This is a genomic window from Streptomyces sp. NPDC048383, from assembly GCF_040651775.1.
In the GTDB taxonomy this organism is placed as follows: domain Bacteria; phylum Actinomycetota; class Actinomycetes; order Streptomycetales; family Streptomycetaceae; genus Streptomyces.
In genome coordinates, this window is record NZ_JBEZKS010000066.1 from 1 (window position 1) to 44,573 (window position 44,573).

Annotated in this window: 37 protein-coding genes and 1 pseudogene; 20 read left to right on the forward strand and 18 right to left on the reverse strand. The window is 74.4% G+C overall.

The features are described 5' to 3' along the window. Positions 1-102 precede the first annotated feature (102 nt). Positions 103-510 carry a hypothetical protein gene (locus AB0D46_RS32915; RefSeq protein WP_362882942.1) on the reverse strand — a complete coding sequence of 136 codons (408 nt, stop codon included), beginning with the start codon at positions 508-510 and terminating at the stop codon, positions 103-105. 266 nt (positions 511-776) lie between these two features. On the opposite strand from AB0D46_RS32915, the gene AB0D46_RS32920 reads away from it, so the two are divergent. Both AB0D46_RS32920 and AB0D46_RS32925 read left to right on the forward strand, forming a co-directional pair. Continuing rightward, the gene (locus AB0D46_RS32920; protein ID WP_362882943.1) at positions 777-1,910 is read left to right on the forward strand and encodes a hypothetical protein; all 1,134 of its coding nucleotides are present in this window, start codon (positions 777-779) and stop codon (positions 1,908-1,910) included. A 36-nt stretch (positions 1,911-1,946) separates the two neighbouring features. Further along, positions 1,947-3,047: a phosphotransferase family protein gene (locus AB0D46_RS32925; protein ID WP_362882945.1), complete on the forward strand. Its 1,101-nt coding sequence runs from the start codon at positions 1,947-1,949 to the stop codon at positions 3,045-3,047. A gap of 6 nt (positions 3,048-3,053) precedes the next feature. Here AB0D46_RS32925 and AB0D46_RS32930 read toward each other — a convergent pair whose 3' ends face one another. After that, entirely contained in the window at positions 3,054-3,491 is a 438-nt protein-coding gene (locus AB0D46_RS32930; protein WP_362882947.1) for a hypothetical protein, read from the reverse strand. Positions 3,492-3,708: 217 nt separating this feature from the next. Here AB0D46_RS32930 and AB0D46_RS32935 point away from each other — a divergent pair, with 217 nt between their 5' ends. The 4 genes from AB0D46_RS32935 (at position 3,709) to fxsA (ending at position 7,663) form a co-directional block, all read left to right on the forward strand. Next, positions 3,709-4,149, forward strand: a complete 441-nt coding sequence (locus tag AB0D46_RS32935; protein WP_030011705.1) for an Lrp/AsnC family transcriptional regulator — start codon at positions 3,709-3,711, stop codon at positions 4,147-4,149. 67 nt (positions 4,150-4,216) lie between these two features. Continuing rightward, positions 4,217-5,851 (forward strand): amidohydrolase, encoded by a 1,635-nt coding sequence (locus AB0D46_RS32940; RefSeq protein WP_362882948.1) that lies wholly within the window; start codon positions 4,217-4,219, stop codon positions 5,849-5,851. Between the two features lie 299 nt (positions 5,852-6,150). Continuing rightward, complete coding sequence (locus AB0D46_RS32945; protein WP_362882950.1) at positions 6,151-6,933, forward strand: polyprenol monophosphomannose synthase; 783 nt, start codon at positions 6,151-6,153, stop codon at positions 6,931-6,933. A gap of 142 nt (positions 6,934-7,075) precedes the next feature. After that, positions 7,076-7,663, forward strand: coding sequence for an FxsA family membrane protein (gene fxsA, locus AB0D46_RS32950; protein ID WP_362882952.1), 588 nt, complete (start codon positions 7,076-7,078; stop codon positions 7,661-7,663). Positions 7,664-7,774: 111 nt separating this feature from the next. Here fxsA and AB0D46_RS32955 read toward each other — a convergent pair whose 3' ends face one another. The 3 genes from AB0D46_RS32955 to AB0D46_RS32965 form a co-directional block, all read right to left on the reverse strand. Next, on the reverse strand, positions 7,775-8,149 hold the full coding sequence (locus AB0D46_RS32955) for an RNA polymerase-binding protein RbpA (RefSeq protein WP_007262928.1): 375 nt from the start codon (positions 8,147-8,149) through the stop codon (positions 7,775-7,777). A 301-nt stretch (positions 8,150-8,450) separates the two neighbouring features. Continuing rightward, on the reverse strand, positions 8,451-9,821 hold the full coding sequence (locus tag AB0D46_RS32960; protein WP_362882953.1) for an MFS transporter: 1,371 nt from the start codon (positions 9,819-9,821) through the stop codon (positions 8,451-8,453). A 66-nt stretch (positions 9,822-9,887) separates the two neighbouring features. Next, positions 9,888-10,658 (reverse strand): glycerophosphodiester phosphodiesterase, encoded by a 771-nt coding sequence (locus AB0D46_RS32965; protein ID WP_362882955.1) that lies wholly within the window; start codon positions 10,656-10,658, stop codon positions 9,888-9,890. A 180-nt stretch (positions 10,659-10,838) separates the two neighbouring features. On the opposite strand from AB0D46_RS32965, the gene AB0D46_RS32970 reads away from it, so the two are divergent. Then, positions 10,839-12,341 (forward strand): PLP-dependent aminotransferase family protein, encoded by a 1,503-nt coding sequence (locus AB0D46_RS32970; protein WP_362882957.1) that lies wholly within the window; start codon positions 10,839-10,841, stop codon positions 12,339-12,341. Between the two features lie 9 nt (positions 12,342-12,350). On the opposite strand, the gene AB0D46_RS32975 is transcribed toward AB0D46_RS32970, so the two are convergent. After that, positions 12,351-14,012 (reverse strand): hypothetical protein, encoded by a 1,662-nt coding sequence (locus tag AB0D46_RS32975; protein WP_362882959.1) that lies wholly within the window; start codon positions 14,010-14,012, stop codon positions 12,351-12,353. Positions 14,013-14,062: 50 nt separating this feature from the next. Continuing rightward, positions 14,063-14,257 carry a hypothetical protein gene (locus AB0D46_RS32980; RefSeq protein ID WP_030031218.1) on the reverse strand — a complete coding sequence of 65 codons (195 nt, stop codon included), beginning with the start codon at positions 14,255-14,257 and terminating at the stop codon, positions 14,063-14,065. Positions 14,258-14,561: 304 nt separating this feature from the next. On the opposite strand from AB0D46_RS32980, the gene AB0D46_RS32985 reads away from it, so the two are divergent. Together AB0D46_RS32985 and AB0D46_RS32990 are read left to right on the forward strand one after the other, a co-directional pair. Beyond that, complete coding sequence (locus AB0D46_RS32985; protein ID WP_362882961.1) at positions 14,562-14,963, forward strand: ankyrin repeat domain-containing protein; 402 nt, start codon at positions 14,562-14,564, stop codon at positions 14,961-14,963. A 342-nt stretch (positions 14,964-15,305) separates the two neighbouring features. After that, positions 15,306-16,703 carry a HEAT repeat domain-containing protein gene (locus AB0D46_RS32990; RefSeq protein ID WP_362882963.1) on the forward strand — a complete coding sequence of 466 codons (1,398 nt, stop codon included), beginning with the start codon at positions 15,306-15,308 and terminating at the stop codon, positions 16,701-16,703. A gap of 53 nt (positions 16,704-16,756) precedes the next feature. Here the strand turns inward: AB0D46_RS32990 and AB0D46_RS32995 are convergent, their stop codons facing one another. The 3 genes from AB0D46_RS32995 to AB0D46_RS33005 are packed head-to-tail and all read right to left on the reverse strand — an operon-like array spanning position 16,757 to position 19,016. Then, positions 16,757-17,620, reverse strand: coding sequence for a biotin-dependent carboxyltransferase family protein (locus tag AB0D46_RS32995; RefSeq protein ID WP_362882965.1), 864 nt, complete (start codon positions 17,618-17,620; stop codon positions 16,757-16,759). After that, positions 17,617-18,234 (reverse strand): allophanate hydrolase subunit 1, encoded by a 618-nt coding sequence (locus tag AB0D46_RS33000; RefSeq protein WP_362882997.1) that lies wholly within the window; start codon positions 18,232-18,234, stop codon positions 17,617-17,619. Before AB0D46_RS33000 ends, AB0D46_RS32995 begins: the two co-directional genes overlap by 4 nt. Before the next feature lie 2 nt (positions 18,235-18,236). Continuing rightward, a complete protein-coding gene (locus AB0D46_RS33005) occupies positions 18,237-19,016 on the reverse strand; it encodes a 5-oxoprolinase subunit PxpA (RefSeq protein WP_362882998.1) in 780 nt (259 codons plus the stop codon). A 105-nt stretch (positions 19,017-19,121) separates the two neighbouring features. Between AB0D46_RS33005 and AB0D46_RS33010 the strand changes: the two genes are divergently transcribed. The 4 genes from AB0D46_RS33010 to AB0D46_RS33025 are packed head-to-tail and all read left to right on the forward strand — an operon-like array spanning position 19,122 to position 26,489. Then, positions 19,122-20,660 (forward strand): hypothetical protein, encoded by a 1,539-nt coding sequence (locus AB0D46_RS33010; RefSeq protein ID WP_362882966.1) that lies wholly within the window; start codon positions 19,122-19,124, stop codon positions 20,658-20,660. Further along, positions 20,657-20,869: a hypothetical protein gene (locus tag AB0D46_RS33015; protein ID WP_362882968.1), complete on the forward strand. Its 213-nt coding sequence runs from the start codon at positions 20,657-20,659 to the stop codon at positions 20,867-20,869. Before AB0D46_RS33010 ends, AB0D46_RS33015 begins: the two co-directional genes overlap by 4 nt. Beyond that, on the forward strand, positions 20,866-21,768 hold the full coding sequence (locus AB0D46_RS33020) for a hypothetical protein (RefSeq protein WP_362882970.1): 903 nt from the start codon (positions 20,866-20,868) through the stop codon (positions 21,766-21,768). The genes AB0D46_RS33015 and AB0D46_RS33020 overlap by 4 nt, the downstream gene beginning before the upstream one ends. A 59-nt stretch (positions 21,769-21,827) precedes the next feature. Then, entirely contained in the window at positions 21,828-26,489 is a 4,662-nt protein-coding gene (locus tag AB0D46_RS33025) for a hypothetical protein (protein WP_362882972.1), read from the forward strand. Positions 26,490-26,657: 168 nt separating this feature from the next. On the opposite strand, the pseudogene AB0D46_RS33030 reads toward AB0D46_RS33025, so the two are convergent. Beyond that, positions 26,658-26,978: pseudogene (locus AB0D46_RS33030) on the reverse strand (hypothetical protein); the annotation flags it as partial. A 390-nt stretch (positions 26,979-27,368) separates the two neighbouring features. On the opposite strand from AB0D46_RS33030, the gene AB0D46_RS33035 reads away from it, so the two are divergent. Genes AB0D46_RS33035 through AB0D46_RS33050 form a run of 4 tightly spaced genes read left to right on the forward strand, consistent with a single transcriptional unit; the run spans position 27,369 to position 31,755 of the window. Then, positions 27,369-30,239, forward strand: coding sequence for a nitrate- and nitrite sensing domain-containing protein (locus AB0D46_RS33035; protein ID WP_362882973.1), 2,871 nt, complete (start codon positions 27,369-27,371; stop codon positions 30,237-30,239). Beyond that, on the forward strand, positions 30,236-30,667 hold the full coding sequence (locus AB0D46_RS33040; RefSeq protein ID WP_362882975.1) for a roadblock/LC7 domain-containing protein: 432 nt from the start codon (positions 30,236-30,238) through the stop codon (positions 30,665-30,667). The genes AB0D46_RS33035 and AB0D46_RS33040 overlap by 4 nt, the downstream gene beginning before the upstream one ends. 10 nt (positions 30,668-30,677) lie before the next feature. Continuing rightward, complete coding sequence (locus tag AB0D46_RS33045) at positions 30,678-31,130, forward strand: DUF742 domain-containing protein (protein WP_362882977.1); 453 nt, start codon at positions 30,678-30,680, stop codon at positions 31,128-31,130. Further along, positions 31,111-31,755, forward strand: a complete 645-nt coding sequence (locus tag AB0D46_RS33050; protein ID WP_362882979.1) for an ATP/GTP-binding protein — start codon at positions 31,111-31,113, stop codon at positions 31,753-31,755. The genes AB0D46_RS33045 and AB0D46_RS33050 overlap by 20 nt, the downstream gene beginning before the upstream one ends. Positions 31,756-32,017: 262 nt before the next feature. On the opposite strand, the gene AB0D46_RS33055 is transcribed toward AB0D46_RS33050, so the two are convergent. Genes AB0D46_RS33055 through AB0D46_RS33070 form a run of 4 tightly spaced genes read right to left on the reverse strand, consistent with a single transcriptional unit; the run spans position 32,018 to position 34,815 of the window. After that, positions 32,018-33,208: a lipid-transfer protein gene (locus AB0D46_RS33055; RefSeq protein ID WP_362882981.1), complete on the reverse strand. Its 1,191-nt coding sequence runs from the start codon at positions 33,206-33,208 to the stop codon at positions 32,018-32,020. Beyond that, complete coding sequence (locus AB0D46_RS33060) at positions 33,205-33,660, reverse strand: zinc ribbon domain-containing protein (RefSeq protein ID WP_362882983.1); 456 nt, start codon at positions 33,658-33,660, stop codon at positions 33,205-33,207. The genes AB0D46_RS33055 and AB0D46_RS33060 overlap by 4 nt, the downstream gene beginning before the upstream one ends. Before the next feature lie 32 nt (positions 33,661-33,692). Then, a complete protein-coding gene (locus tag AB0D46_RS33065; RefSeq protein ID WP_362882985.1) occupies positions 33,693-34,061 on the reverse strand; it encodes a DUF962 domain-containing protein in 369 nt (122 codons plus the stop codon). A 13-nt stretch (positions 34,062-34,074) separates the two neighbouring features. Continuing rightward, the gene (locus tag AB0D46_RS33070; protein WP_362882999.1) at positions 34,075-34,815 is read right to left on the reverse strand and encodes a M15 family metallopeptidase; all 741 of its coding nucleotides are present in this window, start codon (positions 34,813-34,815) and stop codon (positions 34,075-34,077) included. Positions 34,816-35,186: 371 nt separating this feature from the next. Between AB0D46_RS33070 and AB0D46_RS33075 the strand changes: the two genes are divergently transcribed. Next, positions 35,187-35,696: an NUDIX domain-containing protein gene (locus AB0D46_RS33075; protein ID WP_362882987.1), complete on the forward strand. Its 510-nt coding sequence runs from the start codon at positions 35,187-35,189 to the stop codon at positions 35,694-35,696. A gap of 507 nt (positions 35,697-36,203) precedes the next feature. Here AB0D46_RS33075 and AB0D46_RS33080 read toward each other — a convergent pair. Continuing rightward, positions 36,204-38,612 (reverse strand): glycoside hydrolase family 31 protein, encoded by a 2,409-nt coding sequence (locus AB0D46_RS33080; RefSeq protein ID WP_362882989.1) that lies wholly within the window; start codon positions 38,610-38,612, stop codon positions 36,204-36,206. Positions 38,613-38,823: 211 nt separating this feature from the next. Here AB0D46_RS33080 and AB0D46_RS33085 point away from each other — a divergent pair, with 211 nt between their 5' ends. Both AB0D46_RS33085 and AB0D46_RS33090 read left to right on the forward strand, forming a co-directional pair. Beyond that, the gene (locus AB0D46_RS33085; RefSeq protein WP_362882991.1) at positions 38,824-40,800 is read left to right on the forward strand and encodes an acetoacetate--CoA ligase; all 1,977 of its coding nucleotides are present in this window, start codon (positions 38,824-38,826) and stop codon (positions 40,798-40,800) included. A 70-nt stretch (positions 40,801-40,870) separates the two neighbouring features. Next, positions 40,871-41,812: a hypothetical protein gene (locus AB0D46_RS33090; RefSeq protein WP_362882993.1), complete on the forward strand. Its 942-nt coding sequence runs from the start codon at positions 40,871-40,873 to the stop codon at positions 41,810-41,812. 70 nt (positions 41,813-41,882) lie between these two features. On the opposite strand, the gene ptsP is transcribed toward AB0D46_RS33090, so the two are convergent. Together ptsP and AB0D46_RS33100 are read right to left on the reverse strand one after the other, a co-directional pair. Next, complete coding sequence (ptsP, locus tag AB0D46_RS33095) at positions 41,883-43,553, reverse strand: phosphoenolpyruvate--protein phosphotransferase (protein ID WP_362882995.1); 1,671 nt, start codon at positions 43,551-43,553, stop codon at positions 41,883-41,885. A 70-nt stretch (positions 43,554-43,623) separates the two neighbouring features. Continuing rightward, positions 43,624-44,073, reverse strand: coding sequence for a PTS glucose transporter subunit IIA (locus AB0D46_RS33100; RefSeq protein WP_362882996.1), 450 nt, complete (start codon positions 44,071-44,073; stop codon positions 43,624-43,626). Positions 44,074-44,573: the final 500 nt, after the last annotated feature.

Consider the following 44,573-nt stretch of genomic DNA (forward strand, 5'->3'; position numbering starts at 1 on the left):
GCCCACCGACCTGCCCGCCACGCACGCCCACCCCGGACCGCGGCCCCCCCCCCGGGGCGGCCGGCCGGGTGGGACGGCCACCGCCCCGGGACGGCCCGAGCGTCAGCCGCCGTACAAGGGCCCGCTCGGCCAGATCGGGGACGAGGCGACCCGGTGCCATTCGGGGTCGCGCAGGCCCGGCAGGGTGCGGCCCGCCTCGGTCCAGCGGGCGATGAGGTCGAGGTAGATGGGCGGATCGGGGTGACGTTGCCGGCCCGGCTGCCGGACCTCCCCGGGTGGCCGTTCCGCCGCCGACCGGCCCGCCTGGAGGCGCTCGGCCTGCGGCCGTTCGGCTTGCAGGCGCTCGGCCCGGAGGCGTTCCGCCTGGTAGCGCTCGGCCTGCGGCCGGTCCGCCGTGGGCGGCCGGTCCCCGAGCTGACGATCCGCCCGCTGAACCGATTCTTCGAATCCGGGCGGTGTGGGCCGCCTGCGGCGTCCCGTCCGTGACGGGGAGGACTCAACCGTGCTCATGCAGGGGCAACGCGGCGCGTCCGCCCCGGGTAATCGCCGGCCGGCCCCGCCCATCCGTTCGACCCCTCCCACCGGCCGCCCCCGCGCACGGCCCCCGCCCCGGCGCGCTTCGGCCCGCGAGGGGCGGAGCGGCGCGGGCCGGAGCCCGCCCTGGCCGAGCGTGCCGGGTTGTCAGGACGTGCCACAACTATGGCCCCGCGCCGACTTCCTGACGTACCGTCATATTCGCTGTGCGGCGTCCCGCCCCCGTGCCCTGGAGGTTTGTCATGCCCGCGGACCGTCCCGTCCCGCTCGACGAATACCCCGTCCACCAGGCCCCTTTGTCGATGAAGCACCTCGTCAGCGGCGACCGCAACGCCTACGACCGCTGCATCTTCCACGTCTTCGACCACGCCGGCCGGGCCCTCCTCATCCTGGGCCTGGGGGTCTATCCCAACGCCGGGGTCATCGACGCCTACGCCACCCTGCGCACCGGTGACCAACTCCGTGCCGTCCGGGCCTCCGACGCCCTCGGCGACGACCGGATGAACCTCTCCGTCGGCCCGCTGTCCGTCACCGTCGACGTCCCGCTCCAGAAGTTCACCCTCCGGTGCGACCCCGACCCGGCGGACCCCGACGGGCTGTCGTACGACCTCACCTGGACCGGCGCCTTCCCCGCCGTCTGGGAGCCCCACCACGTCCAGCGCCGCGGCGACCGGCTGATGTTGGAGGGCCGCCGCTTCGTCCAGGCGGGCGACGTCACCGGCCGCATCCGGGCCGGCGGCGAAGAGATCACCCTGGCCGCGGGGGAGTGGACCGGCACCCGCGACCGCAGCTGGGGCGTCCGCCCGATCCCCGGCGAGGACGGCGGCCGGGCGGCGCAGGAGCACCGCCCCGAGGGCTTCCACTGGCTCTGGATCCCGGTCCGCTTCGAGGACCGCTTCCTGATGGTCATCGCCCAGGAGGACGCCGACGGCCACCGCACCCTCAACGAAGCCGTGCAGGTCTTCCCCGAGGGCAGCGGCCGCCACGACGTCCAGCTCGGCTGGCCGCACACCGAGATCCGCTACCGGCCGGGCACCCGCCACCCCGAGAGCGCGGTCGTCCACCTCACCGATCCCTCCCGCAAGCCGCTGGAACTGGGCGTCGAGATCCTCGCCTCCTCCCCGCTCGCCGTGGGCGCCGGCTACCCGCCCGCCGACGACTGGCAGCACGGCAGCTGGCGGGGCCGCGGCTGGACCGACCGCCGCGTCTACGACCTCTCCGACCCCACCGCCCACCCGATGGCCGCCTTCGGCGTCACCGACCACTCGGCCCGGTTCACCCTCGACGGCCGGATCGGCCACGGGATCTTCGAACACGGCAGCTTCGGCCGCCACGACCCCACCGGCTTCGCGGACCACTCCTCCGTCGCCCCCTGACCCCCGCTGCCCGCAGCCCCGAAGGAAGGGCCGGTCATGGCCGCCACCGCTCCGCGTCCCCGCACCTCCACCCGCGAGCCCGAGGAACTCACCCGCCGGCTCGCCGCCTGGCTCGACGTACGACTCCCGGGTGCCCGCGTCACCGACGTCCGCGTCCCCGGCTCCAACGGCATGTCGAGCGAGACCCTGCTCTTCGACATCGAACACCCGCGCACCCCGCTGCGGGAGTGCGCCCTGCGGCTCGCCGCCGACCCGGCCGCCTACAGCGTGTTCCCCACCTACGACATGCCGCGCCAGCACCGCGTGATGGACCTCGTCGCCCGCCACACGGACCTGCCCGTCCCGCGCGTGCAGTGGCTGGAGGAGGACCCGGCGCCGCTGGGCGCCCCGTTCTTCGTCATGGCCCGCGCCGAGGGCCGCGTACCGCCGGACGTGATGCCCTACACGTACGAGGGCAACTGGCTGCACGCCGCCACCGACGCCGAACGCGCGGTGCTCCAGGAAGCGAGCATCTCGCTGCTGGCCCGCCTGCACGACGGGTTCCCGGCCGAGGAGGCCGCGTTCCTGCTGCCGCCCGGCAAGGGCAGTCCGCTGCGCCGGCACGTCGACGCGCAGCGCGCCTACTACGCGTGGGTGGTCGACGGCCTGGCCCGTTCGCCGCTCGTGGAGCGCGCCTTCGACCGGCTGGAGGAACTCTGGCCCACAGACGAGGGCGAACCCGTCCTCAACTGGGGCGACGCCCGCATCGGGAACGTCATCTACCAGCCCGACGGCTTCGAACCCGTCGCGGTCCTGGACTGGGAGATGGCCGCCTGCGCCCCGCGCGAGGTCGACCTGGGCTGGACGGTGTTCCTGCACCGCTTCTTCCAGGACCTGACCGTCGGCTTCGGCCAGCCCGGCCTGCCGGACTTCCTGCGCCGCGAGGACCTGGAACGCCGCTACGCGGAACTGACCGGCCACGTCCCGCGGGACATGGAGTTCCACACCCTGTACGCCGCCCTGCGGCACGGCATCGTGATGCTGCGCATCGCCTACCGGCAGGCGTACTTCGGGGAGGTCGAGGTCCCCGCGGACCCCGACGGCCTGATCCTGCACCATGCCGGACTCGCCGCCATGGTGCAGGGAACGTACTGGTAACCCGGCTCAGGCGGCCTGCGCGTGCCGGCGCATCTGCGGCAGCGGGGCCGCCGCCCACCGGACCGGACGCGAACCCGGACCGCCCACGTGGGAGAAGGGCTGCGTCCGCCAGTCCAGGCCCTGCGGCAGGTCGATCAGCACGACGTCCACCTCCGGCTGCTCCGTCTGGAGCAGGGCCAGGAGGGGAAGCGCGTCCGAGGCCGGCCGCCCGGTGCCCGCGCACACCGTGAGCCCGAACGGGTTCCACGGGGTCGGGCACAGCGCGTGCTGCGGCAGGTGCTCCTCGTCGGCGACGAGGGCGATCGACTGCGCGCAGTCGGGGCAGAGCGCGTGGTGGACGTCGAAGTCCTCGGGTTCGAGGTGTTCGTCGTCCTGCGCGTACGCGCCGTCGAGCAGTTCCAGGGGCTCCGGTTCGGTGCGACCGGCGCGCTTGGTGTTCAGCATGGATGTATTCCCCCTTGGATGGGCCGGGCGGGCAGGTTCTACGGCCACGGCCACAGCAAGCACTTCCCGTCGCGCGGCACGAGTAACCACGAGCGCCCGCTGTACGCCCGTACACGCCTGTGGCATTCGTCACATGCCCGCCGCAGGTGCCGCTTCTGCGTGGACAGCGCTGTGCCTGGAGCGGTTCCGGGCCGTAGGTTGAGCGGCTATGAGCGCAATGGAGGAGCTGGACCGCCAGATCGTTGATCTGCTCGTGCGGGACGGGCGGATGAGCTATACGGATCTGGGCAAGGCCACCGGACTGTCCACGTCGGCGGTCCATCAGCGAGTACGCCGGCTGGAGCAGCGCGGAGTGATCCGCGGCTACGCGGCCGTGGTCGACCCGGAGGCCGTCGGGCTGCCCCTGACCGCCTTCATCTCGGTCAAGCCGTTCGACCCCAGCGCCCCGGACGACATCGCGGACCGGCTGGCCGGCGTGCCCGAGATCGAGGCCTGCCACAGCGTCGCGGGCGACGAGAACTACATCCTCAAGGTCCGGGTGGCCACCCCGCTGGAGCTGGAGGACCTCCTGGGCCGACTGCGCGCCCTGGCCCACGTCTCCACCCGGACGACCGTCGTCCTCTCCACCCCCTACGAGGCCCGCCCGCCCCGGGTCTGACCCCGGGCCGGCGCCGGCCGGCCACCCGGGTCCCGGCGGACGCGGCGCAGGGGCCAGACTGGTCCGCATGACTGACCGCACCGCCGCCTCCGTCGACGCCGCCGGAGCCACCGCACCCGCCCGTACCGTCCTCCTGCGCGGCGGTGAGGTGCACAGCCCCGCCGACCCGTTCGCCACCGCGATGGTCGTCGAGCGCGGGCACATCGCCTGGGTCGGCTCCGAGGGCGCCGCCGACGCCTTCGCGCAGGGCGTCGACGAGGTCGTCGACCTCGACGGGGCACTCGTCACCCCCGCCTTCACGGACGCGCACGTCCACACCACCTCCGCCGGACTCGCCCTGACCGGCCTGGACCTCACGGGCGCCCGCTCACTGCCCGACGCGCTGGAACTCGTCCGGGCGTACGCCGCGGCCCGGCCCGGCGACAGGGTCCTGCTCGGGCACGGCTGGGACGCCGCCCGGTGGCCCGAACGCCGCGCCCCGCGCCGCGCGGAACTCGACGCGGCGACCGGCGGGCGCCCGCTCTACCTCAGCCGGATCGACGTCCACTCGGCGGTCGTCACCACCGCCCTGCTGGCCCTGGTGCCCGCGGTGCGGCCCGACGGGGACGAGCCGCTGACCCGCGACGACCACCACGCCGTGCGCCGGGCCGCGCTGGCCGCCGTCACCCCCGCCCAGCGCGCCGAGGCCCAGCGGGCCGCCCTGGACCGGGCGGCCTCCCTCGGCATCGGCTCCGTGCACGAGTGCGGCGGACCGGACATCTCCTCCGAGGAGGACTTCACGGCCCTGCTGGAGCTGGCGGCCGAGCGCCCCGGACCGCGCGTCTTCGGCTACTGGGCCGACCGCGACCTGGACCGGGCCAAGGCGCTCGGAGCGGTCGGCGCCGCCGGTGACCTCTTCGTCGACGGGGCCCTCGGCTCCCACACGGCCTGCCTGCACGCCCCCTACACCGACGCCCCGCACACCGGGACGGGCTACCTGGGCGCCGCCGAGGTCGCCGCGCACGTCGCCGCCTGCACCCGGGCCGGCCTCCAGGCCGGGTTCCACGCCATCGGGGACGCCGCCCTCACCGCCGTGGTCGAGGGGGTGCGCGCCGCGGCCGAGGAGGTCGGCCCCGCCCGGATCCGGGCGGCCCGGCACCGCGTCGAGCACGCCGAGATGATGACCCCGGCGACCATCGCCGCCTTCGCGGAACTCGGCCTGACCGCCTCCGTGCAGCCCGCCTTCGACGCCGCCTGGGGCGGGGAGGACGGCATGTACGCGGACCGGCTGGGCGCCGAGCGGGCGCGGACCCTGAACCCGTACGCGGCCATGCTCAAGGCCGGCGTCCCGCTCGCCTTCGGCTCGGACGCGCCCGTGACCCCCCTCGACCCGTGGGGGACCGTCCGCGCGGCCGCCTTCCACCGCACCCCCGAGCACCGGATCTCCGTACGGGCCGCCTTCGCCGCGCACACCCGGGGCGGCTGGCGGGCCATGGGCCGGGACGACGCGGGCACCCTCGTTCCCGGGGCCCCCGCCGACTACGCCGTCTGGCAGACGCGGGAGCTGGTGGTCCAGGCCCCCGACGACCGGGTCGCCCGCTGGTCCACCGACCCCCGCTCCGGCACCCCCGGCCTGCCGGATCTCGGTCCCGGCGCCGAGCTGCCGGTGTGCCTCGCGACGGTCGTCGGCGGCCGGGAGGCATTCGTACGGCCACAGGGGTGATCCGCCCGGCCTCGGTTCGGTCCGGGCGGTCGGCGCCGGATAGGTTCGGCCGGGTCCACCACAGGACGCCCGTACCGGACGGAGCCGTCCGCTCAGCGCACCCGCGCCTCGGGGGCGAGGGAAGGTTTCGCCGGCCGGCAGGTGGCTCCGGATCGGGGCCCGGCGGTCCAGTAGACAACGGTCACGGCCTCCCGCAGCCGGCGGGGGGCCGAGCCGGCCCGAAGGCCCGCCGGCCCCGATCGCTGTTCTAAAATCATCCAAGAGTGACGGGACGTACCAGGCGGGCTGGACGCGAAAACATGCAAGGGGACCACGTGAGCGACGGCGGACAGCGGACCAGTGGACCGCTCGGCACCACCCTGGTGATCATTCCGACGTACAACGAGGCGGAGAACATCGGTCTCATCGTCGGCCGGGTGCGCGCGGCGGTCCCCGAGGCCCACGTCCTCGTCGCGGACGACAACAGCCCCGACGGGACCGGCAAGCTCGCCGACGAGCTGGCCGCCGACGACCAGCAGGTGCACGTCCTGCACCGCAAGGGCAAGGAGGGCCTCGGCGCCGCCTACCTCGCGGGCTTCGCCTGGGGCCTGGAGCACGGCTACGGGGTCATCGTCGAGATGGACGCCGACGGCTCCCACCAGCCGGAGGAACTGCCCCGCCTGCTGACGGCGCTCCAGGGCGCCGACCTCGTCCTGGGCTCCCGCTGGGTGCCGGGCGGCCGGGTCGTGAACTGGCCCCGGAGCCGGGAGTTTCTCTCCCGCGGCGGGTCCACCTACTCGCGGCTCATGCTGGACGTGCCGATCCGCGACGTCACCGGCGGCTACCGGGCGTTTCGCCGCGAGACCCTGGAGGGGCTCGGCCTGGACGAGGTCGCCTCGGCCGGCTACTGCTTCCAGGTCGACCTGGCGCGACGCGCCGTCCGCAAGGGCTTCCGTGTGGTGGAGGTGCCCATCACCTTCGTCGAGCGCGAGCTCGGCGACAGCAAGATGAGCAAGGACATCGTGGTCGAGGCCCTGTGGCGGGTCACCCAGTGGGGCTTCAAGGAGCGCGCGGCGAAGCTGACGGGCAAGCGCCCCTCCTGACCCCGCCCGGGGCCCGCGAGACCGTTCCCCGTGTCGTTTGCGCAGGTCCGGCCGTATGTCGGGAGCTCCGGGCATCCCCTAGGGGAAGCCCGGTACCTCCGACTGAGCCCGTTCTTAACCCGGCCCGGGCACACTGGGTGGTATGACGACCGGCATTTCGACGGCCCCCCGGCGGCGCTCGCCCGCCCGTACCTTCATCCCCCTGGCGGTCGCCGCCTGGCTCATCCTGGAGATCTGGCTGCTCGGCCTGGTCGCCGGCGCGGCCGGCGGCCTGACCGTCGCGCTCCTGATCGCCGGCTCCATGCTGCTCGGCGTGGTGCTCATCAAGCGGGCCGGGCGGCGCGCGTTCCAGAACCTGACCCGGACCTTCCAGCAGGCCCAGGAGCAGGCCATGGCCGGCCAGGTCCCCTCTCCGCAGCCCACCAAGGGCTCGGGCAACGGCCTGACCATGCTGGCCGGACTGCTGTTCATCCTGCCCGGCATGCTCTCCGACGTGGCCGCGCTGCTCCTGCTGCTGCCGCCGGTGCGGGCGCTGATCGCCCGCCGGACCGAGCGCGCCGTGGAGCGCCGGATGGCGGCCGCGGGCCCCGGCAGCCTCGGCGACGCCTTCAACCAGGTCCGCATCCACCAGCCCGACGGCAAGGTCGTACCGGGCGAGGTCATCCGCGAGGACGGCCCCGACGGCCGGCGGGGCCCCGACACCTCCTACCGCCCGCCGCTGACCCCGTAGCCCGTAGGGCCCGCCGGCGCGCTCGGACGCCGCAGGCACGGGAAAGCCGAGGGGCCCCGCCACGGTGTGTGGCGGGGCCCCTCGGCTTGTCGCGTGATCCTTCGTCCGTTGTCAGGCGGACTTGCGGCTGTCCCGCGGATGCACGGCAATGTTCATGGCGCCGGAACGCAGGACGGCCAGCCTCTCGGCCAGCACCTCCTCCAGCTCCTCGCGGGTGCGTCGCTCCATGAGCATGTCCCAGTGCGTTCGCGCAGGCTTGCCCTTCTTCTCTTCGGGCCCGTCCCCGTCCACCAGGAGTGCCATGGCGCCGCACGCCTTGCACTCCCACTCCGGCGGAATTTCTGCTTCTACCGAGAACGGCATCTCAAATCGATGTCCGTTCTGGCATGCGTACTCCACCGCCTGGCGCGGGGCCAGATCGATGCCGCGGTCCGTCTCGTAGCTGGTAACCACGAGCCGCGTACCGCGGAGAGCTCGCTCACTCATGAATCGTGCCTCCCGGGCTTGTCGCCCACAGGACAGGTGTCGCTGTCGTCGTCATCCGGTCAACGTCCGGTCGGCGGTATAGATTCCCGCTCCGGGTCGTGCGTCGCCCGTCGTGCCGCCCCTTGTTGTACCCACCACTGCCCGTTTTGTCACATCTGGCAGCAGATGTCACCCAACGTCCACATTTCTTGAGCGCGCAGTAACGGTCCGGCTGGCAGGCCAAAGGCGTACACTACCGGCCCTTCGCTTCAACGTCGAAATTCGTTCCGAATTCGTATCCGCGTCCAGGTCGGATCAGCCCTCAGACCCGCTCCGGAACAGGATTGCCCGCCGCCTCCACCGCGCGCCGCACCGGCACCCTCGCGAGGAGCACGAAACCCAGTGCGAAGAAGACCACCAACGAGATGATCGCGTCCCGGTAGCTGCCCGTGAGCTGGAAGGTCAGCCCGAAGACCAGCGGTCCGATCCAGCTCAGACCGCGGTCGCTCATCTCGTACGCGGAGAAGTACTCGGCCTCCTTGCCCGCCGGCACCAGGTGCGAGAACAGGGAGCGCGACAGGGCCTGGCTGCCGCCGAGCACCAGTCCGATCATGGCGGCCAGCGCGAAGAACCACACCGGGGTCCGGGCCGGCAGGAAGTAACCGGCGGCCAGGGTGAGCGTCCACGCGACGAGCGAACCGAGGATCGTCCGCTTGGCCCCGTACGTCCGGGCGAGCCGGCCCATGCCCAGCGCCCCCGCCACCGCCAGCACCTGGACCAGCAGCACCGCCACGATCAGCGTGGACTGCTCCAGCTCCAGCTCCTCCGAGCCGTACACCGAGGCCTGCGAGATGACGGTCTGGACCCCGTCGTTGTAGACCAGGTAGGCCAGCAGGAACGAGAGGGTCAGCGGATAGCGCCGCATGTCCTTCAGCGTCGCGACGAGCTGGCGCCAGCCGCTGACCGCGGGCGCGCCGCCGGCCTCCTCGACCACGGCCCGGTCGCGCAGCCTGCGCAGCGGGACGATCGCGAACGCCCCCCACCACACGCCCGCCGACGCCAGACAGATCCGGACCGCCTCGCCCTCGGAGAGCCCGAAGGAATCGTGCCCCTGGAACAGCACCAGGTTCAGCAGCAGGACGAGGGCGCCCGAGGTGTAGCCGAAGGCCCAGCCCCGCGAGGAGACCGTGTCCCGCTCCTCGGGCGTGGCGATCTGGGGCAGGAAGGCGTTGTAGAGCACCATCGACACCGCCAGCGAGGCGTTCGCGACGATCAGCAGCAGACCGCCCAACAGGTAGCGGTCGCCGCCCAGGAAGAACATGCCGGCCGTCGCTGCCGCGCCCGTGTACGCGGCCACCGCCAGCAGCGGCTTCTTGCGCCCGGTGCGGTCCGCCGCCGCGCCCACCAGCGGCATGATCAGGACGGCCAGGAGCACCGACGCGGACACCGAGTAGGCGAAGAAGGAGCCCGCGCGCACCGGCACGCCCAGCGGGTGGACGTAGCCCTCGGCGTCCGCGGCCGCCTTCGCCACGGCGGTCAGGTACGGGCCGAGGAACACCGTCAGCACGCTCGTCGAGTAGACCGAGCAGGCGAAGTCGTAGACGTACCAACCGTGCTGCTCGCGCTTGCGCGCGGCGGCGGCCCCACCGTCCTCCGCGCCGGGTTCCGTTCTGCTGTCCGTCCGTTCGCTCATGAGCGCCCCCTCGCTGGTCCCCGTACCGCCCGGCCCGTCGACCCGGGCGCGGCGGCCCGGGGCACGTCAGGCCCAGGCGCCGCGCCGGTCCAGCACCGTGCGCAGGATGTCGATCCGGTCGGTCATGATGCCATCGACACCCAGGTCGAGCAGTGCCTCCATGCGTTCCGGTTCGTTCACGGTCCACACGTGCACCTGGAGGCCCCGTTCATGCGCCGTGCGCACGAACCGCCGGTCGACCACCCGGATCCCCGCCTGCGTCTCCGGCACCTGCGCCGCCACCGCCCCGACGCGCAGGGCCGCCGGGATCGCGTACGAGCGCAGCCGCAGTCCCACCACCCCGCGCACCCCGTACGAGGTCGCCAGCCGCGGGCCGGCGAGCTTCTGCGCCCGGGCCACCCGGCTCTCCGAGAACGAGCCCACGCACACCCGGTCCCAGACCCCGGCGCGCGCGATCAGGTTGACCAGCGGGTGCAGCGCCGACTCGGCCTTCAGGTCGATGTTCCAGCGGGCGTCCGGGAACTCCTCCAGCAGCTCCTCGAACAGCGGCAGCGGCTCGCTCCCGGCCACCCGGACCTCCCGCAGCCGCTTCCAGGGCAGCTCGGCGATCCGCCCGCTCCCGTCCGTCACCCGGTCCAGGGTCGCGTCGTGGAAGGCGACGAGCTTCCCGTCGGCCGTCGCGTGCACGTCGGTCTCGAAGTACCGGTACCCGGCGTCGCAGGCCCTGCGGAAGGCGGTGGCGGTGTTCTCCAACCCGTCCGCGGCCCCGCCCCGGTGGGCGAAGGGAATCGGAGCCGGGTGGTCCAGATACGGGTGGCGAAGGCGTACGTGAGTCACGGCCGCAGTATGCCTGCTGCGCCCCGCGGGTCGACCGCGGCCGCATGGCCACCCGGTGAACGCGGAGCCCCACTGGCCCGGGCGGACCGCGCCGTGGCACCCTGGGCCCGCGCAGTCAATCCAATACCGGCCCCTCACCCCCGCCCAACGGGGCCAATTCGACGAAGGTGGCCCGACGCCATGGCTCAGTGGACCTCAGCGGTCGGCGCCGCGCAGCTCGCCCGGCTCATCGGCTCGCAACAGGAGCGCCCCGGCGCACCGGGCACCCGCAAGCCCCCCGCGTACCGCACCCTGGCCGACGGCATCCGCCTGCTCGTCCTCGAAGGCCGCGTGCCGGTCGCCGCCCGGCTGCCCGCCGAACGCGAACTCGCCGTCGCCCTCACCCTGAGCCGGACCACCGTCGCCGCCGCCTACGAGGCCCTGCGCGGCGAGGGCTTCCTGGAATCGCGCCGCGGCGCGGGCAGCTGGACCTCCGTACCGGCCGGCAACCCGCTGCCGGCGCGCGGCCTGGAACCCCTGCCGCCCGAGTCCCTCGGCTCGATGATCGACCTCGGCTGCGCCGCTCTCCCGGCCCCCGAGCCCTGGCTCACCAAGGCCGTCCAGGGCGCCCTGGAGGAACTCCCGCCGTACGCGCACACCCACGGGGACTACCCGGCCGGGCTGCCCGCGCTGCGCCGGATGCTCGCCGACCGCTACACCGAGCGCGGCATCCCGACCATGCCCGAGCAGATCATGGTCACCACCGGGGCCATGGGGGCCATCGACGCCATCTGCAGCCTCTTCGCGGGCCGGGGCGAGCGGATCGCCGTCGAGTCCCCGTCCTACGCCAACATCCTCCAGCTGATGCGCGCCGCCGGGGTCCGCCTCGTGCCCGTCGCCATGGCCGAGGGACTGACCGGCTGGGACATGGACGTCTGGCGGCAGGTGCTGCGGGACTCCGCGCCGCGCCTGGCCTACGTCGTCGCCGACTTCCACAACCCGACCGGGGCGCTGGCCTCCGACGACCAGCGGCGCGCGATGGTCGAGGCCGCCCGCTCGGCGGGGACCGTCCTGATCGCCGACGAGACCATGGCCGAACTCCGGCTGGACCCGGAGCAGGCCATGCCGCGCCCGGTCTGCTCCTTCGACCCCGCCGGGAGCACCGTCGTCACCGTCGGCTCCGCCAGCAAGGCCTTCTGGGCGGGGATGCGCATCGGGTGGGTCCGCGCGGCCCCGGACGTCATCCGCAGCCTGGTCGCGGCCCGCGCCTACGCCGACCTCGGCACCCCGGTCCTGGAACAGCTCGCGGTGAACTGGCTGATGCGGACCGGGGGCTGGGAGGAGGCCGTCGGGATCCGCCGCGAGCAGGCCCGGGGCAACCGGGACTCCCTGGTCGCCGCGGTGCGTCGGGAACTGCCCGACTGGGAGTTCGAGGTGCCGCGGGGCGGGCTGACCCTGTGGGCCAAGGCGGGCGGGCTGTCCGGGTCGCGGCTCGCCGAGGTGGGGGAGCGGGTCGGCGTGCGGGTTCCCTCGGGGCCCCGGTTCGGCGTCGACGGGGCCTTCGAGGGCTACGTCCGGCTGCCGTTCACCGTGGGCGGCCCGGTCGCCGACGAGGCCGCCGCGCGGCTGGCGGCGGCGGCCCGGCTGGTCGGCACCGGGGCCGGCGGGGGCGGCGCGGAGCCGCCCCGTACGTTCGTGGCCTGATCCGGGGGCTCACGGCGCGTCGGCCGGGACCTCGGGGATCTCGGAGGCGTCGATCGAGGAGCCCTGCGCCTGCGCGGGCGGTTGCGCCCGCAGCTGCCCCGACAGGGTGGCGTGCTCCTCCCGGCGGGCGTCCTCCCGGTCCGTCGGCCCGTCGGCGCCGGCTCCCCGGCGTTCCGGCAGCAGCTCCAGCACCGCCTGCCGGTGGGCGGGGTGGGCGGCGTCGTCGTACGGGTCCGGCGTCGCCGGCACCTGGAGCCGGTGCACCGGGCCCACGCCCAGCCGGGCGTAGCCGCGCCCGGGCGGGAGCTGCGGGGTGGGGGTGGTGTGCGGCGGCAGCCCCAGGACATCGGTGATCTGCTGGACGGTCGCGGGCCCGAGGACCACCCGGGCCCGGGTGTGCTGCCAGACGGCGTCGTTCAACAGTTCCAGGTGCTCGAACTGTTCGGCGACGACCACCGTGACGTGCGCGGCGCGGCCGTGCCGCAGCGGCACCTGGAGCTGGGCGAGCGGATCGGGCCGTCCGTCGGCGGCCGCGAGGTGCGCGAGCACGCTGGGCCGGTCCAGCAGGACCCACAACGGGCGCCGCGTGTCGTCGGGGGCGGGCCGACCCGCCTCGCGGGCCCGGTGCGTGGCGATCAGGCGCCGCTCGGTCTCCTGGGCCGCCCACTCCAGGGTGGCCAGGGCGCCGGTCGGCCCGCACTCGACGGCGAGCACGCCCTCCCGGCCGGACAGGCAGGTGTACTCGCCGCTGCCGCCGCCCTCCACGACGAGGACGTCCCCGTCGTGGCGCAGGGCCTGCAGGGCGATCGAGCGCAGCAGGCTGGACGTGCCGCTGCCGGGCGTGCCGACGGCCAGCAGGTGGGGTTCGGTGGAGCGGGGTCCCGTACGCCAGAGCACGGGCGGCACGTCGCGCGGTTCGCCCCCCTCCACGACGGGCAGGGTGCGCCGCACCCCGCCGGCGTCGGTGAAGCCGAGGACGGTCTCGCCGGGGGAGGTCACGAACGGCTGGGCGGCGATGCCGGTCGGCAGCGCGGCCAGCACGCTCAGGCAGAGTTGGTTGCCCTCCTCGTCCCAGTCGAAGAGGTACTCCCGGCCGCGCCCGGACTTGGCGTGCAGCAGGGCCTCGATCCGGGTCCGTGCGGTGGCCTCGCCGTCGGCGAAGTAGGCGGGGTAGCGGATCAGGAGCCGGGTGAGGCGGCCGGCCCCGTCGAACTCGTAGCCGCTGAAGGCCTGGTCCCAGCTGCCGCCGTGGGCGAACAGGGGGCTCGGGTCCTCCGCGATGGAGAAGTACGGCACGAGGGCTTCGTAGAGGGAGCCGAGGCGTTCGCCCTCGGCGTCGCTGGGTCCCGTTCTGACGGGGGTGCGGTCGCGTCCGTGCCAGGCCGCCGCCGCCATGAGGGTGATCAGGGCGAGGAGCGGCCCGTACGGGACGAGGCCGACGGCGAGGGCGCAGGCCGCCCCCAGGAACAGCGCGGGACCGCGCTTGTCCTTGGGGGTGTCGGCCCACTTGCGTCGCCCGGTGGAGGCCAGGACGCGCAGCCCTCGTCCGATGACGAGGAGCGGATGGAGGACGTCCGTGGCGTTGTCGGCGGCCGAGCGAGCCAGGTCGCGGCCCCGTGCCAGCGACGGGGCGCCGCTGCTGAGGATTCGGGGGAGTGGGCGCCGTGCCACGGTCGTCTCCTGGAGTCGTGGGTGGTGCGGGACGGAGCGGTCGGGGCGGTCTAGAGCTTGATCCCGCCGAGCAGGCTCGCGAGGCTCGCCGTACTCGCCGTGATGCTCGGCGCGATGGCGGAACCGGCGAGGAAGAAGCCGAAGAGCGAGCAGACGAACGCGTGCGTCAGCTTCATCCCGTCCTTCTTGAAGAACAGGAAGCAGATGATGCCGAGCAGGACGACACCTGAAATGGACAGGACCATGAGCGTTCTCCTGGTGGGTGGGGACGGTCACCATCAGTTCTTCCAGGCTCACAGCAAGTATCAATGCGACAAAAGGTGCATACGGGTGAATCGGCGTGTTTTTCACTTGACCGGCCCCTCCCGGCTGGCGCGTCCGCCCCGGAGGGTGTTGCCGGGATCCTTGCCTTGAGACGCCCCCACCATGTCCCGGAACGGGCGCTACCCTGGCGATTCATCCGTACGGACGCAGTGCCGTGCGTCCCCCTGCCCTCGTGGCCTGGGGAAACTCTTGCCTGCAAGCAGCGAGTGAAAGGCGGTACGACCGATGAGCGAGCACCAGGACGCTCCCGACGAGGACGTCATCGAACTGGCCACCAAGATCTTCGACCTCGCCCGTCAGGGTGAGACCGGGAGCCTGGCCGCCTACCTCGACGCGGGCGTGCCCGCGAACCTCACCAACGACCGCGGCGACACCCTCGTCATGCTCGCCGCCTACCACGGTCACGCCGACGCCGTCGCGGCCCTCCTCGCCCGCGGCGCCGAAGCCGACCGCGCCAACGACCGCGGTCAGACCCCGCTCGCCGGAGCCGTCTTCAAGGGCGAGGAGGCCGTCATCCGCGCGCTGCTCGCCGGCGGGGCCGACCCGAACGCCGGCACGCCCTCCGCCGTGGACACGGCCCGCATGTTCGCCAAGGCCGACCTGCTGGAACTCTTCGGAGCCAAGTAATCCGCTTTTTCCCGTGCCCAGCCCGGGCCGGGACCGGCCCGCGACCTCACGGGTTGGTCACAGCGGCCTTAAATGTGGTCGCGGCACACAAACCGCCTGGGTCATCATGGCGTCGGATTCGATTCGCGGACATGACGGACGGGCAGGAGCGGGCTGGACACGACGGGTGTCCACACCCACCCCTGCCGCACCGGCCGTCACGGTCGCGAAGCACCGACGAGAGTGAGAAGGCAATGGTCTACACCGAGCGGAACCTGACGGCGAACGTCCTCACATGCTGTTACGCGGCCCTGTGAATCTCGATTCCCGGTTGCGTCCCCAGCTTGATTTGAGGCCATTCCCATGTTCGAACCAGTCATAGCGCCGAGCGGCACGCTGCTCGGGCTCCTCCAGCGGGGCCGCGGCGACGGCACGCTGCACGCCCTCGCGGCGCCCCGGCCCGAGGCCCTCGCGGCCCTCGACCAGTGCGTGCTCCGCGACCCGCGCCAGGACTGGCAGGTCGAGAACCGCTCGCTGTACTACGCCCGCCTGTACCTGGACCTCGACGGGCCCCTCGGCGCCATCGAGACCCACCTCTTCGGCGCCGAGGACCTCCTCGACGAGGAGGACCACCGGACCGGCCTCGCGCTGTCCGTCCTCGGCCACCTGGCCTCCTACGGACGCGACGACGCGCTCATGCTGCTGCGCCGGTACGCGGCCTCCGGCGCGAACTGGGCCTGGGCCCTCGACGAACTCGCCCTGCGCGACGACGACGAAGGCCTGCGCTCCCTCGCCGAGCCGGTGCTCGCCCGCTTCCCCGCCGACCCCGATGGTGAGGCGCGGCTGGCCGCCGCCGTGCGCGACGCCTACGAGCCCCGCCCGTGGTGCCTGTGGGAGGAACTGCCCCCGTACGGGGAGCGCCTGCGCGCCGCCCGGCAGCAGGGCTCCTTCGACCGTTGGCAGCGGCAGCTGACGCCCAGCGGCCCCCGACCCGGCTGGGGGGTCCAGGCCGTCTTCGACTGGGCCGCCGACGGGCTGCGCCGCGGCACCCCGCTGCACGTGCCCGCGGCCCGCTGCCTCGCCGCCGTCGCCGCGCCCGAGGACCGCTCCGCGATCCTCGCGGCGGCCGCCGGGGCCTCGGGCGAGGCCGCCCGCGCCACCGCCCTGCACCACCTGGTCCTCGCCGAACCGGACAACCCGGCCGTCCTGGACCTCATCGAAGCCGCCGGGGACGAGCCCGCCGTGGCCGCCTACGAACGCATGTGCGGACCCGCCGCCCTCGACCGGGCCCGCCGCTGGATCCACCGCCCCGACGCCCTCGGAGCGGCCGCGGCGGCCCTCCTCGCGGCCCGTGGCGGCCCCGAGGACGCCGCACTGGTCCTCGGAGCCCTGCGCTCCACCGTCCGTGGCTGCGGCCCGGACACGATCCGCCTCTTCACCCTGGTGGACGGCGCGGGCCGGCTCTCCATCGGCTGCGCCGCCCCGGTGCTGCGCCACATCTACCGCGAGACGGCCTCCTCGCACCTGCGAGGTCGTGCCGCCCGGGCCCTCGCGAGCACGGACCCGACCTTCGCGGCCGGCTTCGCCGTCGAATGCCTGTGGGACTGCGAGGAGACCACCCGCGAGGTCGCGGCCCGCCACGCGGAAACCGCGGACGCCCGCGTCACCCCCCGCCTCCGTCGCCTCGCGACGGACCCGGCGGAGGAGGAGGACGTCCAGTCGGCGGTCCGCAGCCGCATCACCCCGGAATCGGCGGTGTAGGAACCATCCCCGGGGTCGGGGCGCGCGGCCCCCGGCCCGACCGCCGGCCCCCCCTACGCCCCCACGAACCGAACCCGGGTGCCCGGGCGGGCCTGGGCGGCGGCGTTCAGGGCAAGGCCCTCGGGGACGACGCCGACCACCGGGTAGCCGCCGGTCACCGGGTGGTCGGCCAGGAACAGTACCGGGAGGCCGTCCGGGGGGACCTGGACCGCCCCGAGGACCATGCCCTCGCTCGGCAGCTCACCCGTTCGGGCGCGGACCAGCGGGGGGCCGGCCTCCGTCCGCAGGCCGATCCGGTTCGACGCCGCCGACACCCGGTACGCCGAGGTGAGCAGCGCCCGCAGCGAGGACGCCCTGAACCAGTCGGCCCGGGGACCCGACCGCAGCGGCAGGACCAGTTCGGTCGGGGGCGCCGGCGCGGGCAGGGTGTCCGCCCCCCGGATCGGATCCGGGCCCGGGGTGCCCACCGGGAGCAGCGTTCCGGACGTCAGGACGGCCGGGCCCAGCCCCGACAGCAGGTCCGTCGAGCGACTGCCCAGCACCGGCGGGACGCGGAACCCACCCCGCACCGCGACGTAGCCCCGCACTCCCGGCTCCGCCCGGCCCACGTCCAGCTCCGCCCCCGCCGGGAGCCGGACCGGCGCTCCCCAGGCAGCCGGCCGGCCGCAGACCCGTACCGCGCAGGGAGCGCCCGTCACGGCCACCGTCACCGGGGTCAGGGCGCGCAGGGCGACCCCGTCGAGGGTGGTCTCCAGCACCGCCGCGTCGGGCGGGTTGCCCAGCAGTCGGTTGGCCAGGGCGTACGCCCCGAGGTCGAGCGCCCCGGACCGGGGCACCCCGAAGTGGGCGTACCCGGGCCGGCCGAGGTCCTGGACGGTGGTCAGGGCCCCCGGGCGCAGCACCAGCAGCCCGCTCATGACCCACCCTCCGTGAACCGGACCCGTACCCCGGGCGCGAACAGGGCCGCCGGTCGCCGGGCCGGGTCCCACAGCACCGCGCCGGTGGAGCCGATCAGCTGCCAGCCGCCGGGGGAGGAGCGGGGGTAGACGCCCGCGTACTCGCCGGCCAGGGCGAGGGAGCCCGCCGGGACGGCCGTGCGGGGCGTGGCGCGGCGGGGCACGCGCAGGTGTGGGGGCAGCCCCGTCAGGTACCCGAAGCCGGGGGCGAACCCGCAGAAGGCCACCCGGAAGACGGTGCCGCCGACCAGGCGCGGGACCTCGTCCGGCGCCACCCGCCAGGCGGCGGCCACCTCCGCGAGGTCGGGGCCGTCGTACCGGACGGGGACGGTGACCAGCGGCCCCTCGGTGTCCGCGAGGGCCGGAACCTCCCAGCGGGCGATCCGCCCGGCCAGGGCTCCGGGATCGCGCACCCCGTCCAGCAGGACGGTCCGGGCGGCGGGCACGACCTCCCGTACGCCGGCCAGCTCGCCCGCGTCGCGCCGGCGCAGCACCTCGGCGTGCAGGGCGGCGACCTCGGCGGCCGAGCCCACCTCGATGAGGAGTCCGCGCTCGCCCACCGGCAGCAGGTGCATCCTCACGCGAAGGCCGCCACTTCGACCCCGGCGCCGCCCAGGGCCTCGCGGACCCGGCGGGCGAGGTCGGCGGCGCCCGGGGTGTCGCCGTGCACGCACAGCGAGCGCGCCGCCACCGCGACCGGGGTCCCGTCGGCGGCCGTGACCGCGCCCTCGGCGGCCATCCGGACGGCCCGGGCGACCACCGTGTCCGGGTCATGGAGCACCGCACCCGGCTCGCCGCGCGGGAGCAGGGTGCCGAGGGCCGTGTACGCCCGGTCGGCGAAGGCCTCCGCGACGGCGTCCAGGCCGGCGTCGCCGGCGGCGGCCAGCAGCAGCGAGCCGGGCAGGCCCAGGACCGGCAGGCCCGCCGCGCCGGCCGCGAGGCGGATACCGGCGACGACGGCGCCCGCCTGGCCCGCGTCGTGGACGGTGCGGTTGTACAGCGCGCCGTGCGGTTTCACGTACGACACCCGGGATCCGGCGGCGCGCGCGAACACCTCCAGTGCCCCGATCTGGTACGCCACCTCGTCCGCCAGTTCGCCCGGCGGCACGTCCATCGAGCGGCGCCCGAAGCCCGCCAGGTCGCGGTACGAGACCTGCGCGCCGATCCGTACGCCCCGCTCGGCGGCCAGCTCGCAGACCCGGCGCATGATCGACGGATCGCCCGCGTGGAACCCGCAGGCCACGTTCGCGCTCGTCACCACCGACAACAGCGCCTCGTCGTCGGTCAACGTCCACCTCCCGAAGCCCTCGCCGAGGTCGGCGTTCAGGTCGATCGCGGCCGCGCGGGGTGTGATCATGGAAGCCATGCCGCGAGCGTAGAACAGCGCGACCGCTGCCGGGGAACAGTGCGCCCCGGCCGTTCGCGGCGCCGGGGACGATCCGGCCGAACCATGCTGTTTGGGATGTTGTCCGTGTCAGCGCCTAGTCTTTCCGTCGTGACTCTCCCTGCCCCGGCGAAGACCCTTCCGTCCCCGGCGCCGGGCCCGGCCGCCGACGAGGGCCTGGCCCGGCGGCTGCGCGCCCTCGCCTGCACCGCCCCGCTGCACGACCTCGACGTCCGCAAGGCCAATCTGGCCGGCGAGTACGGGGTCTACGCGATGGCGGAGGTCGCGCTGTCCGCGATCGACCTGGTCACGCTGAACATGGACTTCGACACGGGCGCGGACGCCGAGCAGATAGTGGCCAGGCTGCTGCCGCGCGTCGCGGCCCAGGCGCCGTCCCGCCCGGCGGCCGAGCACGAGCGGGTCGCCCGCTGGGTGCTGGAGAACCTGATCAACGTCGGCAGCGTGGACCGCGGGTTCCGCGCGATCTACGGCACCTTCGGGCCCGACGGCGTCTACGTCCGCCGCGACTACGACTTCAAGCTGATCGAGGAGGTCCCCGGCTACGGCGGCGCGGTGTACCTGCGCACCACGGACGAGGCCGTCAACGTCCTGGTCGGAGCCCTCGACACCGATGTCACCAGCGCGCAGATCGCCGCCGAGGTCAAGCTGGAGGTGCTGATCAGCCGCGGCCGGCTCGCCGACGCCCAGCTGGCGGCCGAGCAGGCCCGCTACCGGACCGTCCAGTACGCGGAGACCCTGCGGCGCACGCTCGACGCGACGCGGCGCAACGTCCGGGCCGTGGACTGGCTCCAGGCCGTCCCCGACATGATTGCCGAGGCCCTCGACCACGTCGCCGACCGCTACCGGCACGAGAACGCGATCCTCACCAACATCCGCAAGGCCCGCGACGAGGCCGAGGACCCCGACAACAAACGGCGCGCCGCCGAGCTCGTCGACATCGTCAAGGACTGCATCCGCCGGCACACCCAGCTCCAGTCCCGACTGCTGGACGCGGGCCCGCTGTTCCGCGCCGAGCAGGACCGGCAGGCCTTCGCCGCCCCCGCGCCGCGCTCCGGGATCGACCTGTACGGCCAACTGGTGGCCCCGGTGCTGCCCCTGCCGCTCGAACAGGCCGTCCGGGTCACCGACGCCTTCTTCGCGGCGGGCACCGGGCTGCGCACGCCCGTCTCGGTGCGCGTCGCCGACCTCGTCGAGATCCTGCTGACCCCGCCCCTGGAGCGGGAGCACCTCGGCGTGGAGATGCCGGAGCCCGACCTCATCGCCACCCCCGACGACAGCCGCTTCAGCGAGGAGCAGCTCGCCGCCGCGAACCGGCTCCTGGACCTGCCCCACGACGCCCCGCGCCGACTGTCCGGGCTGCTGGCCGAGGCCCGCCGCGGCGACCCGGACCTGCCCTACCTGGTGGCCCTGCTGACCCTCCACGCGGCGAGCCCGGCGGTGGGTACCGCGTACCGGCAGGGCGAGGAGCGGCTGCTGTTCGCCGTGGACGACGGGACCCGGCTCGACGACCCCGAGTTCGGCGGGGCCGACCTCATCGTCGGCACCGCCCTCCTGGACGCCGCCGGCATGGCCGCGGACCGTTCGGAGGCGGCATGACCCCCACCCGGGCGGGCCGCACCACCGGCCCCGACGCCCGTACCGCCGGCGGACCCGGGCGGGTGGTGGACCCGGCACCCCGTGCGGGCCGCATGCCGTGTACGGGCCGCATGCCCCGTACGGGTCGCATGCCCCGTACGGCCCGGACGACCGGGCCCGGAACCACCGCACGGAACCACCACCGCACCGCCGAGGAGACCCACCCGTGAGCGACCACCACGCCGCGCACCCCGCGTGGACCGAGCCCGATCCGGCGTCGGCGCCCGCCGCGGCCGTCTCCTCCGGGGCCCTCACCCCCGCCGACGCCGCGGACGCGGCCCGGCTCGTCGCGTTCGGGCTCCAGCCCAAGCTGCTGCCCGCCCGCGACGCCGAGTACGCGGAACTGCTGCGCCGCTACCGCGAGGACCCCGGCTTCGGCCGGCTCGCCGACGCCGTCGCCACCGGGCTCGGACTCGTCGTCCTGGAGGTGTCCCCGCGCGCCGGGATGGCCGTCGCCGCCGGCGAGGACTCCGTCTTCGCCGTCCGCATGGGCGACTACGCGCGCCGCACCACCGCCGACGGCGGCGACCGCTTCCTGCACGGCCTCGCCCACCTCGCCGTGGCCGCCCTCGCCTTCCCCCGTCCCGAGGACCTCGCCGACGACGGCTACATCGGCCGGATCACCGTCAACGGGGTCGACTCCTTCGTCCGGCAGACCTGCCGCCGGCTGGAGGAACGCGCCGGGGAACTCGGCGAGAACACCGACCCGGCCTCCGACGCCCCCGGTCTGGAGGCCGCCTGGCGGGTCTGGACCCGCCGCAGCGCGACCGGGGCCACCAAGGACGCCCGCCGCCTCGCCGGTTCCACCACCGGCATCGTCGGCAAGGCCGCCGCGTTCCTCACCGAGTCCGGCTTCCTCCAGCGCACCGGCGACGACTCCGGCGGCACCTACCGCACCACCCCCCGCTACCAGCTCCAGGTCCGCGACATGGCGGGCAGCTCGGCCATGGCCGAGCTCCTGGAACTCGGCGTGGTCCCCGTAGGCGACGGTTCCCCCACCCTGCTGCCCCCGCCCGAGGGCGACGACCTGGACCTCGCCGCCGACGCGGGGCTCCCCTTCCACGCCTGAGCCGCACGCCCCTTCCGTACGTACGCACGACCTACCAGAGACCACGAGAGTCCGCCGAAATGTACGAGCTGTCCCGGATCCGCCTCTACTCCATCGGGCCCGCCGGCGCGCGCTACGCCGACACCGTGCTCGACCTGCGCGGAGTCGGCGAACCGGTGCCCCATCCGGCGCCCGCCCAGGCGGAGTTCTTCGAGGAGGAGCCCGCCGGCCCGCCGCGGCGACCCGCGCCGGCCGGCGTGCTCTTCCTGGAGAACGGCGGCGGAAAGTCCGTCCTGCTCAAGCTGATCTTCTCGGTGATGCTCCCGGGCCACCGCAACACCCTCGGCGGCGCCAGCTCCGGCGTGCTGCGCAAGTTCCTGCTCGCCGACGACTGCGGCCACGTCGCCCTGGAATGGCAGCACACCCGCACCGGCGAGTGCGTCGTCGTCGGCAAGGTCAGCGAATGGCGCGGCCGGCAGGTCTCCAACGACCCGCGCAAGTTCGCCGAGGCCTGGTACTCCTTCCGCCCCGGACCGGGCCTCAGCCTGGACAACCTCCCGGTCGCCGAAGCCACTTCGGTGCGCCCGCCCGTCGAGGGCGTCTCCGGCGCCCAGGGCCGCCGCCGCACCATGAAGGGCTTCCGCGACGCCCTCACCGAGGCCGGCAAGGCGTACCCGCACCTGGAGGTGTACTGGGAGGAGATCCACGACCGCTGGAACGAACACCTCACCGACGTCGGCCTCGACCCCGAACTCTTCCGCTACCAGCGCGAGATGAACGCCGACGAGGGCGAGGCCGCCGGCCTCTTCGCGGTCAAGAAGGACTCCGACTTCACCGACCTGCTGCTGCGCGCCGTCACCGACACCCGCGACACCGACGGACTCGCCGACCTCGTCCACGGCTTCGGCAACAAGCTGGGCCGCCGGGCCGAGTTGATGGCCGAACGCGACTTCACCGCCGGCTCCGTCGACCTGCTCACCCGCATCGTCGAAGCCGCCGCCACCCGCTCCCGACTGCGGGACGTCCACGCCGGCGCCGAACGGCGTACGCGCACCCTGGCCCGGCGGCTGTCCGCCCGCGCCGCCGGGGAACGCGTGCGCGCCGCCGACCTCGCGCAGCAGGTCACCGGCGCCGCCCACCAGGTGACCGCCGCCGAGTCCGCGCGCGCCCGCAGCGCCGCCGTCTCCGCCGAACTCGCCTACCGGCACGCCTCGCTGGCCCTGACCGTCGCCGACAAGGCCGCCGCCGCCCAGCGGCGCGAGCTGCTCGAAGCCCGCACCCTGCACGCCGCCTGGCAGGCCGCCGAGACCGTGCTGCGCCACCGGGCCGCCGCGGACCGCTCCACGCGCGTCGCCGCCGCCATCCTGGAGGCCGAGCGGGACGCCGCCCCGGCACTGGCCGCCCGCGCCGACGCGGCCGGCGCCCTCGTACGGGCCCTGCACACCGCCGCCGAGCACGGCGAGCGCGCCGCCAACGAGGAGGAGGAGCGTTCCGCCGAGCTGCAACGCCTCGGTGAGGGCGCCCACCGCGACGCCACCGCCGCCGCCACGGCCGCCCAGCGGGCCCGCAGCGAGGCCGAACACCTGCGGGCCCGCCTCGCGGAGGTCCAGCAGGAGACCGCCGAGGCCGTCAAGGCCGGCTGGCTCGACGACTCCGCGCCCGACGCCGACCCGGCGCGCGCCGCGCTCGCCGCCAGCGACGCGGAGAAGACCGCCGTCGCCGCCTGGGACGAGGCCCGCGAGGCCGCCCGCGGCGCCTCCGACGCCGCCCGCGAGGCCGCCGCCGTCGAATCCCGCGCCGAACTCACCGCCGCCCGGGCCGCGGACGCCGCCGACGCGGCCGAAGCCGCCCACGGGGCCGAGGAACGCGCCGCCGCCTCCCTCGCCGGCTCCCCCCGACTGGCCGCCCTCCTGGGCCTCCCGTCCGGGCCCGACGCCGACGTCCCGCGCCCGCGTTCCGGCGCCGGGCCGGCCGACGTGGCCGAACGCGAGCCCGGCGCCGCCGAGAGCGGTTGGCTCACCGCCGAGGACCTCGACCGGGGCGCAGACGACCTGCGCACCCTGCTCGGCGACCAGGTCACCGCCGCCGAACGCCAGCTCTTCGAGCTGCGCACCGCCGCCGCCGACGACTCCCGCATCCTGGCCGCCCTCGGCGACGGCGGCCTGCTGCCGCCCGGCCCGGACGTCCTCGCCACCGTCGAGTACCTCGGCGAACACGGCATCCCGGCCCTCCCCGGCTGGCGCTACCTCGCCCAGTCCGTGGACCCCGCCGACCACGCGGCGGTCCTCGCGGCCCGCCCCGAACTCGTCGACGGCGTCGTGATCACCGACCCCGACACGCACTCCCGCGCCCGCGAGGTCCTCACCGGCGCCGCCCTGCTGCCCCGCTCCACCGTGGCCGTGGGCACCGCCGCCGCCCTGCTGGCCCCCGTCCCGTCGACCGCCGGCCCGGCGGGCGATCCGGACGTCTTCCTGGTCCCGCCGAACCCGGCCATGCACGACGAGCACGCCGCCGACGAGGAACGCCAGGCCCTGCGCGCCCGCGCCGGCGCCCGCGACACCGAGATCCGCGACCTCGCCGCCCGCCTCTCCGGTGACCGGGAGCTCGCCGCCCGCCTCGCCTCCTGGCGCACCGGCTGCCCGCCCGGCCGGCTCGCCGAACTGGCGGGCCGGGCCGCCGCCGCCCGGACGTTCGCCGAGGAGGCCGACGCCGAACTCGCGGAGGCCCGTACCGTCCGCGCCGAGGCCGACGAGGCCGCCGCCGACGCCAACCGGGTACGCGACGACCGGCAGGAGAGCGCCCAGCGCGCCCGCCGCGTCGCCGACGTCCTGTCCGGGCTCGCCCACCGCCTGCGCGAGCGCGCCGGCTGGCAGGCCCGGCTGCGCGAACTCGCCGACGAGGCCGCCGAGTCCGAAGCCCGCGCCGAGGCCTGCCTGGACCGGGCCCGCTCCGCCGACGAGGACCGCCGGGCCGCCCAGCGCGCCGCCGACGACGCCCGCCGCACCGCGCGCGCGCTGCGCGCCGAACGCGCCGAGATCGCCGGCGCCCCCGAACCCCTCCCCGAGGAGCCGCCGGGCGCCGCCAAGGCCCCGTTGCCCGAACTGCGCGAGGCCTACCGCGCGGCCTCCCGGCTCTACGAGAAGGTCGGCGTCGGCGCCGACCTGCGCGCCGAACAGGCCCGCGCCGAGAGCGACGAGAGCGGCGCGCTGACCGAACTCGACCGGCTCACCAACAAGGTGCGCACCCGCGCCGGCCAACTCCTCGAAGGCACCGACGGCGCCGACGGACCCTCCCGGCAGGCCGCGGCCGCCCGCGCCGAAGCCCTCGTACAGATGCTGGAGACGCGCGCGTCCACCGCGAGCGAGCAGCTCGGCCGACTGCGCGGCGAGGCCGAACGGCACGCCCCCGCCGAGGGGGAGGCGCACACCGAGCTGCCCGAGGAACTGGTCCCGGCCGACGTCGAACAGGCCCAGGGCCTGCTGCGCACCGCCACCGCCCAGCTCGCCGCGCACAGCGCGGCCGTCGACGCCGCCCGGTCCGCCCACGCGGACCTGCTGCGCGCCCACCGCGCCGCCGAGGACGGCGCCGGCGGTTTCGACGAGACCGCCGCCATGCTGCGGGACCTGCTGCGCGACCACACCCACCCGGACGACGAGCAGGAACCGGCGCCGCACCCGGGGACCCTGGAGGAGGCCCGGCAGTCCGCCGCCGAGGCCCGCCGCTCCCTGCGCGCCTGCTCGGCCGACCTCTCGGCGGCCGAGTCCGGCGTCCGCGAGGCGAGCGACGTACTCGTCCGGCACGCCAACGCCAACCGCTACGAGCAGGTGCGCACCCCCGCGCGCCAGCAGATCCGCGAACTGCCCGCCTCCGCCCTGCCGGAGCACGCCGCCGCCTGGGCCACCGCCTTCGCGCCCCGGCTGCGCGTACTGACCGACGAGCTCGCCCAGCTGGAACGCAACCGCGACAGCATCGTCGACCGGCTGCGCGGCCTCGTCGAGTCCGCCCTGGCCACCCTGCGCTCCGCGCAGCGCCTGTCCCAACTGCCCGAGGGGCTGGGGGAGTGGTCGGGGCAGGAGTTCCTGCGGATCCGCTTCGAGGAACCGGACCAGGCCGTCCTGACCGAGCGGCTCGGCGAGGTCATCGACGAGGCCACCCGGGCCGCCGTCAAGAAGAACAGCACCGCCTCCTTCGGCGAGGGCCGCCGCGACGGGATGTCCCTGCTGCTGCGCGGCGTCCAGGCGGCGCTGGAACCCAAGGGCATCGCCGTGGAGATCCTCAAGCCGGACGCGGTCCTGCGCGCCGAGCGGGTCCCGGTCGGCCAGATGGGCGACGTGTTCTCCGGCGGGCAGCTCCTCACCGCCGCCATCGCCCTCTACTGCACGATGGCGGCGCTGCGCAGCAACGACCGGGGCCGCGACAAGCACCGCCACGCGGGCACGCTCTTCCTCGACAACCCGATCGGACGCGCCAACGCCACCTACCTGCTGGAGCTCCAGCGGGCCGTGTCCGACGCCCTCGGTGTCCAACTGCTGTACACCACGGGTCTCTTCGACACCACGGCCCTGGCCGAGTTCCCGCTGGTCATCCGGCTGCGCAACGACGCGGACCTGCGGGCGGGCCTGAAGTACATCAGCGTCGAGGAGCACCTGCGGCCGGGGCTGCCCCAACCCTCCCCGGACGGGGAGACCATCCACGGCGAGATCACGGCGACCCGCATGTTCCGCCGGGGCGGCGCTTCGTAGCGCCCCGGGCCGGCCCCGCCGCGCCGGGCCCGGCCCGGGAACGGGTCCGGCCCGGGAACGGTTCGGCCCGCCGCCGGCGCGGGGCCGCGCCGGGCCCGGCTCCCGCCCCTACCGCGGCCGCGCGACGGGTATCGGGCCCCGGCGCTCGCTCCAGCTCCGGCCGGGGGAGGCCGCGCTGCTGGGCTGCGACACCACCCCGTTCCGCTGGTGCCACATCTGCCGGGTGATCCACACGTCCAGCACCCCCCAGGTGGCGACCACCGTCCCGGCGACCCCGCAGATCACCATGGGGAAGGCCAGCAGCGAGCCCGTCAGCGTGAGGAAGAACGTGATGGTGGCCTCCGTCAGGACGACCGCCACGATCAGCACCGCCCGCACCGCGGAGGCCCGCACCGGATCCGGCATCCGGCGACGGCGCGCGGGTTCCTCCACCCACAGGCCGCGCCCCGGCGCCTCGCTCGCCACGCCGTTCTCCTCGTACATCCTCATGGTCCGCCCACTCCCCACCGCGCGGTCCGCAGAGCCTGCTCCCACACCTGCCCGCCCCGCGCGCGCCCACACGTCATGTCAGACGTACGGGGAAGCCGGGAGATTCCCGCATCGCGGACACGACCCACGCCGCCCACCCACCCGGAACGAAGAATTCCAGCCATCCGTCACCTGAAGGGAACCGACACCCCACCGAGTGTCATCTGCCACATATCGGGCCGGACTTGACCGGAACTATGGGACAACTGGTGATCTTAGTGCGAGGGTCAGGCCGAAAACGTCCGGACACCCCTTCGAGGTCGCTCCCTGTCAGTAGTAGGCTCACGCCGTTTAAATGACGGAACACCGACCCCCGAGAAGCGGGTTGAGCTGGGGGAGGCTGGGGAGGCCATGCGCTTTCGCGGGAAATCCATCCGCCGGAAGATCGTGGCGTTGCTCCTGGTGCCGCTCGTCTCCCTGACCGCCCTCTGGGGCTTCGCGACGGTCATCACCGGGCGACAGGCCGTGCAACTGCTCGACGTCGCCTACGTGATCGAGAAGGTCGGCTACCCCGTCGAGGACGTCGCACGGGTCCTGCAGAAGGAGCGCCGGCAGAGCCTCGTCGTCATCGGCGACCCCCGCGCCTCCGCCGCCACCACCGAACTCACCAAGAGCCGGGCCGCCACCGACGCGATGTTCCGCCGGCTCACCGAGAACGCAGCCGACCCCGAAGTCACCGACGAACTCAACTCCCTCACCGCCGGCCGACTGCGCTCCGTCCTCGACGCCTTCCACGGCATCTCGGCGCTGCGCAACTCCGTCGACCGCAACGCCCTCGACCCGGGCCAGGCCCTGGAGCTGTACAGCCGGCTGGTCGACCCCTGCTACGCCTTCCTGATGAACCTCCACGCCCTGGACGACGTCGAGATGGACAAGCAGGGGCGCGCCCTCGTCGGCGCCACCCGGGCCCGCGAGGCCCTCTCCCGCGAGGACGCGGTCATATCCTCCGCCCTCGCGGCCGGCCGGATCACCGCCGAGGACGTCCGCCGGGTGTCCGGCTTCGCCGCGAACCGGGCCCTGCTGTACGAGGTCAACCTGGCGATCCTGCCCGCCGAGGACCGCGGCCTGTTCGAGCAGTACTGGCAGGGACCCGAGAGCAAGGCCCTGCGTGACGTGGAGGAACGGTTCATCGCCGGGGGCGCCGTCAAACCCCCGCGCACCGTCACCGCCGCCCAGTGGGACGAGGCCTCCGGCAAGGTCCTCGACGACCTCGCCGCGATGGGCACCGCCGCGGGCGACCGCTACCAAAAGCGCGTCGAGCCCGTCGCGATGGGCGTCCTGGTCCAGGCCGCCGTCGCGGGCGTCCTCGGCTTCATCGCCCTGGCCGTCTCCCTCGTCCTGTCCGTCCGCATCGGCCGCGACCTGATCCGCGACCTGTCCCAGCTCCGCAAGGACGCCCACGAGGCGTCCGGCGTCCGGCTGCCCGGCGTCATGCGCCGGCTCGCGGCCGGCGAGGTCGTCGACGTGGAGACCGAGGCGCCCCGCCTGGAGTTCGAGAAGGACGAGGTCGGCCAGGTGGCCCTGGCCCTCAACTCCCTCCAACGGGCCGCCGTCGAGGCCGCCGTCAAGCAGGCCGAACTGCGCCGGGGCGTCTCCGAGGTGTTCGTGAACCTGGCCCGCCGCAACCAGGTCCTGCTGCACCGCCAGCTGACCCTCCTCGACACCATGGAACGGCGCACCGAGGACACCGACGAACTCGCCGACCTGTTCCGCCTCGACCACATGACCACCCGCATGCGCCGGCACGCCGAGGGCCTGGTGATCCTCTCCGGCGCCGCGCCCTCCCGCCAGTGGCGCAAGCCCGTGCAGCTCATGGACGTGGTCCGGGCCGCCGTGGCCGAGGTCGAGGACTACGAGCGCATCGAGGTGCGCCGGCTGCCACGCCTGGGCATCGAGGGCCCGGCCGTCGCCGACGTCACCCACCTCGTCGCGGAACTCCTGGAGAACGCGACCGTGTTCTCGCCCCCGCACACCGCCGTCCAGGTCCACGGCGAGCGGGTGGCCAACGGCTTCACCCTGGAGATCCACGACCGCGGCCTCGGCATGAACCCCGAGGCCCTCCTCGACGCGAACCTCCGGCTCGCCGAGACCCCCGAGTTCGAACTCTCCGACACCGACCGCCTGGGCCTGTTCGTCGTCAGCCGGCTGGCCCGCCGGCACGCGGTCAAGGTCGTCCTCCAGCCCAGCCCGTACGGAGGCACCACCGCGGTGGTCTTCCTCCCGGCCGAGCTGCTCACCGAGGCCCCCGACACCAACGGCACCGGCATCCGCCTCAACGGCCTCGGGGGACTGGGCGGCAAGACCCCCAAGGGCGTCAAGGGCGGCCCCGTCGGCAAGGGCCCCCGCCGCCCGGCGCCCCTGGCCGTCGACCGGGGCGTCCCGCCCCGCCCGCTGCCCGCCGGCGTGCTGAACGGCCCCGTCGAACTGGAGGGCCCGCTCGGCGTCCTCGGCCTGGACGCCCTCGACGGCCCGGGCGCCGCCGACGACCTCGCGGCCCTCACGGCGACGGGCACCCGCCCACCCATGGCCACCCTCGACGACGAGACCCCGCCCGGCGGCATCCCCCGCACCGCCCTGCTCGGGCTGCGCTCGGCCGACCGCCCGCACGGCGACCGGCACCCCGGGCGCGGCTCCGCCTGGAAGGGCGACCGGATCGGCGACCGCGGCGCCGACCACCACCACGACCGGGGCGAGGGTGCGGACCCGACCGCCGACGGCGTCCGCACCGCATCCCGGGGCGCCGCCGCCCCCGACCGCGGGCCGGCCGCCTCGACCGGCCCGGTCCGGCTGGAGCGCACCCGCCCCGACACGGCCCGTCCCGACGGGACCGTCCCGCTGCCCCGGCGCCGGCCCACCCCGACCCTGGTCGCCGAGCACGGCCGCCGCGTCGAACCCCGGGCGGTACCGGCGAAGCCCGCGGTCGGCGCCGGACCGGAGGTCGGCCGTACGCAGCCCGCCGCGGGCCCCGGCGGCCTGCCCCGCCGGGTCCGCCAGGCCAACCTCGCGCCCCAGCTCAAGAACGGCCCCGGCGCCGCCGCCGTCGAAGCCACCACCGACCAGGTGATCGACCGCGACGCCGAAGACGTACGCACCCGCATGTCCGCCCTCCAGCGGGGCTGGACCGCGGGCCGCGACCAGCACGCGCAGCAGCAGTCCGAGACCGGGACAGGCACCCCCGCCGCCTCCGGTCCCGCGCACGAGAACGAAGGGGACGGTCGATGACCGCACCGCAGACCGGGAACGACAGCAGGGGCCGCGGCCCGCTCAACTGGCTCCTCGACGAGCTCGTCGACAAGGTCGCCAGCATCCGCAAGGCCGTCGTCCTCTCCGGGGACGGCCTGCCGACGGGCAGCTCCCAGGACCTCACCCGGGAGGACAGCGAGCACCTCGCCGCCGTCGCGTCCGGATTCCACAGCCTGGCCAAGGGAGTCGGCCGACACTTCGACTCCGGCCGGGTCCGCCAGACGGTCGTCGAACTCGACGAGGCCTTCCTGTTCGTCATGGCCGCCGGCGACGGCAGCTGCCTGGCCGTCCTGGCCGACTCCGAATCCGACGTCGGCCAGGTCGCCTACGAGATGACCCTCATGGTCAAGCGCGTCGGCGACCACCTGGCGACCGCCCCGCGCACCGGGCTGCCAGCCGGAGGGTGAGTCGGACCGGATGAGCGAATCAGGACAGGACCACCCCACCGACGCCCTGAGCACGCCGGGAACCCCCGACTCCCCGACCCGGCCCGAGCACCCCCACTGGTTCGACGACGACGCGGGTCCCGTCGTCCGTCCGTACGCCATGACCAGGGGCCGGACCAGCCACTCCGGCCGGCACCGGCTCGACCTGATCGCGCTCGTCATCGCCGAACCGGCGGCCGACGATCCGGTCTGGGACCTGACCCTGTCCCCGGAACACGCCCACATCCTCGGGCTGTGCCGGGAACGCCCCCAGTCGGTCGCGGAACTCGCCGCGGACCTCGACCTCGCCATCGGCGTGGTCCGGGTCCTGATCGGGGACCTCGTCGACGAAGAACTGGTCCACGTGACCCGGCCGGTCCCACCGGCCGAACTCCCCGACGAATCCATACTGCGTGAGGTGATCAATGGCCTTCGGGCGCTCTAGCCGCACCGGCGCGATGCACGCCGTGTCGCCGGTCGAGCCGCTGACCCTGAAGATCCTGGTCGCGGGCGGTTTCGGGGTGGGCAAGACCACCCTGGTCGGCGCGGTGAGCGAGATCCGACCCCTGCGCACGGAGGAACGCCTCTCCGAGCCGGGCATCGGCATCGACGACACACAAGGGGTGGAGGGCAAGAGCACCACGACCGTGGCCATGGACTTCGGTCGCATCACCCTGCGCGAGGACCTCGTCCTGTACCTCTTCGGCACGCCCGGACAGGACCGCTTCTGGTTCCTGTGGGACGAACTGGCGCAGGGCTCGCTCGGCGCCGTGGTCCTCGCCGACACCCGTCGACTCGCCGACTGCTTCGCGGCGATCGACTACTTCGAGCGGCGCGGCATCCCCTTCGTCGTCGCGGTCAACTGCTTCGACGGCGCGGCCCGCCACCCGGTGGTCACGCTCCGCGAGGCGCTCGACCTCGACCCGGGAGTGCCGGTGCTGCTCTGCGACGCCCGTGACCGGGAGTCCGTCAAGGACGTCCTGGTCGGAGTCGTGGAACACGCCATGTCGCTGGCCCGTGAACGCCGTCGCAGCCTGACGGCGGGGGCCCGAGGGGCGGGGGCCCGATGATGTGCGCGGCCTGACGGCGGCAGCCCGCCGGTCGGCCGCGGGCGCCCGACATGGAGGCGGCCCGTACCCCCGCCGACTGGGGTACGGACCGCAGCTCTCATGGGGGGATCGAGGGAGGCCCCGGTCGCGGCGCGGGACCGTGGGGAGAGTGTGAACCCGCCGTCCGGGACCGTCAAGCGTTCGGGCAACACACCCTGTTCACGCCCCGCCCGACCGTCGCGCCGCCGCCCCCGGCGGTCCCCGCGGCCCCGCCCCGCGCGCCTCAGCGCACGGCCACGACCGACGAACCGTGGCCGAACAGACCTTGGTTGGCGGTGATCCCGACCCGCGCCCCCGGCACCTGGCGGGCGCCGGCCGTCCCCCGCAGCTGCCACGTCAACTCGCACACCTGGGCGATGGCCTGGGCCGGCACCGCCTCCCCGAAGGAGGCCAGCCCGCCGCTCGCGTTGACCGGCACCCGGCCGCCGAGGGCCGTCGCCCCGTCCCGTACGAGCTTGGCCCCCTCACCCTCGCCGCAGAGCCCGATGTCCTCGTACCACTGCAACTCCAGCGCCGTGGAGAGGTCGTACACCTCGGCGAGCGACAGGTCGTCGGGCCCGATCCCCGCCTCCTCGTACGCCGCCCGCGCGATCGACGACCGGAAGGAACCCCCGGACGGCGACCCGGCCGTCGCGGAGTCGGTGGCGATGTCCGGCAGGTCCAGCACCGTACGCGGATACGTGGGCGTCACCGTCGACACCGCCCGGATCCGCACCGGGTCCGCGGCCCCGCGCGCCCGGGCGAACTCCATGCTGCTCAGCACCAGGGCCGCGCCCCCGTCCGAGGTCGCGCAGATGTCGAGCAGCCGCAGCGGATCGGCCACCACCGCCGAGGCGGCCACCTCCTCGGCGCTCACCGGCTTGCGGTAGCGGGCGTTCGGGTTGAGTGCGCCCGCCGCCGCGTTCTTCACCTTGACCAGCGCGAAGTCCTCGCCGGTGTCCCCGTACAGGGCCATCCGGCGGCGGGCGTACAGCGCGAAGTACGCCGGGTTCGTGGCACCCAGCAGCCGGAACCGGAGCCAGTCCGGATCGTCGGGCCGTTCGCCGCCCGCCGGGGCGAAGAACCCCTTGGGCGCGGCGTCGGCGCCCACCACCAGCACCACGTCGGCCAGCCCCGCCAGGATCTGCGCCCGGGCCGCGCCGATCGCCTGTGCCCCGGAGGCGCAGGCCGCGTACACGCTCGTCACCCGGGCGCCCTGCCAGCCGAGGGCCCGGGCGAAGGTGGCGCCGGCGACGTAGCCCGGGTAGCCCGAGCGGACGGTGTCGGCGCCGACGATCGACTGCACGTCCGTCCACTCCAGGCCCGCGTCGGCGAGCGCGGCGAGGGCGGCCGCCCGCCCGTACTCGACGAAGCCGCGACCCCATTTGCCCCACGGGTGCATCCCGGCCCCGAGGACGGCGACGTCGGCGCTCACGAGGCCGCTCCCACCGGCCGGAACCGCCAGGTGGTCCAGACGGTTCCGGCGTCCTCGTTCAGCACGCCGGCCACCACCTCGACCTCCGTCCCGACCGCCAGATCGGCGACGCCCACCCCGGGCACCGCCTGCCCCAGCACGACCATCCCCTCCGCCTCCAGCTCCACCGCGACGAGCGTGTACGGCTCCCAGGGCACCTCGGGGTCGGACACGTACGGCGCGGGCGGCCGGTAGCGCCCGTCGGTGCAGGACCAGACCCGGCCCCGGGGGGACAGCGGCACCTCGACGAGCGCGCCGCCCCCCGCGCAGTGCGGATTGCGGCAGTACGCGTCCTCGCGCGGGAAGAACACCGCGGCGCAGGCCGCGCAGCGGGTGCCGAGCAGGCGGAAGCCACCGTCCGGACCGTCCTCGGTGAACCACCCGTCCACGACGGGTGTGCGTGTGCGTGCCAAGGCCCCTCCCAGGTACGACCTCTGACGGGTCGTCAGGAGTCTGTCACGGGTGAGGCCTCCTGACACGGGTTCTCGGCGAGCCACTTGCGGGCGATCTCGCCCAACTCGGCGTCCCGCCCGGCCAGCATCATCCGGATCATCCGCGCGTCCCCGCGCAACGACCAGGCCGGATTGCCGAAGGTGGCCGGGTTGTTCCCCTCGATCAGGAAGTGCGCCGGCCAGGCGGTCCCGTACCCGATCAGCGGCAGCGCGGCGAGGTAACGCTTCCTGCCCCGCGCCACCCCGTAGGCGCTCAGCGCGAGGCCGGTGAGCGTGCCGGTGAGATGGATCCAGCGGGTGGCGGCCCGGGAGTGCATCGCGACGTAGTACGGCCAGAATTCCTCGTACGAGCTGAAGGTCATGCGGGCACGGTACTCACGGGCGGACGGAGGCGACAGCGACCGGGACGTCGAAATACGCATCCGGATACGCCTCGGGCCGGTACGTGAAGTGCCACCACTCCACGGGCAGGTTCACGAACCCCTGCGCCCCCAACACCCGCTTCAGCACCTGCCGGTTCTCCCGCACGGCCCCGGACACCCGGGGATCGTCGGTGTGCGACAGGGAGCCGAAGAAGTCGAACCTGGTCCCCATGTCCACCTCCCGCCGGGCGGGCAACCGCACCAGCGTCACGTCGACCGTGCTCCCGCGACTGTGGCCCGACCGCGCGGCGATGTACCCCTCGGGGATCAGCCGCGCCTTGTCGACCTCGGGATAGAACTCGGCCTTCGTCGACTGGTCCGCCGCGTCCCCGGCCCAGCGCACGAACCGGTCCACCGCCCGCTGTGGCCGGTAGCAGTCGTACACCTTCAGCGAGTACCCCGCCCGCAGCACCTCCCGCTGCGCCCGCCGCAACGCCTCGGCGACCGGCCGCGCCAGGAGGCACACGGGCTCCTCGTACCCGTCGACCACCGCTCCGGTGAAGTTCCGCGACCCGGCGTACCGGATGTCCTCGACGACACTCGGATCGACCTCCCGCAACGCGACGAACCGCGGACGCGGGCCGGCCGCCGGGCCGGGGGCGCCTGCCGTGCCCGCGGCGCCCGCCGTGCCCGTCGGGGCTGTCGCCGTGCTCGGCGTTCCAGGGGCCGCCCCTGTCGTGACGGGTTCGCCCACGGCGGCCGTGTTGCGCGGCGCGCGTGCCGTGTCCTGCGCCCTCGGCGTCCCGGATGCCGCCGCCACCCCTTCCGTCGCGCTCCACGTCCGGGCGGCGGCCGCCGCTCCGACCGGGCCCGTCGCGCTCGCCGTTCCCGTGCGGCCTGCCGCGCTCGCCGCCTCCTCGCTGCCCGCCGTACTCGCCGTGTCCGCGGCGTGCGCCGTGCCTGCCGTGTCCGCGGTGTCCGCGGCGTGCGCCGTGTCCGCCGTACTCGCCGTGCCCGCGGCGTGTGTCGGTAGCCCGAGCAGCGCCTGTGCCACCCATACCGCCGCCACCACCCGCACCGCGACAACCACCCTCATCCTCATGCCCCTTGGCATACCATCGCCGCATGCCGGCACACCTGAGGGACTCGCACTGCTCCACCTGCGGAGCCCCGTTCGACACGTCCGACTGGCCCCGCACCTGTGCCGGCTGCGAAACGACCGCCTACCGCAACCCGCTTCCGGTGGCCGTCGTCCTCCTCCCCGTCGAGGACGCCTCCGGCACCGGCCTCGTGGTCATCACCCGCACCATCGAACCGTCCCTCGGCGGCGTCGCCCTACCCGGCGGTTTCATCGACTTCGGTGAGGACTGGCGCGAGGCCGTCGCCCGCGAACTCCGCGAGGAGACCGGCATCGAGGCCCCGGCCTCCGATGTCGCGCTCGCCGACGTGATGACCTCCCCGCGCGGCCACCTGCTGGTGTTCGGCCTGCTGCCGCCGCGCCCCCGCGCCTCTCTGCCGCCGTCCGTCCCGACCGACGAGACGACCGGCTGGCACGTCCTGCACACCCCCTCGGAACTGGCGTTCCCCCTCCACACCCGGGCGGCGGCCGCCTGGTTCGCGGGCCGCTACACCTGACCGGGCCGGGCCCCGGCCCCTCACCCCGTCCGGGCCGGCCACGTACCCCCTCAGGTGGGGTCCCGATCGCGCCGGACCCAGCTGCCCCGCCCGCCCCGGGTGGGGCAGCTGGCATCTCGGAGACGGCCCGACCCGATCCCTTCCGAACGCCCGACCCCGACTCCCGGCAGGAGCCCGGGCCAGGACGAAGCGGGCCCGCAGCTCCCGACCGCGCACCTGCCCGTGTCGGCGCTCCACCCCCTGACGCCGCAGCTCCGCCAGGACAGTCGCCGACGTCCCCACCCCGACCACCGTTCCCGCCGCCACCGCACCCCCGGCCACCATCGCCCCACCCGCCACACCGCCCTCACCGGGCTCGCCCCGACCATCACCGGCCTCCTCCCCGCCCCTGCCCCGCACCCCGTCCGGTCCACGGTCCGACCCCGGTCCCAACCACCCGGGCCCGCCCCCCTCCAGCCGCACCACACCCCCGCCGCAGCCCCGAACCCCACCGTCCCCCCTCGGAGTTCACAGGCCGCGTACCGTCACACCCCGCACGGGCTCGCCCGTCTCGTCCTCCACCACCACCGACTCGCCGACCCACCGCACCACGTACCGCTCCACCGTGCCCGGCGCGAACCCCGACCCCGCGTCCCGGATCACCACCCCGCCCCCCGTCCGCCCCCGCGCCGGAGCCCACGCCTCCAGGACCACCGACCCCTCCGCGCCCCGTACCGGCAGGACCGATCCCGCCCGCGCCAACACCGGCACCCGGCCCCGCGGAGCATCCAGCAGCACCTGCCCCGGTCCCTCGTACGCCACCCCCGTCACCGTGTCGTACCAGCGCCCCCGCGGCAGCCGCACCGCCCGCCGGTCCGCCCCGCACTCCAACACCGGCGCCACCAGCAGCGCGTCACCCAACAGGAACGCGTCCTCGCAGTCCCGCAGCACCCGGTCCTCCGGATTGCCCCACCACAGCGGCCGCACGTACGGAGCCCCCGTCCGCCGTGCCAGATGCGCCAGCGTCACGAAGTACGGCCGCAGCCGCTCCCGCTCCGCCAACACCTCCGCGGCCCGTTCCGTCACCTCCGGCCCGAACTCCCACGGCTCCCGCCGCCCCGCCGATAGCGCCGAATGCGTACGGAACAACGGCAGGTAGGCCCCCAACTGGAACCACCGCAGGTACAGCTCCGGCGACGGCGACCCCCCGAAGCCCCCGACGTCCGGCCCCGAGTACGGCACCCCGCACAGCCCGAGGCCCAACACCAGCGCCAGCGACGCCCGCAGTCCCTCCCAGCTGCTCTCCACGTCCCCGGACCACGAGCCCCCGTAGCGCTGCATCCCCGCCCACCCCGACCGGGAGAACAGGAACGGCCGCTCGTCCGGCCGCAGCCGCGTCAACCCCTCCCACCCCGCCCGCGCCATCCCCAGCGCGTACACGTTGTGCCCGGACCGGTGGTCCCCGCCCGCCCCGTCCATCACGTGCCGGGCCGACCGCGGCAACGTCGGATCCCCCCACGGCGCGAAGGAGACCGGCTCGTTCATGTCGTGCCAGAAACCCGAGAACCCCTGCGCGAGCCGTTCCCCGTACAGGTCGCCCCACCACTGCCGCACCGCCGGATCCGTGAAGTCCGGGTACGCGCACTCACCCGGCCACACCTCGCCCCGAACCTCCTCACCCCGCGCGTCCCGCACGAACGCGCCCCGCGCGCCCACCGCCCGACCCGACGCGTGCAGCGGATCGCCCGCCTTCACCGCCGGATCCACGATCGACACCAGCCGCACCCCCTGCCCCGCCAACTCCCGTGCCAGCCCCGGCAGATCGGGGAACGCCTCGCGGTCCACCGTGAACACCCGGTGCGCGTCGTGGTGGTCGATGTCCAGGTGTACGGCCGCCAGCGGCAACCCCCGCTCCCGGTACCCCGCCACCACCCGCCGCACCTCGGCCGCGCTCCCGAACCCCCAGCGCGCGTGCTGGTACCCCAGCGCCCACTCGGGCGGCACCGCCGGCGCGCCCGTCAGCCCCGACCACCCCTGGAGCACCCGCGCCGGGGTCCCCGTCAGCACCCAGCAGCGGGCCGGCCCGCCCTCCAGCCGCAGCTCGCTCGTCCCGACCCGGTCCACGCCCGACCCGGCCCCCTCCTCACCCTCCCGCAACACCATCCGCCCGTCCCACGAGTTGTCGTAGAACGCCAAGTGCGTGCCCACGTCCGCGACCACCACCTGGACGGGCATCGTGACGTACAGCGGATCGTCGCCCGGCCCGAAGGCGCCCCCCGGATCCGTGTTCCACAACCGGTACGTCCCGTCGCGCAGCCGGGGCCCCGACGCCCGCCCGCCCAGCCCGAAGAACCGGGCATCGGCCGGCACCTCCGACCGCTGGAGTCGGCGCGGGCCCTGCGCCGCCGCCCCGTCCGGGGGCCGCCCGCCCACCCCCTCGCCGTCGCACCCGTCCGCCCCTGACGCCCCGGCTCCCACCGGATCCCACCAGCGCGGCGGCAACTCCCGCCGCAACATCGCCCCGCCCGGCGTCCGCACCTCCACCGCCCCGTGCCGGGACACCGCCACCATCACCCGCTCCGACACCACCCGCCAACCGCCCCCGGTGTCCGGCTCCAGCACCGCCCGGGGATCGGGCTCCGGCCCGCCGCCCACCACCGCGTACGACGACCCCGGCTCCGCCCCGTCCCAGCCCCAGAACACCGCCCCGCCCACGGTCACCCGTACCAGCAGCTCGGAGCGCGCGAACCGCAGTACGCCGCCGCCCGGCAACGCCCGCGTCCCCTCCAGCAGCCCCGGCACCCGCGCCCGCTCCGCACCCCGTCGCGGCAGGGCCACCGCGTCGGCCCGGCGGCGGCGCAGGGCCGCGCGCCAGGCGCGCCGCCCGCGCGCCGTACCGATCTCTTTCACCGCACGTACCAGATCACTACCGTCCATGCGGATCACCCTGCCACCGGCCCCGGTCCGAGCGGGCGGCGTTCAGCTGCCGTTCACCCGCGACGGGACCGGGCCCGACCGCACGGGACACCTCTGGTGCGTATGTCGATCACATGGCATCGTCCCAGTGAGCCGTCGCGCGAACACCCACGCCGCGGTGGCACCGTACGCACACGAAGCGCGAGCCGCAGACTTGACCGGGAGCCGACCCATGACCTCAGCCACCCCGCCGGAACCCCTCTGGTCCCCGGCCCCCGACCGGATCGCAGCGGCCCGGATCACCGCCTTCCAGGCCTGGGCGGCCGAACGGTTCGACGCCCCCGCCGACGGCGGCTACCCCGCCCTGCACCGCTGGTCCGTCGACGAGCTGGACGTGTTCTGGCAGGCCGTCGCCGAATGGTTCGACGTACGGTTCACCACCCCTTACGAGCAGGTCCTCGCCGACCGCTCCATGCCCGGCGCCCGGTGGTTCACCGGCTCCACCCTCAACTACGCCGAGCACGCCCTGCGCGCCGCCGAGGACCCCGCCCGCGCCGCGGAACCCGCCCTGCTCTCCGTGGACGAGACCCACGAGCCGACCCCCCTCACCTGGGCCGAGCTCCGCCGCCAGGTCGGATCGCTCGCCGCCGAACTGCGCGCCCTCGGCGTCCGCCCCGGCGACCGCGTCAGCGGCTACCTCCCCAACATCCCGGAAGCGGTCGTCGCCTTCCTCGCCACCGCCGCGGTCGGCGGGGTCTGGACCTCCTGCGCCCCCGACTTCGGCGCCCGCAGCGTCCTCGACCGCTTCCAGCAGGTCGAACCCGTCGTCCTCTTCACCGTCGACGGCTACCGCTACGGCGGCAAGCAGCACGACCGCCGCGACACCGTCGCCGAACTGCGCGCCGAGCTCCCCTCCCTGCGCGCCGTGGTCCACATCCCCCTCCTCGGCACGCCCGCTCCCGAATCCACCCTCACCTGGGCGGACCTCACCTCGGGCGACACCGAGCCCGTCTTCGAACCGGTGCCCTTCGAGCACCCGCTGTGGATCCTCTACTCCTCCGGCACGACGGGCGCCCCCAAGGCCATCGTCCAGTCCCAGGGCGGCATCCTCCTCGAACACCTCAAGCAGCTCGGCCTGCACTGCGACCTCGGCCCCGGCGACCGGTTCTTCTGGTACACCTCCACCGGCTGGATGATGTGGAACTTCCTCGTCTCCGGCCTGCTGACCGGCACCACCGTCGTCCTCTACGACGGCAGCCCCGGCTACCCCGACACCGGCGCCCAGTGGCGCATCGCCGAACGCACCCGCGCCACCCTGTACGGCACCTCCGCCGCCTACGTCATGGCCTGCAAGAAGGCCGAGGTGCACCCCGCCCGCGACTTCGACCTCTCCACCGTCAAGTGCGTCGCCACCACCGGCTCCCCGCTGCCGCCCGACGGCTTCCGCTGGCTCCACGACGAGGTCGCCGACGACCTGTGGATCGCCTCCGTCAGCGGCGGAACCGACGTCTGCAGCTGCTTCGCGGGCGCCGTCCCCACCCTCCCCGTCCACATCGGCGAACTCCAGGCCGCCTGCCTGGGCACCGACCTCCAGGCCTGGGACCCGTCCGGCAAGCCCGTCACCGGCGAGGTCGGCGAGCTCGTCGTCGCGGCCCCCATGCCCTCCATGCCGATCCACTTCTGGAACGACGCCGACGGCAGCCGCTACCGCGACAGCTACTTCGAGATGTTCCCCGGAGTCTGGCGCCACGGGGACTGGATCACCCTCACCGACCACGGATCCGTCGTCATCCACGGCCGCTCCGACTCCACCCTGAACCGGCAGGGCGTCCGGATGGGCTCCGCCGACATCTACGAAGTCGTCGAACGCCTCCCCGAGATCAAGGAATCCCTGGTCATCGGCCTCGAAGAGCCGAACGGCGGCTACTGGATGCCGCTCTTCGTCCACCTCGCCCCCGGCGCCACCCTCGACGAGGCCCTGCGCAAGAAGATCGCCAGGACCATCCGCGAGCAACTCTCCCCGCGCCACGTCCCCGACGAGGTCATCGAGATCCCGGCCGTCCCCCACACCCTGACCGGCAAGCGCATCGAGGTGCCGGTCAAGCGGCTCCTCCAGGGCACCCCCCTGGCCAAGGCCGTCAACCCGGGCTCCGTGGACCACCCGGAGCTCCTCGCCTTCTACGAGGAACTCGCCCGCACCCGGGGCTGAGCCCAGGCCCGATGTCAGTGCCCCTGATTACTCTGAGTGAGCAAGTCGTCACGACACTCAGGGGGAAACCATGTCAGGCACGCACCACACCCCACCACCGGCCACCGCCGCGGGCACCGCGCCCCGCAAACGGACCTCCCGGCGCCGCAGCCTGCGCCGCGAAGTCCCCAGCACCGTCGGCCTCCTCGCCGACGCCGGGGACTTCGCGGCCATGCGGGACTACCGCAGCTTCGGCTTCGACCACCACGACGACTACGGCGACTACCTCCGCCAGGTCGACGCCCTCCTGAAGTCCCTCGCCGCCCAGGGCATCCACACCACCGTCGCCCTCTTCGACCCCGAGGAGTACGCCGACTACTGCGCGGAACACGACCTCGACCCCGACACCCCCCGGACCCGTACGCGCTTCACCGCCGAACTCGCCGGCGGCGGACCGGCCCTGCCGTACACCGGCCAACCCATCGAGGAACTCGTACCGCTCCTCGTGGACGAAGCGGTCCGACAGGCGACCTGGGAGTGCGCCACCATGCTGCTCACCGGCGTCGGCACCTGCGCCGACTGCGGCCAGGACATCGGACAGGCCTCCTTCGAACGGGCCGCCGGCATCCTCGACCGCCTCCTCGCCGGAGCCGGGCCGGGCCGGCACCACCTCGTCTGCAGCGTCCCCACCGCACAGGAACAACTCGTCGTCGTCCTGCACGCGGAGATCACCGAAGACCCGCCCGGCCCGCCCCGGACACCACCCCGCGACAGCCTGGACTTCGTGACGGTGCTCGCCGCCGGCCTCGCCCTCGGCGGCCCCGGGGGACTGGTGCTCCGCAGCACCACCGACGGCTTCCGCGACCGGGTCCACGGCTGGCGACTCGACCGGGGCCGACTGGTCGCCCTCACCGCCGCCGCCGTCTTCGACGCCTACTGCACGGACGCCGACACCGGCGAACCCGTGGCCCCCGAACCGGGAGTCGAGTACTGCCCGGGATACGAGGCCGACGTCCCGGGCCCCCACCACTGAAACGGCCGAGGGGCCCCCGCCACCGGCGAAGGCCCCTCGACTGCGATGCGACTGCGATCGAACCGTCCGGCTATTCCCCGGACAGCACCGCCTGGGCGGCCACCCGGGCCTCCTCGGCGGTGTCCGACGCACGCGCCGCGGCAGCGGCACGCTCGCACTGCGCGAGCGTGTACTTGGCCAGCGTCGCGCGGACGTAAGGAATGGACGCGGCACCCATCGACAGGGAGGTGACACCCAGACCGGTCAGCACACAGGCCAGCAGCGGGTCGGCCGCCGCCTCGCCACAGACACCACAGCTCTTGCCCTCGGCCTTCGCGGCGTCCGCGGACATCGCGATCAGGTCGAGCAGCGCGGGCTGCCAGGGGTCCTGCAACCGCGAGACGGCGCCGACCTGACGGTCGGCGGCGAAGGCGTACTGCGCGAGGTCGTTCGTGCCCAGCGACAGGAACTCGACCTCCTGCAGGATCGAACGCGCCCGGAGCGCGGCGGAGGGGATCTCCACCATCGCACCGAACTTCGCCCGCAGACCGGCCTCGCGGCACGCCTCCGCGAACGCCTTGGCGTCGGTCCGGTCGGCCACCATCGGGGCCATGACCTCAAGGTAGACCGGCAGCCCCTCGGCGGCCTTGGCCAGCGCGGTGAGCTGCGTACGCAGCACGTCCGGGTGGTCCAGCAGCGCCCGGAGCCCGCGCACGCCGAGCGCCGGGTTCGGCTCGTCGGCCGGCGTCAGGAAGTCCAGCGGCTTGTCGGCGCCGGCGTCCAGGACGCGCACGACGACCCGACCCTCCGGGAAGGCTGCGAGCACCTTGCGGTACGACTCGACCTGCTTGTCCTCGGACGGCGCCTTCTTGCTGTCGTCCAGGAACAGGAACTCGGTGCGGAACAGACCCACACCCTCGGCCCCGGCCTCCACCGCCGCCGGCACGTCGGCCGGACCGCCGACGTTGGCGAGCAGCGGCACCTTGTGCCCGTCGGAGGTCGCGCCCGGACCGGACGAGGCGGCCAGAGCGGCCCTGCGTTCGGCGGCCGAAGCCTCCAACTCGGCCCGCTTCTCCGCACTCGGGTCCACGAACAGGTCACCGGTGCTGCCGTCCACGGCGATGAGGGTGCCCTCGGCGATCTCACCGGCACCCGGCAGCGCCACGATGGCCGGCACCCCCAGCGCCCGCGCGAGGATCGCGCTGTGGCTGGTCGGCCCGCCCTCCTCGGTCACGAAGCCGAGGACCAGCGCCGGGTCGAGCAGCGCGGTGTCGGCGGGCGCCAGGTCCCGGGCGATCAGCACGTACGGCTCGTCGCTGTCCGGGACGCCCGGCATCGGCACGCCCAGCAGGCGCGCGACGATCCGGTTGCGCACGTCGTCCAGGTCGGCCACCCGGCCCGCCATGTACTCGCCGGCACCGGCGAGCAGGACGCGATAGGCGGCGAACGCGTCGTAGATGCCGCGCTCGGCGGTGCTGCCGACGGCGATCCGCCGGTCCACGTCCGCCATCAGCTCGGGGTCCGTGGCGATCATCGCCTGGGCCTCGAGCACGTGCTGGGCCTCGCCACCGGCCAACTGACCGCGTGCGATCAGGTCCGCCGAAACAGCCTCCACGGCCTGACGGGCGCGCCCCTGTTCGCGCTCCGCCTCATCCGCGGTGATCTGCCTGGCCGGCGGTTCGAGGACCGCCGTACCCATGTGCCGCACCTCGCCGATCGCCACACCGTGGCTCACGCCGACGCCTCGCAGCGTTGTCTCCATTTCACCGTCTCCGATTGAGCGGCGGCCCCAGCCGCCGCGATGGATGTCCGACCCGCCGTGCAGGGGACGCTTACCGCCAGCTGAAGAGCGCGTCGTCAGCCTTCACGTCGCCGGACTCGACGACGTCGGACAGCGAGTCGGCCGTCGCCTCCAGCGCCACGACGGGACAGATCGGCGACTTGCCGGCGGCCTCGACCGCGGCCGGGTTCCAACGGATGACGCCCTGGCCGCGCGTCACGGTGTCGCCCTTGTTCACGAGCAGCTCGAAGCCCTCGCCGTTGAGCTGGACGGTGTCGATGCCGAGGTGGGTGAGCACACCGTGCCCCTCACCGTCGACGACCACGTACGCGTGCGGGTGCAGGGAGACGACCACACCATCTACGGGGGACACCGCCTCCGAGGGCTCGCGCACGGGATCAATGGCCGTGCCCGGTCCCACCATCGCGCCGGAGAACACCGGGTCGGGCACTGCCGCGAGTCCGATGGCGGTCCCGGCAAGTGGGGACGTCACGCTGGTCATGGGGGCCTCCCAGGGGTGGGGCTTCATCGTGTCGCCGTCACTACCTGTCGCGAACGGCATACTCTTCAGAAGGATATGTCAAGGGCTGTACCGGTTCGCCCGATGTTGGTCCTGACTCGGACGGACCTTTGGCACGGAGACTAGTGGACTAGACCGGTGGACTAGACCATACGCGTGAAACGATTTGCCTGGACACGGACGGCCCTGTACTGTCGTGACTCCCGCCGGGACGTGTCGTGTGAACATCTCGCGAACGTCCGATGGACGGGATTCCTCCTCCAGCAGTAAGGATCCAAACTCCCTCAACCTCCGCGTGCCCATTTTTGTGCAACGGATCGTGGTCGGGGGGACGGAAAAGCGCTGATAGAGTCGGAATCGCCGGAAAGGGAAAGTGCGAAAGCGCAGGACCTGGAAAGCACCGAGGAAATCGGGCCCGAGAGAGTCTGATAGAGTCGGAAACGCAAGAACAGAACAACACAGAACGAAAGCCCGGAGGAAAG

Excerpts from the sequence above, each read along its gene's own strand:
- AB0D46_RS32915 (WP_362882942.1), bottom strand. The coding sequence starts at position 510 with ATGAGCACGGTTGAGTCCTCCCCGTCACGGACGGGACGCCGCAGGCGG.
- AB0D46_RS32920 (WP_362882943.1), top strand. The coding sequence starts at position 777 with ATGCCCGCGGACCGTCCCGTCCCGCTCGACGAATACCCCGTCCACCAG.
- AB0D46_RS32925 (WP_362882945.1), top strand. The coding sequence starts at position 1,947 with ATGGCCGCCACCGCTCCGCGTCCCCGCACCTCCACCCGCGAGCCCGAG.
- AB0D46_RS32930 (WP_362882947.1), bottom strand. The coding sequence starts at position 3,491 with ATGCTGAACACCAAGCGCGCCGGTCGCACCGAACCGGAGCCCCTGGAA.
- AB0D46_RS32935 (WP_030011705.1), top strand. The coding sequence starts at position 3,709 with ATGGAGGAGCTGGACCGCCAGATCGTTGATCTGCTCGTGCGGGACGGG.
- AB0D46_RS32940 (WP_362882948.1), top strand. The coding sequence starts at position 4,217 with ATGACTGACCGCACCGCCGCCTCCGTCGACGCCGCCGGAGCCACCGCA.
- AB0D46_RS32945 (WP_362882950.1), top strand. The coding sequence starts at position 6,151 with ATGCAAGGGGACCACGTGAGCGACGGCGGACAGCGGACCAGTGGACCG.
- fxsA (WP_362882952.1), top strand. The coding sequence starts at position 7,076 with ATGACGACCGGCATTTCGACGGCCCCCCGGCGGCGCTCGCCCGCCCGT.
- AB0D46_RS32955 (WP_007262928.1), bottom strand. The coding sequence starts at position 8,149 with ATGAGTGAGCGAGCTCTCCGCGGTACGCGGCTCGTGGTTACCAGCTAC.
- AB0D46_RS32960 (WP_362882953.1), bottom strand. The coding sequence starts at position 9,821 with ATGAGCGAACGGACGGACAGCAGAACGGAACCCGGCGCGGAGGACGGT.
- AB0D46_RS32970 (WP_362882957.1), top strand. The coding sequence starts at position 10,839 with ATGGCTCAGTGGACCTCAGCGGTCGGCGCCGCGCAGCTCGCCCGGCTC.
- AB0D46_RS32980 (WP_030031218.1), bottom strand. The coding sequence starts at position 14,257 with ATGGTCCTGTCCATTTCAGGTGTCGTCCTGCTCGGCATCATCTGCTTC.
- AB0D46_RS32985 (WP_362882961.1), top strand. The coding sequence starts at position 14,562 with ATGAGCGAGCACCAGGACGCTCCCGACGAGGACGTCATCGAACTGGCC.
- AB0D46_RS32990 (WP_362882963.1), top strand. The coding sequence starts at position 15,306 with ATGTTCGAACCAGTCATAGCGCCGAGCGGCACGCTGCTCGGGCTCCTC.
- AB0D46_RS32995 (WP_362882965.1), bottom strand. The coding sequence starts at position 17,620 with ATGAGCGGGCTGCTGGTGCTGCGCCCGGGGGCCCTGACCACCGTCCAG.
- AB0D46_RS33000 (WP_362882997.1), bottom strand. The coding sequence starts at position 18,234 with ATGCACCTGCTGCCGGTGGGCGAGCGCGGACTCCTCATCGAGGTGGGC.
- AB0D46_RS33005 (WP_362882998.1), bottom strand. The coding sequence starts at position 19,016 with ATGATCACACCCCGCGCGGCCGCGATCGACCTGAACGCCGACCTCGGC.
- AB0D46_RS33010 (WP_362882966.1), top strand. The coding sequence starts at position 19,122 with ATGTTGTCCGTGTCAGCGCCTAGTCTTTCCGTCGTGACTCTCCCTGCC.
- AB0D46_RS33015 (WP_362882968.1), top strand. The coding sequence starts at position 20,657 with ATGACCCCCACCCGGGCGGGCCGCACCACCGGCCCCGACGCCCGTACC.
- AB0D46_RS33025 (WP_362882972.1), top strand. The coding sequence starts at position 21,828 with ATGTACGAGCTGTCCCGGATCCGCCTCTACTCCATCGGGCCCGCCGGC.
- AB0D46_RS33035 (WP_362882973.1), top strand. The coding sequence starts at position 27,369 with ATGCGCTTTCGCGGGAAATCCATCCGCCGGAAGATCGTGGCGTTGCTC.
- AB0D46_RS33040 (WP_362882975.1), top strand. The coding sequence starts at position 30,236 with ATGACCGCACCGCAGACCGGGAACGACAGCAGGGGCCGCGGCCCGCTC.
- AB0D46_RS33045 (WP_362882977.1), top strand. The coding sequence starts at position 30,678 with ATGAGCGAATCAGGACAGGACCACCCCACCGACGCCCTGAGCACGCCG.
- AB0D46_RS33050 (WP_362882979.1), top strand. The coding sequence starts at position 31,111 with ATGGCCTTCGGGCGCTCTAGCCGCACCGGCGCGATGCACGCCGTGTCG.
- AB0D46_RS33065 (WP_362882985.1), bottom strand. The coding sequence starts at position 34,061 with ATGACCTTCAGCTCGTACGAGGAATTCTGGCCGTACTACGTCGCGATG.
- AB0D46_RS33075 (WP_362882987.1), top strand. The coding sequence starts at position 35,187 with ATGCCGGCACACCTGAGGGACTCGCACTGCTCCACCTGCGGAGCCCCG.
- AB0D46_RS33080 (WP_362882989.1), bottom strand. The coding sequence starts at position 38,612 with ATGGACGGTAGTGATCTGGTACGTGCGGTGAAAGAGATCGGTACGGCG.
- AB0D46_RS33085 (WP_362882991.1), top strand. The coding sequence starts at position 38,824 with ATGACCTCAGCCACCCCGCCGGAACCCCTCTGGTCCCCGGCCCCCGAC.
- AB0D46_RS33090 (WP_362882993.1), top strand. The coding sequence starts at position 40,871 with ATGTCAGGCACGCACCACACCCCACCACCGGCCACCGCCGCGGGCACC.
- ptsP (WP_362882995.1), bottom strand. The coding sequence starts at position 43,553 with ATGGAGACAACGCTGCGAGGCGTCGGCGTGAGCCACGGTGTGGCGATC.
- AB0D46_RS33100 (WP_362882996.1), bottom strand. The coding sequence starts at position 44,073 with ATGACCAGCGTGACGTCCCCACTTGCCGGGACCGCCATCGGACTCGCG.